The sequence below is a fragment of the Kribbella sp. NPDC049227 genome (genome assembly GCF_043197265.1).
Taxonomy (GTDB): Bacteria; Actinomycetota; Actinomycetes; order Propionibacteriales; family Kribbellaceae; genus Kribbella.
In genome coordinates, this window is sequence record NZ_JBICST010000010.1 from 1 (window position 1) to 55,956 (window position 55,956).

The 55,956-nt window shown below is 69.7% G+C and carries 56 protein-coding genes and 1 pseudogene (1 of these 57 only partly in view); 44 read left to right on the forward strand and 13 right to left on the reverse strand.

From position 1 onward, the window contains the following. The first annotated feature begins 607 nt into the window (after positions 1-607). The 3 genes from ACGFH6_RS39355 (at position 608) to ACGFH6_RS39365 (ending at position 4,575) form a co-directional block, all read left to right on the forward strand. Entirely contained in the window at positions 608-1,618 is a 1,011-nt protein-coding gene (locus tag ACGFH6_RS39355) for a hypothetical protein (RefSeq protein ID WP_393395121.1), read from the forward strand. After that, positions 1,615-2,718, forward strand: coding sequence for a hypothetical protein (locus ACGFH6_RS39360; RefSeq protein WP_393395124.1), 1,104 nt, complete (start codon positions 1,615-1,617; stop codon positions 2,716-2,718). The genes ACGFH6_RS39355 and ACGFH6_RS39360 overlap by 4 nt, the downstream gene beginning before the upstream one ends. 978 nt (positions 2,719-3,696) lie before the next feature. Beyond that, positions 3,697-4,575: a CHAD domain-containing protein gene (locus ACGFH6_RS39365; RefSeq protein WP_393395127.1), complete on the forward strand. Its 879-nt coding sequence runs from the start codon at positions 3,697-3,699 to the stop codon at positions 4,573-4,575. Positions 4,576-4,660: 85 nt separating this feature from the next. Here the strand turns inward: ACGFH6_RS39365 and ACGFH6_RS39370 are convergent, their stop codons facing one another. Continuing rightward, entirely contained in the window at positions 4,661-5,824 is a 1,164-nt protein-coding gene (locus ACGFH6_RS39370) for a DUF1015 domain-containing protein (RefSeq protein ID WP_393395130.1), read from the reverse strand. A 24-nt stretch (positions 5,825-5,848) separates the two neighbouring features. Here ACGFH6_RS39370 and ACGFH6_RS39375 point away from each other — a divergent pair, with 24 nt between their 5' ends. The 14 genes from ACGFH6_RS39375 (at position 5,849) to ACGFH6_RS39440 (ending at position 19,878) form a co-directional block, all read left to right on the forward strand. After that, positions 5,849-6,958 carry an HAD-IIA family hydrolase gene (locus ACGFH6_RS39375; RefSeq protein ID WP_393395133.1) on the forward strand — a complete coding sequence of 370 codons (1,110 nt, stop codon included), beginning with the start codon at positions 5,849-5,851 and terminating at the stop codon, positions 6,956-6,958. An 85-nt stretch (positions 6,959-7,043) separates the two neighbouring features. After that, positions 7,044-7,496 (forward strand): polyhydroxyalkanoate synthesis protein PhaF, encoded by a 453-nt coding sequence (locus ACGFH6_RS39380; RefSeq protein ID WP_393395136.1) that lies wholly within the window; start codon positions 7,044-7,046, stop codon positions 7,494-7,496. 1 nt (position 7,497) lies between these two features. Further along, positions 7,498-8,022, forward strand: coding sequence for a hypothetical protein (locus ACGFH6_RS39385; protein ID WP_393395139.1), 525 nt, complete (start codon positions 7,498-7,500; stop codon positions 8,020-8,022). A 13-nt stretch (positions 8,023-8,035) separates the two neighbouring features. After that, positions 8,036-8,851 carry a TlyA family RNA methyltransferase gene (locus tag ACGFH6_RS39390; protein WP_360446285.1) on the forward strand — a complete coding sequence of 272 codons (816 nt, stop codon included), beginning with the start codon at positions 8,036-8,038 and terminating at the stop codon, positions 8,849-8,851. A gap of 10 nt (positions 8,852-8,861) precedes the next feature. Further along, positions 8,862-9,851 carry an NAD kinase gene (locus tag ACGFH6_RS39395; protein WP_393395143.1) on the forward strand — a complete coding sequence of 330 codons (990 nt, stop codon included), beginning with the start codon at positions 8,862-8,864 and terminating at the stop codon, positions 9,849-9,851. Then, the gene (recN, locus tag ACGFH6_RS39400; protein WP_393395146.1) at positions 9,851-11,584 is read left to right on the forward strand and encodes a DNA repair protein RecN; all 1,734 of its coding nucleotides are present in this window, start codon (positions 9,851-9,853) and stop codon (positions 11,582-11,584) included. The genes ACGFH6_RS39395 and recN overlap by 1 nt, the downstream gene beginning before the upstream one ends. A gap of 97 nt (positions 11,585-11,681) precedes the next feature. After that, the gene (steA, locus tag ACGFH6_RS39405; RefSeq protein ID WP_393395149.1) at positions 11,682-12,863 is read left to right on the forward strand and encodes a putative cytokinetic ring protein SteA; all 1,182 of its coding nucleotides are present in this window, start codon (positions 11,682-11,684) and stop codon (positions 12,861-12,863) included. Continuing rightward, positions 12,860-13,807 carry a copper transporter gene (locus ACGFH6_RS39410; protein WP_393395152.1) on the forward strand — a complete coding sequence of 316 codons (948 nt, stop codon included), beginning with the start codon at positions 12,860-12,862 and terminating at the stop codon, positions 13,805-13,807. Before steA ends, ACGFH6_RS39410 begins: the two co-directional genes overlap by 4 nt. A gap of 1 nt (position 13,808) precedes the next feature. Next, complete coding sequence (locus ACGFH6_RS39415) at positions 13,809-14,621, forward strand: hypothetical protein (RefSeq protein ID WP_360446295.1); 813 nt, start codon at positions 13,809-13,811, stop codon at positions 14,619-14,621. Beyond that, positions 14,600-16,198, forward strand: coding sequence for a murein biosynthesis integral membrane protein MurJ (murJ, locus tag ACGFH6_RS39420; protein ID WP_393395156.1), 1,599 nt, complete (start codon positions 14,600-14,602; stop codon positions 16,196-16,198). Before ACGFH6_RS39415 ends, murJ begins: the two co-directional genes overlap by 22 nt. Further along, on the forward strand, positions 16,195-17,220 hold the full coding sequence (locus ACGFH6_RS39425; protein ID WP_393395159.1) for a glycosyltransferase family 4 protein: 1,026 nt from the start codon (positions 16,195-16,197) through the stop codon (positions 17,218-17,220). The genes murJ and ACGFH6_RS39425 overlap by 4 nt, the downstream gene beginning before the upstream one ends. 21 nt (positions 17,221-17,241) lie before the next feature. Beyond that, complete coding sequence (locus tag ACGFH6_RS39430) at positions 17,242-18,966, forward strand: CTP synthase (protein WP_393395162.1); 1,725 nt, start codon at positions 17,242-17,244, stop codon at positions 18,964-18,966. Next, the gene (locus tag ACGFH6_RS39435; RefSeq protein WP_393395165.1) at positions 18,963-19,613 is read left to right on the forward strand and encodes an NUDIX domain-containing protein; all 651 of its coding nucleotides are present in this window, start codon (positions 18,963-18,965) and stop codon (positions 19,611-19,613) included. Before ACGFH6_RS39430 ends, ACGFH6_RS39435 begins: the two co-directional genes overlap by 4 nt. Before the next feature lie 25 nt (positions 19,614-19,638). After that, positions 19,639-19,878, forward strand: coding sequence for a hypothetical protein (locus ACGFH6_RS39440; RefSeq protein ID WP_393395168.1), 240 nt, complete (start codon positions 19,639-19,641; stop codon positions 19,876-19,878). A 26-nt stretch (positions 19,879-19,904) separates the two neighbouring features. Here ACGFH6_RS39440 and ACGFH6_RS39445 read toward each other — a convergent pair whose 3' ends face one another. Together ACGFH6_RS39445 and ACGFH6_RS39450 are read right to left on the reverse strand one after the other, a co-directional pair. Beyond that, positions 19,905-20,510 carry a hypothetical protein gene (locus ACGFH6_RS39445; RefSeq protein ID WP_393395171.1) on the reverse strand — a complete coding sequence of 202 codons (606 nt, stop codon included), beginning with the start codon at positions 20,508-20,510 and terminating at the stop codon, positions 19,905-19,907. Positions 20,511-20,541: 31 nt separating this feature from the next. Next, positions 20,542-21,006, reverse strand: a complete 465-nt coding sequence (locus ACGFH6_RS39450; RefSeq protein WP_393395174.1) for a MarR family winged helix-turn-helix transcriptional regulator — start codon at positions 21,004-21,006, stop codon at positions 20,542-20,544. Between the two features lie 62 nt (positions 21,007-21,068). On the opposite strand from ACGFH6_RS39450, the gene ACGFH6_RS39455 reads away from it, so the two are divergent. The 4 genes from ACGFH6_RS39455 (at position 21,069) to ACGFH6_RS39470 (ending at position 23,932) form a co-directional block, all read left to right on the forward strand. Next, entirely contained in the window at positions 21,069-21,929 is an 861-nt protein-coding gene (locus ACGFH6_RS39455; protein ID WP_393395177.1) for a sulfurtransferase, read from the forward strand. Positions 21,930-22,021: 92 nt separating this feature from the next. Next, the gene (locus ACGFH6_RS39460) at positions 22,022-22,255 is read left to right on the forward strand and encodes a hypothetical protein (protein ID WP_393395180.1); all 234 of its coding nucleotides are present in this window, start codon (positions 22,022-22,024) and stop codon (positions 22,253-22,255) included. Between the two features lie 13 nt (positions 22,256-22,268). Next, positions 22,269-22,532, forward strand: coding sequence for a hypothetical protein (locus ACGFH6_RS39465; protein WP_393395183.1), 264 nt, complete (start codon positions 22,269-22,271; stop codon positions 22,530-22,532). Then, complete coding sequence (locus ACGFH6_RS39470) at positions 22,532-23,932, forward strand: amidase (protein ID WP_393395186.1); 1,401 nt, start codon at positions 22,532-22,534, stop codon at positions 23,930-23,932. Before ACGFH6_RS39465 ends, ACGFH6_RS39470 begins: the two co-directional genes overlap by 1 nt. Here the strand turns inward: ACGFH6_RS39470 and ACGFH6_RS39475 are convergent. Both ACGFH6_RS39475 and ACGFH6_RS39480 read right to left on the reverse strand, forming a co-directional pair. Continuing rightward, positions 23,897-24,937, reverse strand: coding sequence for an HAD-IIA family hydrolase (locus tag ACGFH6_RS39475; protein WP_393395189.1), 1,041 nt, complete (start codon positions 24,935-24,937; stop codon positions 23,897-23,899). The genes ACGFH6_RS39470 and ACGFH6_RS39475 overlap by 36 nt on opposite strands. Next, a complete protein-coding gene (locus ACGFH6_RS39480; RefSeq protein WP_393395192.1) occupies positions 24,934-25,800 on the reverse strand; it encodes a class I fructose-bisphosphate aldolase in 867 nt (288 codons plus the stop codon). The genes ACGFH6_RS39475 and ACGFH6_RS39480 overlap by 4 nt, the downstream gene beginning before the upstream one ends. 197 nt (positions 25,801-25,997) lie before the next feature. Here ACGFH6_RS39480 and ACGFH6_RS39485 point away from each other — a divergent pair, with 197 nt between their 5' ends. From ACGFH6_RS39485 to ACGFH6_RS39500, 4 genes and pseudogenes are all read left to right on the forward strand, one after another. Next, on the forward strand, positions 25,998-27,074 hold the full coding sequence (locus ACGFH6_RS39485; protein WP_393395194.1) for a class 1 fructose-bisphosphatase: 1,077 nt from the start codon (positions 25,998-26,000) through the stop codon (positions 27,072-27,074). Between the two features lie 12 nt (positions 27,075-27,086). After that, complete coding sequence (locus tag ACGFH6_RS39490) at positions 27,087-27,962, forward strand: phosphoribulokinase (protein ID WP_393395197.1); 876 nt, start codon at positions 27,087-27,089, stop codon at positions 27,960-27,962. Between the two features lie 31 nt (positions 27,963-27,993). After that, entirely contained in the window at positions 27,994-29,001 is a 1,008-nt protein-coding gene (gene gap / locus ACGFH6_RS39495) for a type I glyceraldehyde-3-phosphate dehydrogenase (protein WP_393395200.1), read from the forward strand. Between the two features lie 4 nt (positions 29,002-29,005). Then, a pseudogene (locus tag ACGFH6_RS39500) lies at positions 29,006-30,203 on the forward strand (phosphoglycerate kinase). A gap of 15 nt (positions 30,204-30,218) precedes the next feature. Here ACGFH6_RS39500 and ACGFH6_RS39505 read toward each other — a convergent pair. Genes ACGFH6_RS39505 through ACGFH6_RS39525 form a run of 5 tightly spaced genes read right to left on the reverse strand, consistent with a single transcriptional unit; the run spans position 30,219 to position 34,906 of the window. Next, positions 30,219-30,986: a CbtA family protein gene (locus tag ACGFH6_RS39505; protein ID WP_393395203.1), complete on the reverse strand. Its 768-nt coding sequence runs from the start codon at positions 30,984-30,986 to the stop codon at positions 30,219-30,221. Positions 30,987-30,996: 10 nt separating this feature from the next. Beyond that, positions 30,997-31,179, reverse strand: coding sequence for a CbtB-domain containing protein (locus ACGFH6_RS39510; RefSeq protein ID WP_393395206.1), 183 nt, complete (start codon positions 31,177-31,179; stop codon positions 30,997-30,999). Further along, positions 31,176-32,357: an MSMEG_0565 family glycosyltransferase gene (locus ACGFH6_RS39515; RefSeq protein WP_393395209.1), complete on the reverse strand. Its 1,182-nt coding sequence runs from the start codon at positions 32,355-32,357 to the stop codon at positions 31,176-31,178. The genes ACGFH6_RS39510 and ACGFH6_RS39515 overlap by 4 nt, the downstream gene beginning before the upstream one ends. A gap of 12 nt (positions 32,358-32,369) precedes the next feature. Then, complete coding sequence (locus ACGFH6_RS39520; RefSeq protein ID WP_393395212.1) at positions 32,370-33,899, reverse strand: hypothetical protein; 1,530 nt, start codon at positions 33,897-33,899, stop codon at positions 32,370-32,372. Continuing rightward, positions 33,896-34,906 (reverse strand): carbamate kinase, encoded by a 1,011-nt coding sequence (locus tag ACGFH6_RS39525; protein WP_393395215.1) that lies wholly within the window; start codon positions 34,904-34,906, stop codon positions 33,896-33,898. Before ACGFH6_RS39525 ends, ACGFH6_RS39520 begins: the two co-directional genes overlap by 4 nt. A 119-nt stretch (positions 34,907-35,025) precedes the next feature. Here ACGFH6_RS39525 and ACGFH6_RS39530 point away from each other — a divergent pair, with 119 nt between their 5' ends. The 3 genes from ACGFH6_RS39530 to ACGFH6_RS39540 all read left to right on the forward strand — a co-directional run bounded on the left by ACGFH6_RS39530 (position 35,026) and on the right by ACGFH6_RS39540 (position 37,466). Continuing rightward, the gene (locus tag ACGFH6_RS39530; RefSeq protein WP_393395218.1) at positions 35,026-35,682 is read left to right on the forward strand and encodes a hypothetical protein; all 657 of its coding nucleotides are present in this window, start codon (positions 35,026-35,028) and stop codon (positions 35,680-35,682) included. 87 nt (positions 35,683-35,769) lie between these two features. Continuing rightward, complete coding sequence (locus ACGFH6_RS39535; RefSeq protein ID WP_393395221.1) at positions 35,770-36,933, forward strand: MSMEG_0568 family radical SAM protein; 1,164 nt, start codon at positions 35,770-35,772, stop codon at positions 36,931-36,933. Beyond that, entirely contained in the window at positions 36,930-37,466 is a 537-nt protein-coding gene (locus ACGFH6_RS39540; RefSeq protein WP_393395224.1) for an MSMEG_0567/Sll0786 family nitrogen starvation N-acetyltransferase, read from the forward strand. Before ACGFH6_RS39535 ends, ACGFH6_RS39540 begins: the two co-directional genes overlap by 4 nt. Here the strand turns inward: ACGFH6_RS39540 and ACGFH6_RS39545 are convergent. Beyond that, entirely contained in the window at positions 37,463-38,443 is a 981-nt protein-coding gene (locus ACGFH6_RS39545) for an AIR synthase related protein (RefSeq protein WP_393395227.1), read from the reverse strand. The two genes, ACGFH6_RS39540 and ACGFH6_RS39545, sit on opposite strands and share 4 nt — an antisense overlap. Positions 38,444-38,520: 77 nt before the next feature. On the opposite strand from ACGFH6_RS39545, the gene ACGFH6_RS39550 reads away from it, so the two are divergent. Together ACGFH6_RS39550 and ACGFH6_RS39555 are read left to right on the forward strand one after the other, a co-directional pair. Beyond that, positions 38,521-39,948, forward strand: coding sequence for a DUF1116 domain-containing protein (locus tag ACGFH6_RS39550; RefSeq protein WP_393395230.1), 1,428 nt, complete (start codon positions 38,521-38,523; stop codon positions 39,946-39,948). Next, on the forward strand, positions 39,945-40,757 hold the full coding sequence (locus ACGFH6_RS39555; protein ID WP_393395233.1) for a DUF2877 domain-containing protein: 813 nt from the start codon (positions 39,945-39,947) through the stop codon (positions 40,755-40,757). The genes ACGFH6_RS39550 and ACGFH6_RS39555 overlap by 4 nt, the downstream gene beginning before the upstream one ends. Here the strand turns inward: ACGFH6_RS39555 and ACGFH6_RS39560 are convergent. Continuing rightward, the gene (locus ACGFH6_RS39560) at positions 40,708-43,887 is read right to left on the reverse strand and encodes an ATP-binding protein (protein WP_393395236.1); all 3,180 of its coding nucleotides are present in this window, start codon (positions 43,885-43,887) and stop codon (positions 40,708-40,710) included. The two genes, ACGFH6_RS39555 and ACGFH6_RS39560, sit on opposite strands and share 50 nt — an antisense overlap. Before the next feature lie 116 nt (positions 43,888-44,003). Between ACGFH6_RS39560 and ACGFH6_RS39565 the strand changes: the two genes are divergently transcribed. From ACGFH6_RS39565 to ACGFH6_RS39595, 7 genes are all read left to right on the forward strand, one after another. Then, positions 44,004-44,798, forward strand: a complete 795-nt coding sequence (locus tag ACGFH6_RS39565; RefSeq protein WP_360446362.1) for a phosphosulfolactate synthase — start codon at positions 44,004-44,006, stop codon at positions 44,796-44,798. Beyond that, on the forward strand, positions 44,788-45,717 hold the full coding sequence (locus ACGFH6_RS39570; RefSeq protein ID WP_393395240.1) for a hypothetical protein: 930 nt from the start codon (positions 44,788-44,790) through the stop codon (positions 45,715-45,717). The genes ACGFH6_RS39565 and ACGFH6_RS39570 overlap by 11 nt, the downstream gene beginning before the upstream one ends. After that, positions 45,702-47,051: an adenylosuccinate lyase family protein gene (locus ACGFH6_RS39575; RefSeq protein ID WP_393395243.1), complete on the forward strand. Its 1,350-nt coding sequence runs from the start codon at positions 45,702-45,704 to the stop codon at positions 47,049-47,051. The genes ACGFH6_RS39570 and ACGFH6_RS39575 overlap by 16 nt, the downstream gene beginning before the upstream one ends. Beyond that, positions 47,042-48,037 carry a pyridoxal-phosphate dependent enzyme gene (locus tag ACGFH6_RS39580; protein WP_393395245.1) on the forward strand — a complete coding sequence of 332 codons (996 nt, stop codon included), beginning with the start codon at positions 47,042-47,044 and terminating at the stop codon, positions 48,035-48,037. Before ACGFH6_RS39575 ends, ACGFH6_RS39580 begins: the two co-directional genes overlap by 10 nt. Beyond that, positions 48,034-49,548 carry an argininosuccinate lyase gene (locus ACGFH6_RS39585; RefSeq protein ID WP_393395248.1) on the forward strand — a complete coding sequence of 505 codons (1,515 nt, stop codon included), beginning with the start codon at positions 48,034-48,036 and terminating at the stop codon, positions 49,546-49,548. Before ACGFH6_RS39580 ends, ACGFH6_RS39585 begins: the two co-directional genes overlap by 4 nt. 65 nt (positions 49,549-49,613) lie before the next feature. Beyond that, positions 49,614-49,940, forward strand: coding sequence for a hypothetical protein (locus tag ACGFH6_RS39590; protein ID WP_131356373.1), 327 nt, complete (start codon positions 49,614-49,616; stop codon positions 49,938-49,940). Positions 49,941-49,959: 19 nt separating this feature from the next. Beyond that, positions 49,960-51,027 (forward strand): type I glyceraldehyde-3-phosphate dehydrogenase, encoded by a 1,068-nt coding sequence (locus ACGFH6_RS39595; RefSeq protein ID WP_393395252.1) that lies wholly within the window; start codon positions 49,960-49,962, stop codon positions 51,025-51,027. On the opposite strand, the gene ACGFH6_RS39600 is transcribed toward ACGFH6_RS39595, so the two are convergent. Beyond that, on the reverse strand, positions 51,028-51,684 hold the full coding sequence (locus ACGFH6_RS39600; protein WP_393395255.1) for a helix-turn-helix domain-containing protein: 657 nt from the start codon (positions 51,682-51,684) through the stop codon (positions 51,028-51,030). Positions 51,685-51,834: 150 nt separating this feature from the next. Here ACGFH6_RS39600 and nthB point away from each other — a divergent pair, with 150 nt between their 5' ends. The 7 genes from nthB to ACGFH6_RS39635 all read left to right on the forward strand — a co-directional run. After that, the gene (gene nthB / locus ACGFH6_RS39605; RefSeq protein ID WP_393395258.1) at positions 51,835-52,497 is read left to right on the forward strand and encodes a nitrile hydratase subunit beta; all 663 of its coding nucleotides are present in this window, start codon (positions 51,835-51,837) and stop codon (positions 52,495-52,497) included. After that, complete coding sequence (gene nthA / locus ACGFH6_RS39610) at positions 52,494-53,090, forward strand: nitrile hydratase subunit alpha (protein WP_393395261.1); 597 nt, start codon at positions 52,494-52,496, stop codon at positions 53,088-53,090. The genes nthB and nthA overlap by 4 nt, the downstream gene beginning before the upstream one ends. After that, positions 53,087-53,440, forward strand: a complete 354-nt coding sequence (locus tag ACGFH6_RS39615) for a nitrile hydratase accessory protein (RefSeq protein ID WP_393395264.1) — start codon at positions 53,087-53,089, stop codon at positions 53,438-53,440. Before nthA ends, ACGFH6_RS39615 begins: the two co-directional genes overlap by 4 nt. Next, positions 53,421-53,879 carry an OsmC family protein gene (locus ACGFH6_RS39620; RefSeq protein WP_393395267.1) on the forward strand — a complete coding sequence of 153 codons (459 nt, stop codon included), beginning with the start codon at positions 53,421-53,423 and terminating at the stop codon, positions 53,877-53,879. The genes ACGFH6_RS39615 and ACGFH6_RS39620 overlap by 20 nt, the downstream gene beginning before the upstream one ends. After that, entirely contained in the window at positions 53,876-55,198 is a 1,323-nt protein-coding gene (locus tag ACGFH6_RS39625; RefSeq protein WP_393395270.1) for an FAD-dependent oxidoreductase, read from the forward strand. Before ACGFH6_RS39620 ends, ACGFH6_RS39625 begins: the two co-directional genes overlap by 4 nt. A 10-nt stretch (positions 55,199-55,208) precedes the next feature. Continuing rightward, positions 55,209-55,466: a hypothetical protein gene (locus tag ACGFH6_RS39630; RefSeq protein WP_360446387.1), complete on the forward strand. Its 258-nt coding sequence runs from the start codon at positions 55,209-55,211 to the stop codon at positions 55,464-55,466. Between the two features lie 73 nt (positions 55,467-55,539). Next, on the forward strand, positions 55,540-55,956 hold the 5' portion of the coding sequence (locus ACGFH6_RS39635) for an MSMEG_0572/Sll0783 family nitrogen starvation response protein (protein WP_360446389.1). Its footprint extends 72 nt past the window's final position; only the first 417 of its 489 coding nucleotides appear in the window; the start codon lies at positions 55,540-55,542; its stop codon lies beyond the right edge, outside the window.

A 55,956-nucleotide genomic window follows, 5' to 3' on the forward strand; every position in this document is an offset into this window, starting at 1 on the left:
TGGAAGTTAAGCCCGACAGCGCCGATGGTACTGCGACCGGGAGGTCGTGGGAGAGTAGGACGCCGCCGGACATTCACACTGTTAAGGGCCACCCCCTCAAGGGGTGGCCCTTAACATTTGTCCGGACAACTTCGGCACACGAGCCGCCTGCCGGGAAGCCCTCGATGAGGCTGATCGTTGTAGGTGGCGGTACGTTTGTCCGATTACTGCACTTCAGCATCGTTAGGAGTCACCGTGGCGACGCCACCTCGCAATCCTCACTCCGGTTCAGGGGACCGTCGCGGTTCCTCCGGAGGCAGCGGCCGTTCCGGCCGTGCCGGTGGTGGGCGTTCGGACTCCGGTTCCGGTCGTTCTGGGTTCGGTTCGGGTCGTTCCGGCCCTGGTGGCCCGCGCTCCTCGGGCGGCGGGCGTGCCGGCGGGACTGGCGGCTCCAGCAGCTCTGGTGGGCCGCGGTCGTCTGGTGGTTATCGGGGAGCCTCGAGTCGCGGTGATGGACCGCGGGCTGGTGGGCCACGTGGGGGTTCGCGTTCTGGTGGGTCTTACCGGGGCGGGGATCGTGATGACGCACGTTCCGAGAACCGGCGGGGTTTTGCCGGCGGACGTGGCGATGACAAGGGCGAGCGGGATCCGTTCGGTGGTCAGCTGTCCGGTCAGGGCGGCGGTGGACGCGGTTCCGGTCGAGACGACCGCTCCGGCGGGTACAACAGAGACGACCGAGGCGGTGCTGGCCGTAGTGCCGGCGGCGCCCGCGGTGGACCCCGTCGAGACGACCGTAGCGAGCGCTCCGGCGATCGCGGTGGCTTCCGCCGCGACGAGAGGTCAGGCTCTGGCGACCGTGGCGGTTACCGACGCGACGACCGGGGCGGCGACGATCGCGGTGGCTACCGACGGGATGACCGTGGTGGTGACGACCGTGGCGGCTACCGACGGGACGACCGCGCTGGGCGCGACGACCGTGGTGGCTTCAGGCGTGACGAGCGTTCCGGGTCAGGGGATCGTGGCGGCTATCGCCGGGATGACCGTTCCGGGACCGGAGACCGCGGTGGGTATCGCGGCGACGACCGCGCCGGGGCTGGGGACCGGGGTGGATACCGCCGTGATGAGCGTGGTGGCGGTCGGCGCGACGACCAGGGGTTCCGGCGTGATGAGCGTCCCGGCGCTGGTGATCGCGGTAGCTATCGCCGTGACGCGCGTGGCGGTGACGACCGTGGTGGCTACCGGCGTGACGACCGATCCGGGCGCGACGACCGAGGCGGTGCTCGGCGAGACGACCGGTCCGGCTCTGGCGACAGGGGCGGCTTCCGTGGAGCCGACCGGTCTGGGACCGGCGATCGGGGTGGATTCCGGCGTGATGAGCGTGGCGGGTCGCGGTCTGACGACAGGTCTGGGCGCGGCGGTGCTCGCGGGGGCGGGCCGGCTCGTGGCGAGCGTGGAGCGTTTCGGCGGGATGAGCGCGGGGGCGACTCGCGCGGCCGCGGTGGTTCTCAGCGTGACGGGCGGGATGACCGCCGCGGCGGGCCCAGGCGGGACGACCGTGGAGAAGAGAAGGCCGGCCCACGTCGGGACGACCCGGCGATTCCGGAAGGGATCACCGGAGCCGAGCTCGACCGTGGTGTGAAGGCCGAGCTGCGGTCGTTGCCGCGGAGCCTCGCCGACCTCGTCGCGCAGCATTTGGTCGCGTCCGGGCGGCTCCTCGACGACGACCCCGAGCTCGCGTACAAGCACGCCCGCACCGCACGGCGGTTGGCCGCGCGGCTCGGCGGCGTACGCGAAGCTGTGGCGATCACGGCGTACCTGGCTGAGCATTACGACGAGGCGCTGACCGAGTTCCGGGCGGTACGGCGGATGACCGGGAACCATGAGGTTCTCGCGATGATGGCCGACTGCGAGCGGGCGCTCGGGCGGCCGGACAAGGCGCTCGCGCTGACGCGGGACAAGCACGTCCACGACGTGTCGGAGGCCACGCAGATCGAGCTGTTGATCGTCGCGGCCGGTGCGCGCCGCGACATGAAGCAGCTCGCGGCCGCGATCCAGACCCTCGAGGTGCCAGAACTCACCAAGCGCACGCGCGCCGAGTGGTTGCCGCGACTGCGCTACGCGTACGCCGACGCCCTCGAAGCAGCCGGACGCACCGAAGACGCCCTCGAGTGGTTCCACCGCGCAGCCGGCGCCGACGCCGACGGCTCCACCGGCGCCGCCGAACGAGCCGCCCGCCTAGAAGGCCTAGAGTTCACCGACCTAGACGAAGACGACGACTACGAAGACCCCACCAACGAAGCCGCCCTAGCGGACGAACTCGTCGACGAGCCCGCCGACGAAGCCAACCTGGTGGATGAAGCCGAGCCCACCGACGACCTGGTGGATGAAGCCGAGCCGGACGACGACTCGGAGCCGGAGAACGACCCCGCCGCCACGACCAACGAAGCCGAGCCCGTGGATGAGCCGGGGCCCGTCGACGAAGCTGAGCTTTTGGATGAAGCCCAGTCCACCGACGAGCCGGAGCTGGCGGACGAGCCCGCCACAACCGATGAAGCCGACCTGGCGGACGAAGCCGACCTGTCCGATGAAGCCGAGCTCGTGGACGAAGACGACGTGCCCACCGACGAGGCAGAGCTGCCGGACGAACCCGCGCTGGCCGACGAAGCCGAGTCCACCGACGAGAGCGAGCTGCTGGATGAGGTGGCTGACACCGAGACGCCCGAGAAGCCCGAGAACTAGCCCCGTAGCCGCGCTGCACCCCGCGGCCGCGGGGTACTCGGGGGTGCCGTACGGCGGGCGCTGGAGCCTGGCGCAGGCGCGCTGAACGGGTTTCGCGGTGATCGGGAGCGGCACGGCCGGCGCCCGAACGTGGCGCGGCCGCGCCACGCGCTTGCGCGGCGGGGGCAGCGGCCACGTCCGCGAGAAACATTGCGTGCCGCCGCGCGGTGGTGCGGGCGCACACGGCCGGGGGCTTGGGGGTGACGCAGGCGTGCTGCACGCGCTTGCGGGGGGGAGCGGCCACGTCCGCGAGACGGCGCTGGGTGCCGCCGAGCGGTGGTGAAGGCGCAGACGGCCGGGGCTTGAGGGTGACGCAGGCGTACTGCATGCGCTTGCGGGGCAGTGAGAGCGGCACGGCAGGCTGACCGCGCTGCGCGTAGTCGGGCGTTGGAGCGTGGCGTCGCCGAGGCATGAGCAGGCTGGCGCGGAGCTCGGGAAGCGTGAGACTAGCGACGTAGCCGCGGCCAGGCCGTGGCAGGCGGGACGTCTGCCGCTGGAGTGGTGCTGTCGCGCTGCGCGCGTCCGGGTGGTGGGGAGCCGCAAGCTCCAAGGTTGCGTAGCCGGGCTGAGATGAGCGGCGAGATGGTCGGAACATGTGTGCCGGGGGAAGCCGGCGACTGAGGCGTGCTGGGCGTCCTGCGGGGTGCGGCGAGACGCCCGGCAGGTCGGGCCGCGTGGGTGTGCGGCGGGATGGCCGGCAGGGCGAGCCTCGTGAGTGTGCGGTGCGGTGGGCGGCACGGCGAAGCCGGGTGGGTGCGCGGTAGGACCGGGGCCTTGTGGGTGTGCGGTGGGGTGGGCGGTAGGACGGAGCCGCGTGAGTGTGCGGTGCCGTGGGCGGTACCGCGGTGTCGCGGGGGTGGGCGGGGGGATGGGGGTGGGGGCAACTAAGCGAGAGTGTGGGGTGTTCTCCTGGGGGTGTGGGGCGGGGAGAATGGGGTGATGGGTGAGAGTTCGGGTGGTTGGGGTGGGGGCTTGAGTGCGGAGGCTCCGGTGGGGGTGTTGGTGGGGAACGCGCTCACCAAGGGGGCTGCTCGGTTGCAAGGGGCGGTTTTGATGGTGGAGAAGGGGGAGGACGACGCCATCCACCAGGTTCGGGTTTCGTGCCGGCGGTTGCGGAGTGATCTGAAGCTGTTTCGGAAGTTGCTGGCTGGTGACTGGTCGAAGGGGTTGCGGAGCGACCTGTCTGCGTTGGCGAACGCCTGTGGGGAGGCCCGCGATCTCGAGGTGATCGCGGCGCTCGTTCGTGAGACCGCGACCAGCGAGGACGACCAGGAGCACGTCGAGACGATCCTGACGACGCTGACGGTGGGCCTGGATCGGGCTGCCAAACGGTCGGCCGAGGTCGTGACCGGTGAGAGTACGGCGGAACTCCTGCAGACCCTCGAAGTGGTCGCGGCGGCGCCGGACCTCAAGCCCACGGCGAGCAAGCCCTGCGGCGAGGTCCTGCCCGAGCTGCTGGCCGCGGCGAACGAGGCGTTCACGCAGGAAGCCGACAAGCTCAAGCCCTGGACAGTTGACGACGACTGGCACGAGGTGCGTCTGCTGGCCAAGCGAGTCCGGTACGCCGCCGACACCAGCGCGGCTGTGCTCGGTGACGAAGCGAAGGCGACCGCGACCCAGGCCGCCAAGTACCAGGAGTTGCTGGGCCAGCACCAGGACCACTGCGCCGCCGCAGACGCGCTGACCGCCATGGCAGCGGATGCGGCAGCCCAGGACGACCCAGAGCTCTCGTTCACCCTCGGCCGCCTCACAGAGCGCCACCGCGCCGCCCGCAGGCCCCTCCGCGAAGAGTTCCTCAGCCTCTACCACAGGCCCTAGCCGTCAGAGGATCAGAGCCGTCGGAAGCCCAGCCCTCAGAAGGCACTCGCCCTCAAACGGCGCTAGCCCTCAGAAGCGTAAGCCGTCAGAGCGTGCGGAACAGCAGCCCGACCCGCGGCTTCGGGCCGAACGACGTTGCCTTCTGTGGCAGCACAACGCCTTGCGCGGCGGAGCGTAGTACCTGGTCCATCCGGGGTGCTGTGAGCTCCACAACTGCCTGCTGCGGGCCGGCCAGCGCCAGAGCGTCTGACAGCGCGTGGTGGAAGCTGATGTCTTCCGCGACGACGCCCCACGCAGGCATCAGCTCCCCATGCAGCATCGAGACCGTCGGAGCCTCCTGCCCGGCTGTCGACCGCACTGTCACCCAGCCGGACCCATCCGTCACCGCAATCCGGTCCGGTACACCCTCGACGCGTCCAGGCAGTACCTGCCAGCCGGCCGGCGTACGTGAGCTGACCGTGGCCAGGTCCAGACCCGGTATGACGCGGTGGATCGGGTCCAAGGTGAGTGGGTGCCGGCTGTGGTCGACGAGCATGGCCAGACCGACCGACGCCCCCTGCCGCCCGGGCTCACGCTTCTGCCGTTCCAGGTACGCCGCATAGCGGTGGTGGCCGTCGGCAATGAGCGCCTCGTGCTTCGACAGCTCGTCGGAGATGGTCGCCAGGACAGCCGGGTCCTCTATGCGCCAGATGCGATGCAGGGCGGTGCCGTTCTGCGTCTCGGCTTCAACCCACGGCTCTCCGGCCCGTGCTGCGTCGACAGCGTCGCTGGCCGCGCCTCCGTCGGCGTACGCGAGCAGGATGGGCTCCAGGTCGGCGTCCGTCGCCTCCATCAGCTTCAGGCGGTCGTCGACCCAGTGCGGCATCACATCCTCGTGGGGCAGCACCACTCGGCGGGCCGGATCCAGGCTCAGTGACCCCACAAGGCCGCAGAGCAGCGCACTGCCCAGTTGCTGTTCGTACACGTAGAGGGCGGGCCGCGGGTCCTGCACAACCACACCGGCGCGTTGCCAACCGGCCAGCCGTCGGGCCGGCTCGTCGTACCGGCCGGAACCGAGCTCCGGATCGCGTGGAAGGATGAGCCTCACCATGTTGTGCAGATCAGAGTCAGTCAGCCGCCGGACGATGGCGGGTTCGAGTACGTCGTACGGCGGCGAGGTGACGGCGCCGAGCGCGCTCACCTTCCCGGCCACGAACCGCCACGCACGCAGTGGGTCGAGTCGCAGCACGCTCCCCCTCGAATCCGGCATGGGCGGCATCGTACGGCGGGAAGCATGAGCGCGGAACGCAAGGCGCCCGCGCCGCTGTCGGCGTGTGACGAACCGCTCGCCAGCCGGTACGACGTGGCGCTGCTCGACCTGGACGGTGTCGTCTACGTCGGGCCGGACCCGGTGCCGGACGCGCCGGAGAACCTGCGCAAGGCCTCCAAGGAGGGCATGCGGATCGGCTACATCACCAACAACGCCAGCCGGCCGGCGCGGGTCGTTGCCGAGCACCTCGCGTCGTTCGGGCTGGAGGTGATCGCCGACGACGTGGTCACGTCCGCGCAGGCGGCGGCGAAGCTGGTCGCGAACGACTTCCCGCAGGGCTCGCCGGTGCTCGTGGTCGGCGGGGAAGGGCTGTACTCCGCGCTGGAGGAGTACGGGATGAACCCGGTCCGCAGCAGCGACTCGCATCCGGTGGCGGTCGTTCAGGGATTCCACCCGGAGGTGAACTGGGTGATGCTCGCGGACGGCGCGCATGCGATCAACGAGGGCGCGAAGTGGTACGCGACCAACCTGGACCTGACCATCCCGACCGCGGCCGGGATGGCGCCCGGCAACGGGACGCTGGTCCAGGCGATCCGGGCCGCCGTCGGCGTGGACCCGATCGTGGCGGGCAAGCCGGAGCCGCCGCTGCTGGAGACGAGCATCGAGCGGCTCGAGGCGAAGCGGCCGTTGATGATCGGGGACCGGCTGGACTCCGACATCGCGGGCGCGCACGCGGTCGGCATCGCGAGCCTGTGGGTCGCGACCGGCGTGAATGACCCGCACGACCTGGCTCGCGCGCCGAAGAACCAGCGTCCGACGTACATCGCGCCCGGCCTGGGGGCGTTGGCGGAGAAGCAGCCTGGTGTGGCGGTCGAGGGCGGCAAGCACACGTGTGAGGGCTGGACCGCCGAGGTTGTGAACAACGCTGTGTCGGTGAAGGGCGAGGGCACGCCGTACGACGGCCTGCGGGCGATCCTGTCCGCGGTGTGGGCCGCGGTCGACGCGCCGCCGAAGCCGGCCGCCAAGACGGCGAAGACCGCCGGCCGCAGCCGACGCCCGCTGCCCAAGCCCGCTCCGACCCCCGACTCGATCGCCATTGACGCCGCGCTTCACCGGATCGGCCTGGAAACCTGAGGCGCTGAACCGCTCAAGGGCGGTGGCTGGGTGGCGTTGGGGTGCGGAGGCGATACCGTTGCTGGGACGAAGCGAGGAGGCAGTCATGGTTCTGGACGCACTGCGCGGCTACGTACAACTGGCGAGCGGACTGACCGAGGTCACCAGGCAGAGAGCCCAGGCGGCGGCGAAGGCGCTGCTGCAGCAGACCGGCGCGGACACGCTGACGACCGGGCTGACCAGCAAGGTGAGCGAGCTGACCGACGAGATCGTTGCCACCAGCAAGAGCAACCGCCAGCTGCTGCAGGCGATCGTGTCGAACGAGGTCGAGGGCGCGGTGGCGCGGCTCGGGTTCGTTCGCTCGGAGGAGGTCGCAGGACTGACCCGCCGCGTGCAGAAGCTGGAGCAGGAGCTCGCCGAGGAGCGTGCCGCCTGGCCGGCCGGCGATGTCGCCGCACACGGACCGAAGGCCGCGACCAAGAACGCCGCGGCGAAGAAGGCAGCGAAGAAGGCTGCCGCGAAGAAGGCGGCGGCCAAGAAGACGGCGAAGAAGGCGTGACGTGACCGAGCATCCTGGCGAGCAGTTCCCGCCGGACGTCGACCCCGACGTGGAGCCGGGGTTCGAGCCGCACCCGGCCGAGGAGGCGCCTGCCGTCCCCGACTACGACGCCGAGCCCGGCTCACAGAGCTTCGAGTACGCCGAAGAGGCAGGCGAAGCATCCGGCGACGAGTCCGGTGAGCCTGGGCATGTGGATCCGGCCGAGGTGGAGTTCGGGCCCGAGTTCGCGCGCGAGCCTGGGCAGGAGTACGAACACCCCTACGAAGCCGAATCAGCCGAACCCGAGCATCAGACCGAACCCGAGCACCAAGCCGAGCCCGAGCACCAAGCCGAGCCCGAGCACCAGGCCGAGCCCGAGCAGCACGAAGGTGAGGCGGGGCATCCGTTGGTGGATGAGGTGATGGGCCGGCTGGACGAGTTGCGCGAGCGGCCCGTGGACGAGCATGCCGACGTGTACGCCGACCTGCACGAGCGACTGCAGAGCGCCTTGGTGGAAGCGGATGCCGAGCACGGCGACCGTGGCTGACCGGAAGGTCTGAGTGGCCAAAGGAGTCAAGCGATCCCGGCTGGACGCCGAGCTGGTACGGCGCGGCCTGGCGCGGTCCCGGGAGCACGCGAGTGAGCTGATCGCGGCCGGCAAGGTGAAGGTGTCAGGCACCGTCGCCTCCAAGCCCGCGACGGGTGTCGGTGCCGACGCCCCGATCGTCGTTGACACCTCCGAAACCGACGACCCCGGCTACGCGAGCCGTGGCGCGCACAAGCTGGTGGGCGCGCTGGAGGCCTTCAGTGCCGTTCAGGTGAAGGGTCGCCGGTGTCTCGACGCGGGTGCTTCCACCGGCGGATTCACCGACGTACTGCTGCGCAACGAGGCGGCCCACGTGATCGCCGTCGATGTCGGGTACGGCCAGTTGGTGTGGTCGTTGCAGACCGACGAGCGGGTCACGGTGATGGACCGGACCAACGTCCGTACGCTCACGCTCGACGACATCGGTGGTGAACCGGTTGATCTCGTCGTCAGCGACCTCAGCTTCATCTCGCTGACGCTCGTCCTGCCTGCGCTGATCGGGGTGGTGACGCCGGACGGCGACCTGATGCTGATGGTGAAGCCGCAGTTCGAGGTCGGCAAGGAGCGGCTCGGCAAGGGCGGGGTCGTGCGCGACCCGGAGCTGCGTGCGGACGCGGTCCGGAGCGTCGCGGCCAAAGCCCAGGAACTCGGCTGGGGTATTCAGGGAGTCGCCGCCAGCCCGTTGCCTGGCCCGTCAGGAAATGTCGAATACTTCCTGTGGATACGCCGGAATGCACCGCCTCTCGATGAGACGATGCTCCAGACCGCCATCGAGCGCGGTCCGCAGTGAAGGAGGCAGGGTGGTAGAGCACGAGCCGCGGCGCGTGCTGGTGGTGACGCACACCGGCCGGGAGCAGGCGGTCGAGGTGGCCCGGGAGGCGCACCGGCTGCTGACCGACGCCGGTCTGCAGGTCCGCCTGCTCGGCGACGAGGCCGAGGCGCTGAAGCTCGAGCCGGCCGAGGTCGTCGACGACCACGAGAAGGCCGCGCTCGACGTCGAGCTGATCATGGTGCTCGGCGGTGACGGCTCGATCCTGCGCGGTGCCGAGCTGGCCCGCCCGCACGGTACGCCGGTGCTCGGGGTGAACCTGGGTCATGTCGGGTTCCTGGCCGAGGCCGAGGTGGACGACCTGGAGCGGATCGTCCAGGTGGTGGTCGACCGCAGCTACACGGTCGAGGAGCGGATGACGCTGGCCGTCGAGGTCCGGCTGGCCGGCGAGCTGATCTTCGACACCTGGGCGCTGAACGAGGCGAGCATCGAGAAGGCGGCCCGCGAGAAGATGCTCGAGGTGCTGGTCGAGGTGGACGACCGCCCGCTGTCTCGCTGGGGCTGCGACGGGGTCGTGGTGGCGACACCCACCGGCAGTACGGCGTACGCGTTCTCCGCAGGTGGTCCGATCGTCTGGCCCGAGGTCGAGGCGATCCTGATGGTGCCTCTGAGCGCGCACGCACTGTTCTCGCGGCCGATCGTGGTGGCACCGACGTCACGGCTGTCGATCGAGCTGGTCCCGTCCTGGCATGGTCGCGGCGTGCTGTGGTGCGACGGTCGCCGGATGGTCGAGGTGCCGCCCGGCGCCGAGATCGAGGTCCGGCGCGGCAAGACCCCGGTCCGGCTGGCCAGGGCGCACGAGGCGCCGTTCACCGACCGGCTGGTCGCGAAGTTCGACCTCCCGGTGCTCGGCTGGCGCGGCGCCGCCGAGCGCAAACGCAACGGCAACACCAACAGCAACGGCAACACCAACAGCAGCAGCGACAACGGCAACGGCAGCAACAGCCAACAGGAGACCTGATGCTCTCTGAGATCCGCATCACCGGGCTGGGCGTGATCGAGGACGCCACGCTGGACCTCGATCCGGGGTTCACCGCGGTGACCGGCGAGACCGGTGCCGGCAAGACGATGGTCGTGACCGGCGTCAACATGCTGCTCGGCGGCCGCGCGGACAGCGGCCTGGTGCGCCACGGGACCCGTCGCGCCCGGGTCGAGGGCCGGGCCAGCGGCGTGCCGAAGTCGATCGTGCAGCAGGCCGAGGACCGCGGCGGCGAGCTGGACGACGACGAGTTGCTGATCGCCCGCGAGCTGTCCGCCGAGGGCCGCTCCCGCGCGTTCCTGGGCGGTGCATCCGTTCCGGTGTCCGTGCTGGGCGAAGTGTCCGGGGACTTGGTCGCTATCCACGGCCAGGCGGACCAGTGGCGGCTGCTGCAGCCCGCGCGGCAGCGCGAGACTCTCGACACCTTCGCCGGGAAGCCGTTGCTCGTGCCGTTGCAGGAGTACGTCGCTGCCTACAAGCGCCACCGTCAGGTCGAGGCCGAGCTCACGGAGCTGACCACGCGCCAGCGTGATCGTCTGGCCGAGGCGGACCTGCTGCGCTTCGGCCTCGACGAGGTCGCGAAGGCCGAGCCACTGCCGGGCGAGGACATCGAGCTCGCCGCCGAGGAGGACCGTCTCGCGTACGCCGACGGCCTGCGTACGGCGTCCACCACGGCAGCCGACGCGCTGGCCTCCGAAGAGGACCAGGACTCCACCCGGCCGAACGACGTACTCGGTCTGCTCGCGCTCACCAAGCAGGTGCTCGACGCGGAACGCGAGCACGACCAGAAGCTCGCGGATCTCGCGGACCGGGCCGGCGAGCTCGGTTACCTGGCAGCTGATCTGGCCGGCGAGCTCTCGTCGTACGCCGCCGATGTGGACACCGATCCGGCGCGGCTGGCGGTGGTGAGCGAGCGGCGGGCGTTGCTGACCAGCCTGGTCCGCAAGTACGGCGCTGAGCAGGGCACTGTGGACGAGGTGCTCGAGTGGACGAAGCGGTCCGCAGCCAGACTGGCCGAGCTGGACGGCAGCGACGAGCGCGTCGAGCTCCTGACCGCTGAGCTGTCCGAGCTCGACGCGAAGCTCGCGGAGCTCGGCCGGCAGATGCGGGAAGCGCGGATCGAGGCGGCCGAGCGACTCGGCGTCGCAGTGTCCGAGGAGCTGACCGGACTGGCGATGCCGCACGCGAAGCTCTCGGTCGAGGTGCACGAGACCACGGCCGGGCCGTTCGGCATCGACGAGGTCGAGTTCTGTTTCGCGGCGAACCCGGGCAGCCCAGCCCGCCCGCTGCAGAAGGCCGCGTCCGGCGGTGAGTTGTCCCGGGTGATGCTCGCGCTCGAGGTGATCCTGTCCGACACGCATCCGGTGCCGACGCTGGTGTTCGACGAGATCGACGCCGGCATCGGAGGCCGGGCCGCGGTCGAGGTCGGCAAGCGGCTGGCCCGGCTGGCGGAGAAGGCGCAGGTGATCGTGGTGACACACCTGCCGCAGGTCGCCGCGTTCGCGGACCGTCACGCTGTGGTGCTGAAGAGCGACGACGGCTCGGTCACCACGAGTGGTCTGGTCGCGCTGGACGACGACGCGCGACTGAAGGAACTCTCCCGGATGATGGCCGGTCTGGAGAATTCCGACGCCGCCCAGGCGCACGCCGAAGAATTGCTCGCGCTCGCCGCCGAACGGCACAAACCGCGCAAGAAGAATCGTTCCAAAGGATGATTTGACGCACAGTCACCGTTAATTCAGTGCGTGAAGAGGGCCCCGCCCGGGTAAATGGCCTGGGTAGGGGCTCTTGACATGGCAGGATGAGAGCGCGATGAAACTGCCCAGCCTGCGGAGAGCACGACCCACTGAACTGCCCGGTATCGCCGGAGTGGTCCGGCTCGATCGCCGTACCAAGAATCTGACCAAACGGCTGAAGCCGGGCGAGATCGCCGTCATCGACCATGTCGACCTGGACCGGGTCAGCGCCGAGGCGCTGGTCGACTGCCGGGTCGCCGCCGTCGTGAACGTCGCCGACTCGATCAGCGGCCGCTACCCGAACCTCGGTCCAGAGATCCTCGTCGAGGCCGGGATCCCGCTGGTGGACGGGGTCGGCACCGAGGTGTTCTCGGTCCTGCACGAAGGTGAGCGGGTCCGGCTGAACGAGGGGTGCCTGTACCGCGGCGAGGAAGTCGTCGCGAAGGGCGTCTCGCAGGACAGCAAGTCCGTGGCGGAGTTGATGGACGACGCCCGGTCGGGGCTGTCGACCCAGCTGGAGGCGTTCACCGCCAACACCCTCGAGTACCTGCGCCGCGAGCGCGATCTGCTCCTCGACGGCGTCGGTGTCCCCGAGATTCACACGCCGATGGACGGCAGGCACGTGCTGATCGTGGTCCGCGGGTACGACTACCGCGAGGACCTGGTCGCGCTGCGGCCGTACATCCGCGAGTACCGGCCGGTCCTGATCGGCGTCGACGGCGGTGCCGACGCGCTGGTCGAGAACGGCTACGTCCCGGACCTGATCGTCGGCGACATGGACTCGGTGAAGGACGAGACGCTGAAGAGCGGCGCCGAGGTGGTCGTGCACGCGTACCGCGACGGCCGGGCGCCCGGTTCGGAGCGGCTGGAGCGGCTCGGCGTGGACTCGATCGAGTTCCCGGCCACCGGCACCAGCGAGGACGTCGCGATGCTGCTGGCCGATTCCAAGGGTGCCTCGCTGATCGTCGCGGTCGGCACCCACAACTCCCTGGTGGAGTTCCTCGACAAGGGCCGCTCCGGCATGGCGAGCACCTTCATCACGCGGTTGCGGGTGGGTGCCAAGCTGGTGGATGCCAAGGGCGTCGGCCGGCTGTACCGCAGCCGGGTGTCGACCTTCCAGGTGGTCGCGCTGGCTGTGGCCGGCCTGTTCGCGCTGGGCGTGGCGCTGGTCGCCGCCGGCGCCGACGACGTGCTCTGGTCGATCCTGCGGGCGCGCTGGAGCGACTTCGTCTACTGGATCCGGGAGCTGTTCACGTGATCGACTTTCGCTACCACATCGTCTCGATCGTGGCGATCTTCTTCGCCCTGGGCGCCGGTGTGGTGCTGGGTGCCGGACCGCTGAAGGGCACCGGCAGCGAGCTCGTCCAGAGCCAGGCCGAGAAGGACCGCCAGCAGCTCGCCGACGCGCGGGCCGAGCTGGTCCAGGTGAAGGCGCTGGACAAATACCGCGACGACTACGTCGCCAAGGTCACCGCCGGGCTCACCGACGGCAAGCTGGACGGCAAGCGCATCGTCGTGGTCACCATGCCGGGCGCCGACGGCGACCTGACCAACAGCCTGCAGGACGAGCTGGAGAAGGCCGGCGGCCAGGTGACCACGCGGGTCTCGCTGGACGCCAAGCTGTTCGACCCCGGTCAGCGTCAGCTGGTCGAGCCGCTCGTCACCGATCTGGTCACCGCGGACACCCCGTTCCCGCCGGACAGTACGACGTACGAGCGGGCCGGGCTGATCCTGGCGCGCGGTGTCGCCGCCAAGGAAGAGGGCAGGCCCGCCGACGCCGACTCCACCAAGATCCTCAGCGGGCTGACCGGTGCGAAGCTGTTGTCGCTCAAGCCGTCGCAGATCAAGGACCGGGCCAGCCTGATCGTCGTGGTCGCCGCGAAGCCGCCGACCCCGACGCCGGACAACTCGTCGTACAGCGACGCGGTCGACTTCATCACCGGCCTCGACCAGGCCAGCGGCGGGGTCGTGGTGGCCGGTACGCCGGAGACCGCGCAGAACGGTGGCCTGCTCAAGGCCTTGCGCAGTGACTCCGAGGCCACCAAGATCGTTTCCTCCGTGGACGTGGCCGACATCCCCTCCGGTCGGATGACTGTCGTCTTCGCGCTGGCAGAGCAGGCGACCGGCAAGGCGGGACAGTACGGCGCCATGGACGCGAAGAACGGCGTAGCGCCGTCGGCCGTACAGACGAAGGACAACTGACGTGGGAATTCTGAGCGCTGCCGTCGCGGCAGCCGCCACCGCCGCGCTGGAGCGCGCCGCGGAGAAGCTGCCCAAGGAGAACCGGGAGCCGTTCGAGCGGACCAACCACCGGGGCGAATCGGTCACCCTGCTGGAGGGTCCGATCGCGGTCCTCGGCGCACTGGCCGGTGTAGCCGCCGCGGGGAAGACGCCGGGCAAGGTGAAGGCCGCCGCGATCCTCGCGGGCTCGGTCTCCGGCGCGGTCGGAGCGTACGACGATCTGCGCGGGACCACGCAGGCCAAGGGTTTCCGCGGCCACCTCAGTGCGTTGAAGCGCGGTGAGGTGACCAGCGGTGCGGTGAAGATCCTCGGTGTCGGTGCCGCCGGCCTGGCCGCCGCCGCGCTGCTGCCGCGGAAGTCGACCGGGGTGAAGGCGCTGGCCGGTGTTGTTGCCGACGGCGCCTTGATCGCGGGTACGGCGAACCTGACGAACCTGCTGGACCTGCGGCCGGGCCGCGCGCTGAAGGCCGTCGCCGCGGTGAACGCTCCGCTGGCGGCCGTGAACGGGCCGGCCGGTGCGGTCGTCGGTGCGGCCGTGGCCTCGGCGCCGTCCGACCTGGGCGAGCGCTCGATGCTCGGCGACTGCGGCGCGAACGGTCTGGGCGCGATCACCGGGACGGCGCTGGCCGCCTCTTTGCCGCGGCCGTTGAAGACACTGGCGCTGGCTGCGGTCGTCGCCCTGAACCTGGCCAGCGAGAAGGTCAGCTTCACCAAGGTCATCGCGGAGAACCCGGTGCTGGACAAGATCGACCAGTGGGGCCGACGACCCAGGTGAGCACGGGCGGTCGGGTCGCCCGCGCCGCACTGCTGATCGCCGCGGTGACCGTGCTGGCGCGGGTAGTGGGATTCGGCCGCTGGCTCGTGTTCTCCAAGACTGTCGGCGCGGGTTGCCTGGCCGAGGCCTACGCGACCGCCAACCAGCTTCCCAACATCCTGTTCGAGGTCGTCGCCGGTGGAGCTCTGGCCGGTGCGGTGATCCCGGTGCTGGCCGGCCCGGTCCTGCGTGGCGATCGCGCCGCCCAGGGCCGGATCATCGGCGCGCTGCTGTCCTGGTCCCTTCTGCTGCTGGCGCCGTTCGCCGTGCTGTCGTGGGTGCTGGCGTCCAGCTACACAGACGCGATGCTGGACCCGGGCGCGGACTGCGGCGGCTCGACGGCGACGGCGACCCGCATGCTGGTGATCTTCGTGCCGCAGGTGTTCGGCTACGCGATCGCTGTGATCGCGACCGCCGTTCTTCAATCCCACAAGCGCTTCGCGGCCGCCGCGATGGCGCCGCTCATCTCGAGCTTGGTGGTCATTGCCACCTACCTCCTGTTCGCGGCCTACGCTCCCGACGCGGACGGTGCGTCGCGTGGTGCCACCAGTCTCCTGGCCTGGGGAACCACAGCGGGCGTCGCTGCGCTCGCACTCACGGTGCTGATCCCGATGCTGACGCTGCGCTTGCCGATCAAGCCCACGCTGCGGTTGGACCCCGGTGTCGGTCCAGTGCTGCGGAGGCTCGCGCTGGCCGGTCTCGCCGTACTGATCGCGCAGCAGTTCACGTTCGTCGTCACCACCTATCTGGCCAACCACAGAGGCGTTGCGGGCAGCATTGCCGTCTACTCCTGGGCGAACGCGGTCTACCTGCTGCCGTACGCCGTACTGGCCGTGCCGATCACCACAGCGGTGTTTCCGCGGCTCGCTGCGGCGTTCGACGCGGGGGAGCGCTTCGAGGTCTACGCCTCTGCCTCGACGCGCGCGGTCATGCTGGCCGGTGGTGCCGGCGCAGCGCTGCTCGTCGGTACGGCGGTTCCGGTCGCGAGGATCTTCGCGTACGACGACGGCGCGGTGCAGGAGGCCCGGGCGACGTCACTGGGCAACGCTCTGGTCGCCTTCGGTCCAGCGGTCATCGGATTCGCGGTGCTGATGCACGTCGGCCGCGTGCTCTACGCAAGGCACTCGGGCCGCGAGGTCGCTGTGGTCACGTCTGCCGCGTGGCTGCTGGTGGCTGTGGCCGGTGTGGTTCTGACGACGTCGTGGGACGCCGTTCCCGCGCTGGCGGCCGCGATGTCGGTCGGCATGGTCGTCGGTGCGGTCGTCCTGGTGGTGGTGCTGTGGCGTGAGGTCGGTCCAGCCGTCCTGGCCGGATTGACGCGTGCCACGCTGGCTGCGCTGGTTGGCGCCGTACTGGCTGGTGCCGCGGGCTGGGCTGTCGCGCTGCCGGCCGCCGACGCCGGAGTGGGCCGAGCACTCGTGTTCGCGGTCCTGTCCGGCCTGGCCGTCGTCATCGTGTACGCCGCCGTCGCGGTCGCACTGGATCGCGCGGACACCCGCGCACTGCTCCGCCGGAATCTCGTAGAGGAGACGCAATGAGGATCGGCCTGCTGCTCGCGGAGTCGCGGGGTGGCATCGGGCAGCATGTCGCCTCACTGGTACCGCGGTTCGTGGCGGCCGGCCACGAGGTCGTGGTGTGCGCACCGCCTGGCACCGCGGAGCACTTCGACTTCGGTGCTGCAACGGTCGTGACGCAGGCGCCCGCGCTCCGCGGGTCCGATGTGATCCACGCTCATGGCTACCGCGCCGGCATGGCCGCGCTGCGGGACCGGTCGCGGCTACGGCCGCTGGTGGTCACCTGGCACAACGCGGTGATCGCGCCCGGACCGCGCGGACTGGTCATGCGGCTGGGCCAGCGGCTCGTGGCCAAGGGCGCGGACCTGACTCTAGGAGCCTCTAGCGACCTGGTGGACCTGGCGAAGAGCCTGGGCGCCCGGCAGGCGCGACTGGCGCCCGTCGCGGCTCCAGCGATCCCAGAGGTCCGTACGCCGGCCGCCGACGTACGTCAGGCACTCGGACTCGGTGACCAGCCTCTCGTGGTCACTGTGGGTCGCCTGGCGCCGCAGAAGGACTATCCGACCCTGCTCTCCGTGGCTGCCCGGGTGCACGAGTCCACTCCGGACGCTGTGTTCGTGGTCGTGGGCGACGGACCGCTGCGTGACAACCTGCAGGCGCGGATCGACGCTGAGCAACTGCCGGTGCGACTGCTGGGACACCGGTCCGACGTGGCCGACCTCCTCGGCGCGGCCGACGTCTTCCTGCTCACCTCCCACTGGGAGGCCCGCGCCCTGGTCCTCCAGGAGGCGATGCAGGTCGGCGTACCGGTGGTGGCCACGGCGGTCGGCGGCATACCCGAGCTGGTCGAGGACAGCGCCGTACTGGCGTTCCCCGGAGATGGGGACGGGTTGGCCGACGGAGTCCGGGCGGTGCTGGCCGAGCCCGACACGGCGAACGCTATGCGGACGCGGGGCCGGGAGTTGGCCGCCAGATGGCCGGACGAGGACGCCGTGGCAAAGAATCTGCTCGACATCTATGCGGGTCTCGTTTCGACCACCCCTTGACAACAGGTAGGCTGAAGGCCCGTGGACAGGGCTTCGAACTTCCAGCAGACCAAGCACGTTTTCGTCACCGGTGGTGTGGCGTCCAGCCTCGGCAAGGGGCTGACAGCGTCAAGCCTCGGCAGTCTGCTGACGGCACGGGGCATCCGGGTCACCATGCAGAAGCTGGATCCGTATCTCAACGTGGATCCCGGCACCATGAACCCGTTCCAGCACGGGGAGGTGTTCGTCACCAACGACGGCGCCGAGACCGACCTGGACATCGGGCACTACGAGCGTTTCCTCGACCGCGACCTGTCCCAGGTCGCCAACGTCACGACCGGCCAGGTCTACTCCAGCGTGATCGCCAAGGAGCGCCGCGGTGAGTACCTCGGCGACACCGTCCAGGTCATCCCGCACATCACCAACGAGATCAAGGAACGGATGCTGGCGATGGCCGGCCCCGACGTCGACGTCGTCCTGCACGAGATCGGCGGCACCGTCGGCGACATCGAGTCGCTGCCGTTCCTCGAGGCGGCCCGTCAGGTCCGCCACGACGTCGGCCGGGACAACGTCTTCTTCCTGCACATCTCCCTGGTCCCGTACCTGGCGCCCAGCGGTGAGCTGAAGACCAAGCCGACCCAGCACTCGGTCGCCGCGCTGCGCTCGATCGGTATCGCCCCGGACGCGGTCGTCTGCCGCGCCGACCGGCCGATCCCGGACGGCGTGAAGCGGAAGATCTCGCTGATGTGCGACGTCGACCAGGAGGCCGTGGTCGCCGCCGTCGACTCGCCGAGCATCTACGACATCCCCAAGGTCCTGCACACGGAGGGCCTCGACGCGTACGTCGTACGCCGGCTGAACCTGCCGTTCCGGGATGTCGACTGGACGCGCTGGGACGAGTTGCTGCGGGTCGTGCACCACCCGAAGGACGACGTCACCGTCGCGCTGGTCGGCAAGTACATCGACCTGCCGGACGCGTACCTCTCGGTCGCGGAGGCGCTGCGGGCGGGCGGCTTCGACAACGACGCGCGGGTGAACCTGCGCTGGATCGCGTCCGACGAGTGCGCCACCCCGGAGGCGGCCGCGCGGTTGCTCGGTGACGTCGATGCGGTCTGCATCCCCGGCGGCTTCGGCGTCCGTGGCATCGAGGGCAAGATCGGCGCGATCCGGTACGCCCGCGAGCAGGGCATCCCGATCCTCGGCCTGTGCCTCGGCCTGCAGTGCATGGTGATCGAGGTGGCCCGCGATCTGGCCGGCTTGGTCGAGGCGAACTCCAGCGAGTTCGACCCGGACGCCGAGCAGCCGGTGATCGCGACGATGGAGGAGCAGAAGCACATCGTCTCCGGGTCCGGCGACCTCGGCGGCACCATGCGGCTCGGCCTGTACCCGGCGAACCTGGCCGACGGCTCGATCGTCCGCGACCTGTACGGCGCTCCGTCCGTGCAGGAGCGGCACCGGCACCGGTACGAGGTCAACAACGCCTACCGGGACAAGCTGGAGACCGCCGGCCTGGTGTTCAGCGGACTGTCGCCGGACAACGAGCTGGTCGAGTTCATCGAGCTGGACCGGTCGCAGCACCCGTACTTCGTCGCCACCCAGGCCCACCCCGAGCTGCGGTCCCGGCCGACCAAGCCGCACCCGCTGTTCTCCGGCCTGGTCGCCGCTGCGCTCGTCCGCCAGCGCGAGTCCCGGCTGCCGGTCGAGGAGCCTGCCGTCGCCAAGAAGCCCGCGGCCAAGGCCAAGCCAGAAGCGGTCAAGGCTCGATGAAGGAGCACCCCGAGCTGCGGTTCGGCGGCGGCCTGGAGGACGTACCCGAGCGGTGGCCGGTCACCTCGTCCGAGGTGGTGCACGAGACCGGCCGGGTGATCTCGGTACGGCGAGACACCGTGCAGCCGGACGGTCGCGACTCGTTCGTGCGTGATGTGGTCGTCCACCCCGGCGCTGTCGGGGTGGTGGCTCTGGACGGTGCCAACCGGATGCTGCTGGTCCGCCAGTACCGGCACCCGGTCGGCTACCGGCTGCTCGAGCCGCCCGCGGGATTGCTCGACGTACAGGGCGAGCAGTACCGGCTCGGCGCGGAACGGGAGCTGTGGGAGGAGACCGGCACGAAGGCCGCCGACTGGCGGGTGCTCGTCGACGCCTTCACCTCACCCGGTCTCACCGACGAAGCGATCCGCATCTTCCTGGCCCGCGACCTGTCCGAGGCCCCCGAGGCGTTCGAACGCCGCCACGAGGAGGCGGACATGGAGACGGTCTGGGCTCCCTTGGTCGACGTCGTCGGCGCCGCCCTGGCCGGCCACCTCCACAACCCGATCCTCGTCATGGGCTCCCTCGCCGCCTGGACCGCCCTCAACGGCCCCGGCTTCGACTCTCTCCGCCCCGCCGACGCCCCCTGGCCCGCCAAGGATCACTGACGGCCGCTGGCGGCTTGTTCGACCGATGGCGGGAAAACTTCCGGTCAGCGGTGAGAGAACCCGCCAGCGAGCCTGGTTCCGGAACGGCAGCCAGTTCTTTCTCGTGTCCGCGGACTCGCGGCTGCGCCCGGACTACACCGTCTTCGGGTCCGTCGATCGGCTCGGCCTGAAGGTCCTGGATCGGGTCGCGGCCGGCGGCGTCGTACCGACCCCGGACGACCCGGCGCCGGTCGACGGGACGCCTCAGCGCAAGACCGACACCTGATCGCCCGGTCGCTCGGCGTCAGGTAGTCAGCCCAGGCCGATGCCCATGGCTTCGCCGCCGTCCTCCACCAGGGCGGCGGCGACCAGCCGCGCGTTGGCCGCGAGTTCCTCGGCGGGGATCTTCGGCAGCATGTCGTCCCAGGCCGCGATCATCGCCCCGCGGAGCTGCATCATTCCGACCGGCCGCGCCAGGAACCACAGATGGAAGTGCTCGCTCCCGTCACCCCACCGGCTGAAATGCGTCCGCCCGACGCCGTCGATCTGCCGGATCGCGTTCGCCACCCGCTGGATCAGCGGCCCCAGTGTCGTGGTCAGTTCGGGTGGCATGTTGTCCAGCCGGTAGTGCTCCGCCGGCTCCAGCACCGCGACGAACGGCAGCCCACCCGGCTCGAAGGTCTTCAGCTGCCACTGCTCGTCCCGCCAGATCACGGACCGATCCGGATCCGAGCACTTCGGACACGGCTCGCCGCCCTCCTCACCTCGCCGCGGCGGCTCCGGCAACACCGGATCGGCCAGCGGGACGACCTGGAGGTCTCCCTCGAACGGAAAGAACGGTCCACCCAGCAAGGGCTCGGCCGACATGCGTTCGCCGTACGGAAGCCGGCGGTGGTACTCGGACGGAAGCTCGGTCATCCCCGCATTCTGCCCGACCGGCCGGGCCGGGTCAGCTGGGTTCCTTCGCGGCGGCGATGACCCGGGTCAGGCGTTCGTGGAGCTGCATCAGCTCGTCGACGTCCATGCCCAGGCGGTCGACGATTGCCGGTGGCACCTTCAGCGCCTCCTTGCGAAGGGCCCGCCCTTTCTCCGTCAGGGAGACAGCGAGTGAACGCTCGTCCCTGGTGTCGCGATCCCGGCGCAGCAGGCCCGCGGTCTCGAGACGTTTGAGCAGCGGGGACAGCGTCGCCGGCTCGAGCTGCAGCATCCCGGACAGGTCCTTGACCGAGACCGGCTCGAACTCCCAGAGCGCCAGCATGACGAGGTACTGCGGGTGCGTCAGCCCCATCGGCTCCAGGACGGGCCGGTAGAGCGCGATGACGCTGCGCGCGGCGATCGCCAGCGCGAAGCAGACCTGGTGCTCGAGCGCCAGCGGGTTCTCGAGGTCGGTCTGTCTCAGCTGTCGTTCGGCCACACCGTGAGTGTACCAATCTTGCGTACGCTAATGGTTAGCGCACTAATTAATGAGGAGGAACGATGGCCCGAGAGCACGTGCTGGTCGATGGCGACTGGCTCGAGAAGCAGCTCGACGACCCCGCCGTGGTGGTCTTCGAGGTGGACGAGAACAGTGCGGCGCACGCCGCTCGGCACATCCCGGGTGCGCTCGCACTCGACTGGCGGACCGACCTTCAGGACCCGCTCCGTCGCGACCTGATCGGCCAGGACGCGTTCGAGCAGCTCTTGACCACGCACCAGGTCGCGCCGGACGACACGGTGATCCTGTACGGCGGGGACAACAACTGGTTCGCGGCGTACGCCTACTGGTATTTCAAGCTCTACGGTCATCGCGACGTGCGCCTGCTCGACGGTGGCACCAAGCGCTGGGAGCTCGACGGGCGACCCCTGACCGATGCTGAGACCGTACGTCGGCGTACTCCGCGCCCGGCCGCCTATCGCGCCCAGCCCGCGGACGGAAGCCTGCGGGCCTACCGGGACGACGTCATCGCCGCCATCGGCAGGGACAGCATCCTCGACGTCCGGTCGCCGGCCGAGTTCTCCGGCGAGATCCTGGCCCCGGCGCACTTTCCGCAGGAGCAGCCTCAGGTTCCGGGCCATGTTCCCGGCGCGGTGAACGTGCCGTGGTCGCAGGCCGTCGCCGACGACGGCACCTTCCGCACCGATGCACAGCTGCGCGACCTGTACGCCGGCGCCGGACTCGCGCTGGCCGGACCCGGCGGCGAGGCTGCCCCCGACATCGTCGTCTACTGCCGGATCGGCGAGCGCAGCGCACACAGCTGGTTCGTGCTGCACGAACTGCTGGACCAGCCGTCGGTCAAGAACTACGACGGTTCCTGGGTCGAGTACGGCTCTCTGATCGGTGTGCCGGTCGAGGTGTGACGAGCCCCTGGCGGCCGTTGCAGACCTCTGCAACGGCCGTGCAACAGGGCAGCGGACCATCTCCTCACGACCCCCACAGGCCAGGAGATCCGATGAACCTCAACAGCGAAGGCCACTGGAAGCCCGACGTCATCATCGCCTTGTGCCGGCAGCTCTACGCCCTCGCGAAGCGCGAGGAGGAGGCTGCCGCGGACGAGGCCGCGCGTACGCCGTACTGGGCGTCGCTCCCGGCATCGGTCGAGGCACATCGGAGCGCGGCCCGGATGCTGCGGGCCGATGCCGACCGCCTCGAGCTCGAAACCCGTCCCTGGGGCGTTCCGATCTGAGGAGGTGAGTCCCGTGTTGATCGAGAGCTCAGAAGTGGATGAGGTGGTGCTGGCCTGCGAGTCGTCCCAGTGTGACGGCCGGCAAGGCGAGCACGAGTCCGAGACCGTGGCGTACTGGGAGACGCCGGACTCCGGCACGCTGGTCACCCGGACGTCCTGCCGGCGGTGCAGCCTGGCGACGATCATCCGGCGATGGGTCGGCCCGGCCCGTCCGGAATCCCACGACTGCGGCTACTACACCGGCGCGTCGGGCTCCTGCTCCTACTGCAGCTGGTGATGACAGCGGCCTGGCCGGACCTGGCCACGCTCCGGCGCGACCAGATCTCCGGCGACCTCACCTCTGTTGCCCTGGTCAACGAGTGTCTGGACCGGATCGCCGAGCTCGACTCGCGGCTGGGCGCCGTACTGGCGCTCAATCCGTTGGCAACGAGCGAGGCGGCCGCCGCGGACGAGCACCTCAGACGAACCGGCGAGGTCCTCGGTGCGCTGCACGGGATCCCGATCCTGGTGAAGGACGTGTTCGAGACGCGCGGGATCCCGACGAGTTTCGGTTGCCACGCCTTCCGCGACTACCTTCCGGAGGCCGACGCCGAGGCTGTACGGCGACTCCGGGCGGCCGGCGCGATCATTCTCGGCAAGACCGCGACCCCGGACTTCGCGATGTCGTGGTTGTTCGACTCGTCCATCGGCGTCCGGACCATCAACGGACGATCGCCGCTGCACGATGCGGGAGGCTCCAGCAGCGGGTCGGCGGTCGCGGTCGCGGCCGGACTGGTGCCGGCCGCACTCGGATCCGACACGGGTGGATCCGTGCGAGTCCCGGCGTCCTTCAACGGGGTGGTCGGAATGCGGCCGACCCCTGGCCTGGTGCCGGCCCACGGGCTGTCCGCGTTGGTGTCGATGCAGGACACCCCAGGTCCACTGACCAGCTGTGTCGACGATGCCGAGCTCCTCCTGGCCGTACTCTCCGACGGGCGTCTACCGGTGAGCGAACCGACGCGACCGCTGGAGAGCTACCGGCTGGGTCACCTCGTCCGGCCGGACGATCCGGTCGCGTGGGACGGCTCGGACCAGGTCTCGACAGTGTTCGGCAAAGCACTCGCACGACTCGGCGTCCCCGTTGCCGACGTCGAGGTGCCGGCACTCGAAGGTTTGCTGCGGGACAGCTCGCCGTACGTCGTTGCGGCTCGAGCCGACCTCGACGCCTTCCTCGCTTCCCGTCCGGCGCTTCGGGGCAGGTCCTTCACCGAGCTGTACGACGAGGGAGTCTTCCCCGAAGAGCTGGATCTCGCCGAGCTGCTCGCGACCCGCTCGTCACCCAGTGTTCGGGGGCGCGTGGAACTGCTGGCCGGGCGGCGCCGGCTGCGCGAAGCGATGGTCAACGTGATGACCAGCCGCGGTCTCGACGCTCTCGTGTACCCGACGGTTCGCGTGCCTGCGCCGCGGCGGGACCGAGACCGGCTGCGACTGCCGAGCCGCGCGCTGCCCGTCAACACACTGGTGGCGTCGCAGGCCGATCTGCCGGCGTTGACGCTGCCGGTGGGCCGGACGGACGAGGGTCTGCCGGTCGGCCTCGAGCTGCTCGGACTGCCTGCCAGGGATGCGGGCTTGCTGCGCCTGGCGCGGCTGGTGGAGCGGGCCTCAGACACCCAGCCGGCGTTCGAGTGCCGCCCATAAGGCAAGGTCCGCGACGAGCGGCAGTTCGTGGTCGCGCGCATGCCATGCCGCCGAGACGATTGCCTGGAGCAATCGATGCCGCGCGACCGGACGTCGTACCGACAGCACGCCCTCGGGTGACAGCTCGACGGCGTCGTCGGGTCCGGGCCGCCGGCACAGGCCCGGTTGGAGCAGACCGGACAGGTCGAATCCGAAGTACGTCGGTCGCGCGTCGTCCTCTGCGAAGGCCAGGTCGCGCAGAGTGCTGGCGCCGCCCAGCACGAACATCGAGTCCAGGCCGGCCGCGCTGGCGCCGGCGATGTCGGTGTCCAGGCGATCGCCGACCATGATCGTTTCGGAGCGATCGGATCCGAGCCGCGCACGGGCGAGATCGAACAGCGCCGTACCGGGTTTGCCGGTCACGTGCGGGGCGGCCGGCGTCGTGGTCTGCACCGCACCGACGAAGGCGCCGTTGCCCGGCGACAGTCCGCGTGAGGTCGGCACCGTCGCATCGAGGTTCGTGGCCACCCAGATCGCGCCCGCCTGGACCAGGTAAGCGACCTCGGCCAGGTCGCGCCAGGTCACGTCCTGCCCTGCACCCTGGACGACCGCTTCAACCGTCTGCCCATTGGCGAGTTCGGTGACCCGAAGTGGCGTCAGACCTACCTCAGTGAGTGCCTCAGGCACGCCGGGTCCACCGACTGCGAAGACCGGCGCTCCTGGTCGGAGCCGTTCGGCCAGGTACGCCGCAGCCGCCTGTGAACTGGTGACGACTGACCAGCCCTCGTCGCTGAGCCCCAACTCACGCAGATGCTCGCGAGCAGCGTCAGGGGAGCGGGACGCGTTGTTGGTCGCGAACACGACTGGCACCTGGCCGGCGATCATCGCGTTCAGACTCGGAACCGCACCCGGCACTGCCTGTGCACCGCGGTACACCACACCATCGAGGTCGCAGATCACCCCGCGGTACTTCGCCAGGACCGGCTGGGATCTGTCGATGACGGCCGTGTCGTGGAGATGGCTCACGAAGCGGTCCCGCCGGACACCAGCGCGGCGGCCACGGAATCGCCGGCCTGCTTGCAGTTGTCGAGCAGTACGCGCTTGTAGTCGGCGTCACGGCCCCAGGCCTCCGCGGCCGCGGCGATCAGTGGGCGTGAGAATCCGAAGGTCACGCGCCAGGGTTGACCCGGGACCGAGGCGATGGCCTCCAGGTGCGCGCAGGCTCGGTCGAGAGGTTGGCCGCCGGAAAGCAGCAGTACGCCGGGGGTTTGTGCCGGAACACCCTTCTCCAGCAGGGCCACGGTCCTTCGAGCGACCTGCTGGGAGTCCGCCGGCACCGGGTTCGTGAGTCCGGGCACGACCATGTTGATCCGCAGCAGCAGGTGGTGGAGATCGACGCCGACCCGGTCGAGCTCGTCGCGAAGGGCGAGCAGCGCGTTGGTCGTGACGGCCTGGGTGACAGCGATGCTGGACGCTCCGAGCTCCGGCATGGCGATGGTGAGGACGGGAAGGATTCCCTGGGCCTGCGCCGCCGCCGCGCCCAGCGCCAGCGTCTCGACACCGACGTGGACAGAGCCGCGCGGAATGTCAAGCGGTGATAGGTTCTCGCGCCACTCGGCGAACGACGCGCCCGCTGGTACGTCGGCCTCCGCCGCCGTCATCCGCACACCGATCAGTGGCGCGGCCTGCGTCGTCCCGAGCGCGGCGAAGGTCCCAGGAGTCAGCAGCACCGCCGAGACGTAGTTGCTCAGGCCTTCCGTCCGCAGAACCGCCGCGGCGAAGGAGTGAGCCTGGTCGGCGCCGACGAGAGCCTCGGCGTACTCGTCCACGACCAGCATTCCCTTGGGTGGTGCCAGGATCGCGGCGGCGGTCTCGTCCATCGTGGGCATTTCGGCCTCCCTGCAACGGATGTACGGCGTTGTATCGACGCTAGGCAGCCGTCCGCACGATCGATTCACCCGCGGGGCTGAGTGTGTGGGTGATCCGGCGTACGACTCCCACCCCCGCGGTCACCCCTCGGGTGGATGCCGCGTGGTGGAGGCAATGGTGTGCTCGGGGCAGCCCACCCCTGCCGCGAGGAGTGCCCATGCTGACCGAACGCCAGACGCTGACCCAGTTCCTGACCGAGGACCGTCGTCGTCACCCCGGTGCGAGTGAAGAAGTCGACTCGCTGATCCTCGACGTCGCGCTGGCTTGCAAGGCGATCTCGAAGCGGGTCGCGTCCGGGGCACTGGCCGGCGTACTCGGCGCTGCCGGGGCGACCAACGTGCAGGGCGAGCAGCAGCAGAAGCTCGACGTACTGGCCAACGAGATCTTCGTGCGCACCAACGAGTGGGGCGGTCTCGTCGCGGGCATGGCGTCCGAGGAACTCGAGGCGCCGTACCAGATCCCGGCGCACCATCCGCGTGGCAACTGCCTGCTCGTGTTCGACCCGCTCGACGGATCCTCCAACATCGACGTCAACGTCTCGGTCGGGAGCATCTTCTCGATCCTGGCCGCTCCGGTCACCGGGCCTGACGTCCAGGTCGCGCACTTCCTCCAGCCCGGAACCGAACAGGTCGCCGGCGGCTACGCGATCTACGGTCCGTCGACCGTTCTGGTGCTCACTGTGGGAACCGGCGTGCACGCCTTCACGCTGGACCCGGGGCTGGGGGAGTTCTTCCTGACCCACCAGGACATCAAGGTGCCGCAGGCAACGGCCGAGTTCGCGGTGAACACCTCGAACCGCCGGTTCTGGGAGCCGGCCGTGCAGCGCTACATCGACGAGTGCCTGGCCGGTACGACGGGTCCGCGGCAGAAGGACTTCAACATGCGCTGGGTCGCCTCACTGGTGGCCGAGACGCACCGGATCCTGACCCGTGGCGGCGTGTTCCTGTACCCGCGCGACTCCAAGGACCCCGCACAGGAAGGCCGGCTCCGGCTGCTCTACGAGGCGAACCCGATCGCCTTCCTGATCGAGCAGGCCGGCGGCCGCGCGATCACCGGACGCGAACGCGTACTCGAGGTCAGGCCCACGCAACTGCACCAGCGGATCGGGCTGATCTTCGGCTCGCGCGAGGAGGTCGACCGGATCGAGCGGTACCACGCGGAGTCCGGCGGCGACCCCGAGCAGCAGGGCAATCCGCTGTACGGCTTCCGCGGTCTGTACCGCGCCACCGCCTGAGGAGTTGGTCCCATGTCAGCCAAGCACCCCGTCGTCGCGATCACCGGCTCGTCCGGAGCCGGCACCACCTCGGTGATGCGGACCTTCGAGCAGATCTTCCGGCGCGAGCAGGTGAACGCCGCCTTCGTGGAGGGCGACAGTTTCCACCGCTACGACCGGATGGGGATGAAGGACGAGATGACCCGGGCGTTCGCCGAGGGGGATCACACCTTCAGCCACTTCGGTCCTGACGCCAACCTCTTCGAAGAGCTGGAAGGGCTGTTCCGGCAGTATGGCGAGAGCGGCGGCGGCCGCGTGCGCAAGTACCTCCACGACGAGCAGGAGGCAGCGCCGTACGCGCAGGATCCCGGGACGTTCACACCCTGGGCCGAGCTGCCCGATGACACGGATCTGTTGTTCTACGAGGGTTTGCACGGCGCGGTGGTCACCGAGAAGGTCGACGTCGCGCAGCACGCCGACCTGCTGATCGGTGTGGTGCCGGTGATCAACCTGGAGTGGACGCAGAAACTGCATCGGGACAAGGACAAGCGCGGCTACTCGACCGAGGCCGTGACGGAGACCATCCTGCGGCGGATGCACGACTACGTGAACTACATGTGCCCGCAGTTCTCCCGTACGCACGTGAACTTCCAGCGGGTGCCGGTGGTCGACACGTCCAATCCGTTCATCGCGCGGACGATCCCGACGCCGGACGAGTCGATGCTCGTGATCCGGTTCAAGGACCCCCGCGGGATCGATTTCCCTTACCTGCTGTCGATGCTGCACGACTCGTTCATGTCGCGCCCGAACACCATCGTCTGCCCCGGCGGAAAGATGGATCTGGCCATGCAGCTGATCTTCACCCCGATGCTCTGGCGCCTGCTCGACCGCCAGGCCAAGGCCCGCTGATCCCTGTCCCCGAGTTCTGGAGGCTCCATTCATGACTGTTCGTGTCGGCATCAACGGCTTCGGCCGGATCGGCCGCAACTTCTACCGTGCTGTCCGCGCTTCCGGGGCCGACATCGAGATCGTCGGCGTCAACGACCTGACCGACCGGTCGACGCTGGCGCACCTGCTGAAGTACGACTCGATCCTCGGCCGGCTGGACGCCGACGTCCGGGCGGCCGACGACGCGATCGTCGTCGGCGACGCGTCGATCGTCGCCCTGGCCGAACGCGATCCCGGGAAGCTGCCGTGGAAGGACCTCGGGGTCGACCTGGTGGTCGAGTCGACCGGTTTCTTCACCGACGCGAACCTGGCCCGCGCGCACGTCGACAGCGGCGGCGCCCGGAAGGTGATCATCTCGGCGCCGGCGACCAACAACGACGTCACGATCGTCATGGGCGTCAACCACGACCAGTACGACGCCGCGGCGCACACGGTGATCTCGAACGCCTCCTGCACCACGAACTGCCTCGCGCCGATGGCCAAGGTCCTGCACGAAGGGCTCGGGATCACCAAGGGCCTGATGACCACGATCCACGCCTACACCGCCGACCAGAACCTGCAGGACAACATCCACAAGGACCTCCGCCGGGCGCGGGCTGCCGCGATCAACGTCGTACCGACGTCGACCGGAGCCGCGAAGGCCATCGGGCTGGTGCTGCCCGAGCTGAAGGGAAAGCTGGACGGGTACGCGATCCGGGTGCCGGTGCCGACCGGATCGGCGACGGACCTGACCTTCGACGCGGCGCGGGACACCTCCGTCGAGGAGGTGAACGAGATCGTCCAGGCGGCGGCCGAGGGAGACCTCAAGGGCTACCTTCGCTACTCCACCGACCCGATCGTCTCGTCCGACATCGTCACCGATCCGGCGTCCTGCGTCTTCGATGCTCCGCTGACCAAGGTGATCGGCAACCAGGTCAAGGTGGTCGGTTGGTACGACAACGAGTGGGGTTACTCCAACCGGCTCGCCGATCTCGTCGCCCACGTCGGCGCGAGCCTCTGAGCCGATGGCAACCATCGACGACCTCAGCCGTGAACTTGGTGGCCTCCGTGGCCGGCGCGTCCTGGTCCGCTCGGACCTGAACGTCCCGCTCGACGGCGGCGCGATCATCGACGACGGCCGCATCCGGGCCAGCGTCCCGACAATCCAGCAGCTGGCCGACCGGGGTGCCAAGGTCGTGGTGACCGCGCATCTTGGCCGGCCGGACGGAGCACCTGATCCGGACTTCTCCCTGGCCCCGGGTGGCCGAGCGGCTCGGCGAACTGGTCGGTGCCGCGGTCGCGTTCGCGACCGACACCGTCGGTGCCAGCGCGCAGACCACGGTTGCTTCCCTGCCAGAAGGCCGGGTCGCGTTGCTGGAGAACGTCCGCTTCAGTGCCGCCGAGACCAGCAAGGACGACGCTGTGCGTGGTGAGTTCGCTGACCGGCTGGCGACTCTCGCCGATGCCTTCGTCAACGACGGCTTCGGTGTGGTGCATCGCAAGCAGGCCTCGGTGTACGACGTCGCGCAGCGGTTGCCGGCTGCGATGGGACAGCTCGTCGCCGCGGAGATCGACGTACTCCGGCGGCTCACTCGAGTCCCGGAGCGCCCGTACGCCGTTGTGCTCGGTGGAGCGAAGGTTTCCGACAAGCTCGGCGTGATCGACAACCTGCTCGGCAAGGCCGACAGGCTGCTGATCGGTGGCGGGATGGCGTACACGTTCCTGGCCGCTCAGGGGTACGAGGTCGGCAACAGCTTGCTCGAGCGGGATCAGATTCCGGTGTGCCGCGAGTACCTCGAGCGTGCGGCGGACCAGGGCGTCGAGCTCCTGTTGCCTACCGACGTGCTGGTCACGGACAGGTTCGCTGCCGACGCTGTGGCCGAGGTCGTGCGTGCCGACGAGATTCCGGCCGACCGGATGGGGCTGGACATCGGACCCGAGTCCGCGAAGGTCTTCGCTGCCGCACTGGCAGACGCCAGGACAGTGTTCTGGAACGGTCCGATGGGGGTCTTCGAGTTCGAGGCGTTCGCCGGCGGTACCCGGGCTGTCGCGCAGGCGCTGGTCGAGCTCGATGGGTTGTCGGTCGTCGGCGGTGGTGACTCCGCGGCCGCCGTAAGGCTTCTGGGGTTCGACGAGGAGGCGTTCGGTCACATCTCGACCGGGGGAGGCGCTTCGCTGGAGTACCTCGAGGGCAAGGCCCTCCCCGGCATCGAGGTTCTCTGATGCCGGGGAGGTTGTTCAGCGACCGTTCAGGACCCGGTGAGTGCGGTCGTACGCCGTGGCGCTGTGACGCGCCCGGGCCAGCAGCGTGCCGGTCACCAGACCCAAGGTGGTCCAGAGAATGGCGAGCGTGCCGAGTGACCTGAGCCGGAACTGCCAGACCAGGCCGGCCCCGACGTCAGTGGGAATCGCGTCGGGGGCGGCCGGCAGTCCGGCGAAGAGGATGACGCAACCGGCGGCCACAACGCCGAGGATGCTCCAGGACAGGCGAGTGGTCGACCATCCTCGCCGCAGGGCGGCGCGGATGACGGCGAGCAGCGCCGTGACCGTCAGCGCCGCGATGGCGATCGCGCAGCCGTAGAGGAGCGTGCGTTCGGTGACCGTGTCCGGGTCGCCGACGGCCGGCGGGTTGGCGGGGTACTTGAGGCCGGGGGCGAGGGCGAAGATCGTGAAGCCGGCTCCGGCCACGACCAGCGCGCCGGTCAGGTCGCCGAGCTTCGACGACCGGCGGAAGCGGCTCAGGGCAACGGCGTACAGCACGGACACCAGTACGGCGGCGACGATCACTGCGATCGCACCGCCGACCTGCTGCAGGCCGCGCGAGACGAGCTCGGCCTCGTGTGTGTGTTCGCCCTGCGCGTGCTCCATGGCGGCGCGGCTCTCCTCCACCTCCAGGGCGAGCCGGACGGTCGGTTCGACGACCACGAAGCTGAAGACCGCGGCGACCCCACCCGCCGCGAGTCCGCCGGCGAGTGAGGCGCGAAAGGTTGACGGCCAGAGATTCATCGCGGCGTCCCTAGTGGCAGGGCACGCCGAGAATGTGGCGTCCGTCGTGGGTGAACTCGTGGACGTACGGCGCAACGGTGGACAGCACCGCACCGTTGTCCTGGAGGATGAGATACAAGGCGATGAACGACAGTACGGCGATCAGATACGCCCAGACCGGGATGCGCTCGGCCGTGGTGGTCACATTGCTCATGTGTCGGGCTCTCCTTCGGTGTGTGATGAGAGTGCTCGGCGATAGACCTCGAGGTGTTGCTCGGCGGTGCCGGACCACGGGTACGCCGCGGCGACGGCCGGCCCGCGCCGGGCCAGCCGCTGCCGGGTTGCTTCGTCGTCGACCAGTCGCGCCAGACCCTGTGCGAGTGAAGCCGCATCACCCGCGCCGGTCATCAGTGCGTCCTGCTCGTCGGTCAGGAACTCGTGGAAGACGTCGATGTCGGACGTGACGACGGGGAGTCCGGCGGCCATCGCCTCCAGGACCACCAGACCCCAGCCCTCCTTCATCGAGGGGAACGCGAAGCCGTCCGCGGCACCGAACCACTCCGGCAGCTCCTCGTCGGAGACGGTGCCGAGCAGTACGACGTCCGCACCGAGCCGCAGCCCGCTCGGCTCGAGCGAGTCGAGCACCTTCTCGCGGTAGGCCCGGTAGTCCTGGAAGGAGTGACCGCCGATGATCGCCAGCATCGGCGGATTCGGGTGCGTCGCTTTCAGCCGGGCCAAGGCCTCGACCAGATAAGCGGTGCCCTTGCGCGGCTCGATGCCACCCACGGTCAGATAGACGAAACGGTCGCCGGCGTTGATCCGCTCACGCAGTTCCTTGCGACGCAGCTCAGTGACGCCGGCGCCGAACCGGTCGGTGCGGACGCCGTTGGTGACGATGCGCGCCTCGACTCCGTAGTCGCGCAGCAGGAGGTCCTGCCAGAGCTTGCTGACCACGAGTACGTCGTCCGGCTCGAGGATCGCGTTGCGCTGGCAGTCCATCAGCGCCTGGGTGGTGAAGTCGTCGACGTGGTGGACCGTGCGGATCAGCCGGAACGGCGTACCCGCGTCCCGGACCCGAGCGGCGGCACGGGCCGAGATGCAGTCCTGGCTGTGCACGATGTCGAACTGGTCGCCGATCTCGGTGAGGAAGTCGGTCAGCGTCGCGATCGACTGGAACACCCGCTCCTCCAGCGTCGGCGCCGGAGGCGGCGCATCGACCAGCCGCACCGGTACGTCGACCTCCCGGAAGAAGCCCTTGCCCTGGTCGGACAGCGCGATGACGGTGACGTCGACCCCGGCGGCCTGCAGTGCCTCCGCAAGCTCGAGGGTGTGCACGACACCACCGCGTGGTTTCACCGAGTACGTCGTGAGCGCGAGGCGTAAGCGATCCACCGCAGCCACCGCCTACAGCTCCGCCGCAACCAGAGCGGGGTCGCGCAGTGCGATCGCGGACGCGGCGAGCGCCGCCCGGGCAGCCGTCTCGGTGACGATGCATCCGGCTCGGCGCAGCGTCTCCTGCTGGGACGCGAACCCCTGCGGGTCGAGTTCGGTGCCGAGCACATAGGCGACGACGATCGCGCCGGAGCCGGTCACCTTCTCGATCGCGGGCGCGAGCATGCCGGCCGGATCGTTGTGCGCGCCGTCACCGATCACGACGTCGAGGAGGACCGCGGCGACACTGTCGTCGTCGACCTGCCGCTCCAGGAACTCGATCCTGGCCTGCGGGTCGATCATCGGATGCGGCCTGCCGACGGTGTACTCCTCCTCGCCGAGGTCGAGGAACAGATGCGAGTCGGGCTTCGCCGAGTCGACGGTGAGCGACTTGTCCAGTGGGACGTTCGAGTGGATCGGCCCCAGGTGATCGGTGGCGATCGTCAGGGCCTCGTAGCAGAGCGTTCCGCCGCTGTAGAGACCGACGACCTTGCGTCGCGTCGGAGCCAGCCCGGTGATCAAACTGGCCACCTGCTCAGCCGACCCCTGAACCAGGTCCGGAGTCGATCCGCCGACCAGGGCGATCGTCTCGGCGGCGCCTCGTTCGAGGGTGTTGACCACTGTCACGTGGTCGGGAGTGGAGAGGCTGTCCCGCAGACCCATCAGCGCGGCGACCGTGGGCTTGGACGGCACCTTCAGGAGCCGCTCGGCGACCTCACGGGACGGCGGCTTCGACACCAGCAGGATCGCCTGCGTCCGCTCGTCCGCGTCGAGCGCGCGCAGCGCGGACTCGGCCATCAGGCCACCGACCTCCGGGGACAGGTCGCGGCCGCCCACGCCGATGACGTGCGAGACGCCGATTCCCCAGCGGTCCAGCAGGCTCATCACCTCTTGCGCGCCGGTCCCCGCGGCGGCAACGATGCCGACCGGTCCGGCGCTGACCCGGTTCGCGAACCCGAGTCCGGCGCCGGCGATCATCGCCGTACCGGCACCGGGGCCCATCACCAGCCGGCCGAGGTCGCGGGCCCGTTCCTTGAGTTCGATCTCGTCCTGCAGCGGAACGTTGTCGCTGAAGAGCAGGACGTTCAGGCCGGCCGTCAAAGCCTTGTGCGTCTCCAAAGCGGCGTACGAGCCAGGCACCGAGATGATCGCGACGTTGGCGTCCGGTCGCTCGGCCAGCGCCTCGCCGAGATCGGTCGCGTTCGGTACGTCGCCGTCCGCCTCCTGCGCGGTGGCGGCGAAGAGTGTGTCTGTGGCGGTCTCGAGCGCTGCCGCGGCCGAGTCGTCGTCCTCGGCCCGGACGGCCAGGACGAGATCGTTGGCCGCCGCGCCCTCCACATCCCCGGCGATGCCTTGCTCCGCAAGGGTCTCGAGGTTCGCGGGCGTGGCCATCAGAGCCCAGCCCCAGGACACTCCGGGCGATCCGAGGATCGCGCGGGTGGCCTCGAGGAGGCGCACGCTGTCCTTGTAGGAGTTCTTGCGTACGGCGACGCGGGTGCTCATCCGACCAGCTCCTTGGTGGTGGCAGGGGTGGGGACGTCCTCGGTCAGGATCCGAGTGCCACGGGTGCCCTCGACGATTCCGTGCGGTTCGTCGAGGGTCGCGTAGACGAGTTCAGGGGTGGTGATGGCCGCGAAGCGCGGCCGCTCGACCGAGGCCGAGCCTTCGACGAACTTGATCGCGGCGCTCATCTTCGGGCCCATGCTCCCGGGCGGGAACTGCCCGTCGGCCAGGTGGCGGCGGGCCTCGGTCACGGTCAGTTGCTCGACGGACCGCTCCTGCGGCGTACCGAAGTCGAGCTTCACCGACGGAACACCGGTGACCATGACCAGGGCGTTCGCGTTCGCAGCGACGGCGATCCGCTCGGCGGCGAAGTCCTTGTCGATGACGGCGTCGACGCCGCGGTAGGCGCCGTTCTCCTCGACCACCGGGATGCCGCCGCCGCCCGCGGCGACGACGATGTGACCCGACTGGGTCAGCGCCGCGATGGCGTTCGCCTCGAGGATCGCCTGCGGAGTGGGGGAGGGAACGACCCGGCGGAAGCCGCGGCCCGCGTCGGAGACCATGGTCCAGCCGCGCGAGGCGGCGAACTGCTCTGCCTCGGCCTGCCCGAAGAACGGTCCGATCGGCTTGCTGGGGGCGGCGAACGCGGGGTCGTCGCGGTCGACGACGATGTGCGTGACGACGGAGACCGCGCCGGAGATCTCCCGGCCGCACACCTCGTGCAGGGCCAGGCAGATCAGGCTTCCCAGTGCTCCCTGCGTCATCGCGCCGAGGGAGAACAAGGGCTGCGCCGGCACCAGCCGGGCACCTTCCTCGTGCTGGATCGCCAGGTTCCCGACCTGCGGCCCGTTCCCGTGCACGATGATGATCTGCCAGCCCTTGCGCAACAGCGAGCGAACCGACTTGGCCATCGCCAGCGCGTTCGAGTACTGCTCGTCCAAGGTGCCCCGCTGGTCCTCGCGGGTGAGTGCGTTGCCACCGAGGGCGATGACCGCGATGTCGCTCATAGATCCGGCTCCCACTGTCGTGCACGTCAGCTGTGCGTCCGCCTCGTTCGGATGGCACAACATAGCAGACGGACGTGTCGTATAGTAGATGTCGAGGCGACCGACCAGGGAGAACTGCGATGACTGACGAGATGACCGCCCGTGCGCTCCGATCCTCCTGGCGAGCCTCGGAACAGAGCCTGTACTCGATCGGCGGCGGCGACGTCGAGCGCTATCAGCTCGCGGTCCGGCTGGTCCGCGCGATCGTCGACGAACTGGGTGGCGTCGGGTCGACCGATGAGCTGGTCGACCGCTGGCCGCAGGCCGGCGAGATCGTGGCCGGCGCACTGGAGGGCACGGGTCTCACACTCGGCGCACTGCCCTTGGATCAGGTCGCGGGTGCGGCCTTCGCGCTGCGTCACGCCGCGCTGCAGGCCGAGGAGACCAGGCGAGCCAGGACCGAGCTGATCGCCGCGGCGAGGTCCGACGGTGCCGACTGGGTCGTCCTGCATGAGAGCGGTGATCTGCTGGCCGGGTTCGCGGATCCCTACGGCTCCACCCGGATGCATCTCGGGTCCGGTCTCGCGATCGTCGCCGCGGTGCAGCCGGATCTGACCACGGGGGTGGCGGTTCGCACTCTGACGGTCGTCCGGCTCGACCCGCGCACCGGCGACCTCGTCGACGACGATCCCGGCATCGCGGACCTGCAGTACTCCGACAGTACGTCGTTCCGCAGCGGAGAGGCCGCGCTGCGTGAGGTCGTGGAGGAGACGGCCGCGGCCGAACGTATCGGATGATAGACGAACGTATCGGTCAAGAGATACGGTAAGTCAATTGAGCTCCGCGAACCTTCGGCCACGTCGACACGCTCGGAAGGACCTCCCGTGACCCAGACGGCACAGACCCGCACCCCCATCGCCACCGTCGACGACGGCAGTCGGCTGAGTGACCTGATTCTCGAGCTCCAGGAGAAGGGGCTCACGGTCAGCGGCCCGCTGGAGCGCAGGCCGGGCGGTGCCGGGCCCTCGGACGCGGGCATGATCTGGGTCGAGGGGACGCCGGTCACGGTCCCGGTCGACGCCGCGTACGTCGCCGATACGCCGTACTCGCTCGAGGCGGAGGACTCCGGGCACGGGATCTACCGCGACGGGGTGCGGCTGGCTTCCGCGACACCGGCCGGGCGGCCGCGCTTCTACGACCTGGAGACCGCGGACGGGACGCCGTACTGGAAGCTCGCGCTGATGCATCTGGACTCGCTGGCGAGCACCGTTCTGCAGACCTGTGCGTACTGGGGCAACGACGACCAGTGCAAGTTCTGTGGCATCGGCGTCTCGCTCGCGTCGGGTAACACGGTGAAGGTGAAACGGCCCGAGCAGCTCGCCGAGGTCGCGGTCGCCGCCCGAGACCTCGACGGTGCCGTGGACATCACGCTCACCACCGGATCGACCTGGGGCAAGGACCGCGGCGCGTACTACGTCAGCAAGTGTGGCCACGCGATGAAGGAGGCCTCCGGGTTGCCGGTGGAGGTGCAGTTCGAGCCGCCGACCGATCTGGCCGTCATCGACAAGGTGCACAGTCTGGGCATCGACTCGCTCGGCATCCATGTCGAGTCGTTCGATCCGCAGGTGCTGGCCCGGGTCGCTCCGCCGAAGGCCCGTACCGGGATCGAGCGCTACTTCGAGACCTGGGAGTACGCCGTCGAGCGGTTCGGCGAAGGCCAGGTGTCGACGTACGTCATCCTCGGCATGGGCGAGGATCCCGAGGTCACCCTGGCCGGCTGCAAGCGGGCGATCGACATCGGGGTCTACCCGTTCATCGTGCCGCTGCGCCCGGTGCCGGGGAGCCTGATGGCCGACTCCGTCCCGCCGAGCCGCGCCTACACCGAGAGCATCGCCCGCGTGGTGGCGCCCGAACTGGTCAAGCGAGGACTGACCGCGGACAAGGTCTCGGCCGGCTGTGCGCGGTGTCAGGCGTGTTCGGCACTGGGCTCGCTGGAACGGACCATTCAGCTGGGCATGCCCAGCCTGCCGGTGCGAAGCGCGTCATGACCACGCGGTCGGCCGACGTCGGTGTCTGGCGGGCCCTCGACCGTGATCTGGCCAAGCACTATGCGATCCGGCAACGGGTCTTCGTGCTCGAGCAGCGGATCATGGAGTTCACCGACCTCGATCCGCATGACCGGGACGCACACACCATCCATGTGCTCGCCGCCCAGGGGTCCTGTGCGGCAGGCACTGTGCGGCTGTATCCGCTGGACGGCGAGCTGTGGCAGGGCGACCGGCTGGCCGTCCTTCCCTCGCACCGGTCGTCGATGGTCGGGGCCGAACTCGTTCGGTTCGCGGTCGCGACGGCCGGCGGGCTGGGCGGTGCGCAGATGCTCGCGCAGATTCAGTTGCCCAACGTGCGTTTCTTCGAGCGTCTCGGCTGGACACGTGCGGGGGCGACAGCGCCGTACTGCGGGCTACCTCATCAGCCGATGGTCTTCGACCTGACGCAGGCGCCGGCCACCACCTGGCCAGGCCGGCCGGACGAGCTCGTACTCGAGCCGCTCGTCGAAGTCCAGGACCTGCGGGCCGGCTAGGCCCACAGGCCGGTGATCGTCTCGGTCGCCAGGTCCATCAGGGTCGCCGTGCGGCCGCCGGACCCGATCGTCAGCAGACTCGCCTCGGTCACCTCACCCACCTGCGCACACACCAGGTCGTGGGCCTCGAACACCGCCGCACAATCGGCTGCGCGCTCAGTCGGGGTGGTCAGCCAGAACGCGTACGTCGGGAAGGCGATCAGCCAGCGCAACGGGTCGGTGCCGGCCGGGACCGGCATCCGGTCGAGGTCGACGTGGGTGCCGTGGCGGGTGAACTCCAGGAGCATGGCCAGCGAACCGAGCGCGCCGGCCATCGATACGTCCTTCGCCGCGACGGCCAGGCCGGCGTCGGCCACCTGGGCGAGCAGGCGGACATCGCGGGCCAGGGTCTCGGCCTGCTCCTCGATCGAGGTGAAGAACGGGAAGTCCGGCCGCATCGTGCCGTTCAGGCACGCCGCGAACATGACCGCCTGACCCGGTCGTACATGGGCCATCGAGAGCGGTGACCGCACCTGTCCGAGGGCGAACGCCGACAGCGAGGTGTCCGTCTCGGCCCGCGTCAGATGACCTCCGACGATCGGTACGTCGTACATCCGCGCGGCGTCGGACATGCCGCGGAACACCTCGGTGACCTCGGCGTCGCGGCCGATCACCGTGTTCACGATGGCCTTCGGAACGCCGCCCATCGCGGCGACATCGTTGATATTGGCAAGCACACTGGCGACACCCGCACCGTACGGGTCGGCCCGCACGAAGGGTGGCGAGATCGCCTCGCCGCAGACGACGGCGCGTGCTCCGTCGAGCTTCACCACGGCACCGTCGTCACCGGGGCCGTGGAGTGGATCGCCCGTGTCGACGAAGCCCGACACCTGGGCGATCGCGCCCTTCCCGGACACGCCCGCGTGCTGACGGACGACCGCCACCACCTCGTCCACTGCGAGGGCCGGCTGGGTGCTGGTGAGGGTTGGCTCGGTCATGGTTCGTATCCTATAATAAACGTCCATATCGGTCGAGAGATATTCGCTCCGGCTGCCATCCCTGGAAAGGCCACGTGATGAGTCAGACTCCCGTCGTCGAGCTGCCGGCCGCCGTTGATGTGATCAACATCGGGCTCCCCCTGTTCGAGAGCGCGCTGCGCGACCAGGGCCGGCCGGTCATCGGCGTGGACTGGCGGATCCCGGGCGGCGGTGAGGCGCGGACCGTGGCAGCTTTGTCCCGGCTGCTCGGCCCGCAGGCGGCCCGGATCGACCAGGCCAACGCGGAGGTACTTCGCCGGCTCAACGAGGGTGTGCCACTGCTGGTCGGCATCGACCGCGCGGGTGCCGTGATCGAGGGCATGGGGGAGCGCGACATCCTGCACTGCGGCCCGTCCATCGCGTGGGAGGACATGCCGGATCCACTCCAGCGCTCGGTGCGGGCTGCCGTTGTGGCGGAGGGCTGGGCTCCTGATGTGGCGGCCGCAGGACAGCTGGTCGAGTCGGGCGAGGTCCGCCTGGCGCCGGCCAACGAGCACCGGACCGTCGTACCGATGGCGACGTCGATCGGTCCGTCCGCGCCGGTGTACGTCGTGCAGAACGAGCTCGGCGGCGTGACTGCGTACTCGAGCATCAACCAGGGGTCTGGGGCAGTGCAGTGGTTCGGCGTCGACAGCGACGCTGCCATCGAGCGGATCCGCTTTGTCCGCGACAAGGTGGGACCGGTGCTGGCCGAAGCGCTGTCGAACCACGGGCCGGTGGATGCGTTCGCGCTCGCCGCACAAGGCGTTCCGATGGGCGACGACGTGCACATGCGGGTGCAGGCGACGACGAACCTGTTCCTGCGCGACCTTCTGCCTTACCTGGTTCGCGGTACGCACCCCGCGACGGCCGAGGTGGCGACCTTCCTGAGTGGCAACCACCTGATGTTCCTCAACGTGGCCATGGCCGCGGCGAAGTCGCTGGTGGAATGGGCCGGCGAGGTGCGCGAGTCGAGCATCGTGACCACGATGGCGCGCAACGGGACGACGTACGGCGTCCGCCTGGCCGGTGGTGGCGACGACTGGTTCCTCGCGCCCTCTCCGCCGATCCAGGATGCCTTGTACTACCCGGGTTTCGGCCCGGAGACGAGTGCGCCGGACATCGGTGACAGCGCGGTGCTGGAGCTGGTCGGACTGGGCGGACCGGCGGCGGCGAACTCGCCTGCCGTGGCCGGCTTCCTCGGCGGCCGGATGTCCCACGCGATCGCGGCCACCCGGAGCATGCAGCGCATCTGCGCCGGGGAGAGCCCGCGGTTCAGGCTGCCGATCCTCGACAACGTCGGTACGCCGGTCGGTGTGGACGTCCGCAAGGTGGTCGAGCTGGGCATCACGCCGGCCGTGAACACCGGCATCATCCACGTGAGCGCCGGGACCGGACAGGTCGGTGCGGGCGTGGCCTGGGCTCCGATCGAGTGCTTCACCGACGCCTTGCTCGATCTCGACCGACGTCTCGCGCCTGACGCGTGACAAGCCACCTAGCGCCGATCGTCGCCGGGGCGGGCGTCGCTGCCGCCCATCCCGATGGCGCGTACGGGACCGTTGTCGGCACCTTCCGGCACGGTTGCTACGTGCAGGTCCACGGTGGCATGTACGCCGTGGCCGGACCTGCCGTCGCACCCGGGCCGATTCACCTGATCGTCGAGGAGGCTCCCGCTCGGGTGCCGGAAGGACTCGCGGTCTGGCGCGACGGCGGGCGGTTGCGTTCCACCGAGTGGCAGATCGACCTGGCCGGGGCTGCTGTTTTCAGGCCACGGATGTCCGGCCCGCGGGATCTCCAGCTGGCGGCGTCCGCGCTCAACGCGATGCGCGGCCGGCTCGCTGTGCCCGATGATCTCCACTCCTGCTGGGACTCTGTACGCCGTGCCGTGGCCACCGACGATCTGACCGCGGCCAGGGAACTGCTCGAAGGCCGTGGCGGCGGCCTGACACCGACCGGCGACGACGTCCTCGCAGGCATCCTGCTGGTTCACGCCTGGCGAGGCGACGATCCGCAGAGTCTGTCCGAGGTTGCGCGGGCCGCGGCGACGACGAACCTCAGCCGATCGTTCCTCGATTGGGCGGCACGGGGGCAGAGCCTGGCGCCAGTGCACGATCTGATGGCGCACGCGGCAGCGCACGATCAACCGGCGTTCGTCCAGGCGGTCGCGACGGTGTCGGCGATCGGCGGATCGTCGGGAGTAGCGCTGCTCTGGGGCATCGGACTGGCCGCCGGCGCGGCCGGCACCGTCAGGAGTTGGCGCGCGGCAGCCGCCCCGCCTGCGCAAAGCACGACCTGAGCTGGCGGGGGAGCGTTGCCTCCAGGCGACGCAGCGCCGTACGCGCCTCGTCGGGAGCCCCGACCTCACCGAGGAGCAGGAGTGAACCGGTCTGCCGGGCGACAGCGGCGGCCTCCTCGCCGCGTCCGAGCAGGTGGAACGCCAGGGCCTGGTACTTGAGTGAACTCGCCGCCCGCGCGGCCTCGAGTAGCGCTTCTGGGTCCTGGAGGCCCATCCGGCAGGCCACCTCGCGGACTCGCAGATCCGCTCGCCACCGGAACGGCAGCCAGTGCTCGATCAGGTGCCCGGCCGTCTCCAGGCGTTCGGCCGCGCGGCCGGCCTGGCCGTCCAGACGCTCGCTGTCCGCCAGTGAGCACAGGGCATGCAGCTCCTGCTCGATCTGCAGGCTGCCCGCCTCCACCTCACGGGACTGACTCAGGGCCAGCTCCGACAACTCGTGCGCCCGCAGCGGTTCGCCCAGTTCGCGCCACACCCAGGCCAAGGTCGTGTTCGTCCGCGCTCGGTAGAACGAGACGTCGTACCGCTCGAGGATCTGTGCCTTCGTCTGCAGGACGGTCAGGGCGCCGGACAGGTCGCCGGCGTTGCCCCTGGCCAGGCCGGCGAAGAACAGTGCCCGCAGCAGCGGATGGAACGCGCCGATGCTGTTCGACACCGCGACCGCGTCGTCGAGCACCTCGATGGCCTCGCCGTACCGGTCGGCGTGGGCGAGCAGGGCGCCCAGACAGCTCGACACCGAGGCCTTCACCGCTACGTCCTCGTCGCCGTTCTCGTTCAGGGCCCGCTCGTACGCGCGATGGGCAGCGTCGAAGTCGCCGGCCCAGTGCTTGGTCCGGCCGAGCAGGTTCCACGCGCTCGGTCGGGCACCGGGCATCCGGGAGGCTTCGTCCGCGCGTGCCACCGCCTCCTCGACGTCGCGTCGGTAGTACGCCGTCCAGCCGAGTCGCTCGACCGCGGTGGCCCGGAGCGAGCGGTCACCTCGGGCGACCGCCAGCGCCTCTGCCTCCTGGTGGTCGTCCGTCGCCGCGTCGAAGGCTCCGAGCTCTTCCTCGGCCGCGCCGCGTCCGATCAGCGCGAGCCCTTCGAGCTCTTGGTCGTCTGCCTGGCGGGCGGTGTCGAGGGCGTTCGTGAACAGGCGTACGGCATCGGCGTTCGCAAAGGAACGGCGGGCCAGTGTGGCCGCTTCGTACCACGACCTCGCCGCGGCCTCGGTCAGTCCGGCCCGTTGCTGGTGATGTGCCCGCAGCTCCGGTCGCGCCGAGAAGATCTCCGCCAGTTGGCGGTGCCGCAGGACCCGGACCGGTCCCGGGAGATTGTCGTACAGCGCCTGGCCCAGGATCGGCGGTGACGACACGAACAACTCGTTGCGAGAGGCAAGCAGTCCGGCCGCCATCGCCTTCTGCAATGTGGGCATCAGGTTGACCGCCGGGCGGCCGACGAGCTGCTCGAGGGTGTCGACGTCGAACGCGGTCCCGATCACCGATGCGGACTGGAGCAGTTCCTCGACGTCGCTGCCGCTGCGCCGTACCCGGTCCAGAACCATCGAGCGCAGCGTGCCAGGGATCTCCGCCTTGTTCTCGCCGCGGGTGAGAGCGGCGAGGACCTCGACCACGAACATCGGGTGGCCCTGCGTCAGCTCCCAGACGAAGGCCGCCTCGGTGGCACTTCCAGCCTGTTGTGCCAGCAGCGCCACGTCCGACTCGTCGAGCGGCCCGAGCTCGACCAGTACGCCGTTGCCCGCCAGTGCGCGCAGCTCCGGGTCGAGGCGGTCGGACGGAACGGTCGCCACCACGAGGAGTGGTACGTCGTCGATCGTGTGCAGAAGCCACTGAAGTGCTTCCACCGTGGCCGTTCCGGCGAGGTGCAGGTCGTCGAAGTACAGCAGGAGCGGCCGGTCCTCCGCGGCGGTCGCAAGCACATGGCGCAGCGTGTTGAGGATCCGCCGATGCTCGATCTCCGGACTCGCACGCCGGTACTCCGTGACGCCCACGACGTCACGCAGATCCGGCACCAGCTCCACCGCGGTGTCCGTCCAGGAACCGAGCATGGCCGGCAGGGCGTCGGGAGCGGTGGAGAGAAGGATCCGGCTGAGCACGGTGAGCAGCGGTTGGAGCGGTGAGGATCGCTCACCCTCGAAGCAGTCGACTCTGATCGCCCGCGCGCCGCCGCGCTCGGCGTAGTCGGCCAGTTCCTGCGCGAGCGAGGAGCATCCCGAACCAGGGCTGCCGGTGACGACGATCGACCCGGCCTGTCCGGCGGCCGCGACATGCCAGCGGTCGACCATGGCGGCGTACTCGTCCTGTCTGCCGATCAGGGTGGTGCTGCCGGCCACGGACGCTGGGCGAGGCGTCAGGATGGGTCCGGGGTCGGCCCCGCTGACGATGGCACTGAACAACGCGTCGGTCTCCGGGCTCGGCTCCACCTCGAGCTCCCGGCGCAGCTCGAGCCGGAGTTCGTCGTACGTCTGCAACGCCGACGCCCGGTCGCCGAGGTGCCATTGCGCGTTCATCAGCGCGCGGCCGGCCTGCTCGTCGTGGCGGAAGCGGGACAGGACCGACTCGGCCTGGTTCGCGATCTCGCTCCACATCCCGAGCCGGGCCTGGGCGTCCCAGCTGGCCCGGTTCAAGCGGCGGGCCAGCGCGTCGACGTGGCGCTGCTGGTCCTCGGCCCAGGTCCGTTGGGCGACAGCGGGAGGCAGCTCCGGATGACCACGAGTGAGCAGGCCGAAAGCGCGGCGCGCCGCGGTGACCGTCACGGCCGGGCTCAGGGCCGCGCGGGCCTGAGCCGACTTGGTCAGCTCCTCCAGGAGCGCGAGGTCACTGGTCCACGCGCGTCCGCAGTTGAAGCGGTAGCCGGTGGACGAGGAGCCGGTGATGACGTCGGATCCGACCGCCCGGCGCACCCTGCTCACCAGCGAGGCGATCACGCGGTCGGCACTGTGCGGAGCGTCCTCGTCCCAGAGGGCGTCCACCAGAGCGTCGATGTCCACGAGCGCGCCACTGGCGGCGACCAGCCTGCGCAGCAGGATCCCGGCCCGGCCGGCCGGGATCGGGCCGAGCTGACGACCGTCCGCGTCGGTGACCGCCAAGGCCCCGAGCACGTAGACGGTCGAGGGCGCCGCATGGCTCGGCATCAGGATGACGCTCCTCTCTCCCCAGTTTCGCTGACCATCTCCTATGGTATAAATACATCACTGATAGTGGAGGGTGGGTGGTCCTCCCGGGCGAGTCGGCTGGAGAGGCAGGCGCAATGGCTGGAGCTGGTCCGAGCTTCCTGACGCTGCCGGAGCGGCCCGCCAAGCCCCGGTCGGCCGGGCTGACCCATGTCCTGGACAAAGGGTATTCCCTGGACCGCGTGGAGTCCGTACTCAAGGCGTACTCCGGCTGGATCGACGTCTGGAAGCTCGGCTGGGGTACGGCGTACATCGAGCCCGCGCTGGCCGAGAAGGTCCGAGCGCTGCGCGACCACCAGGTCAAGCCCTGCACCGGCGGCACGCTGCTCGAGATCGCCTGGCTGCAGGGCCGGGTGGACGAGTTCTTCGAGTTCGCGACCTGGGCGGGTTTCGAGTGCGTCGAGGTGTCCCGGGGGAGCACGGACATGCTGCTGGCCGAGAAGCACCGGATCATCCGGCAGGCCCGGTCGCTCGGGTTCGAGGTCTTCGCCGAGGTCGGCAGCAAGAACCCCGGTGACGCAGTGTCCGCGGCCGAATGGACCACCGAACTCGAGACGGATCTGGAGGCGGGCGCCGGCTGGCTGGTGGCCGAGGGTCGCGAGAGCGGCACCGTGGGTCTGTACGACGCGGGCGGCTACCTCCGCGAGGACCTGCTCGACGAGCTCGCCTCGTCCGCCGCGGCCGAACTGATCATCTACGAAGCGCCGCAGCGAGCGCAGCAGGCGCACCTGATCCGGCGGCTCGGCCCGGAGGTCAACCTCGGCAACATCGCGGTGGACGACGTGATGGGCCTGGAGACGTTGCGCCGCGGACTCCGCTCCGACACGATCGGGCTCGGCGCGACGCTGGAGAGCTCGGCTCGTGCGCACTGAGGAACCGGTCCTGATCCAGCCGACGGATCCCGGCGCACCGAACGTCATCCCGTCGCGCTACCGCCAGGTCGCCGTCGCGGCCGTCCCGACCCTCGACCCCGTCTGGCTGGCCGATCACTTCACCGATCGCGAGGTGTACTTCCGGACCCGGTTCATCGTGGCCCGGCACGAAGGTCGCGTGGCGCTGGTCGAGGTGGACCGCAAGCCGTCCGCGGACCTGTTCACGCTGACCGTCGCGGCCCGGGTGCTGGCCGGCCCCGACGACTGTGCCGTGGTGGTCGACGAGACCGTCGACACCGCCGTGCCGTCACAGCTGGCTGCCGCCGCGGAGGCCTTTCCCGGCGTCCGGTGTGTCGTGGTCGAGGGGTCCTACTCCCACGTGAGCTTCATCCTGAACCCGGCGCCGATCCGGATCAGGCTCGTCGACGTCGTTCCGCCCGGCCCGGCCAAGTTGCTCGACCAGGTACGCCGGGTGCTCGCGACGGCCGAGGATCTCCCGCCGATCGTCGTCGTACCGGAGCTGGTCGACAGCCGACACCTTCTCGCCGAGGCGTACCACGTACCTCCGCGCGATGTGCTGATCCCGTGTCGTGGTTCGGGGATGGACTTCCCGGGCAGCACGGTGTCGTTCCTGGACGAGCGACCGCCGGAGCGCGACTGGACGCTGCTCGGGTGTGAACGCTCCAATCAGATCCACCAGTGGTTCTACGGCAGCACGCCTGAACGCGTCGACATCTGTCCGCGCCAGTGGCTGACGGCGGACGGCCGGCGGACGCTCACCCGCTGCTGCCTGCTCCAGGAGGGCATCGAGAGCGAGCCGACCGGAACAGTCGTGCCCTGGGGTGCCTCGCTGGCCGAGGTTCGCGCGGCGCTGGAGACGATCGTGGATCGGTCGGGGGTCGCATGGACGCACATCTGATCGATTCCGCGGTCTTCGGGCATCAGTGGAGTACGGCGGAGAGCCGCGGGATCTTCGCCGAATCCGCCCGGGTTGCCCGGTGGCTCGACGTGATCATCGCGCTGGCCGAGGCCCAGGCGGACGTCGGCATCATCCCGGCCTCGTCGGCGGCTGCCATCGCGGGGCTCCGTGGTGCCGAGCTGGATCTGGAAGCCGTTGCGGAAGGCACCCGGACGACTTCGCACTCGACGCTCGGTCTGATCCAGGTGCTGCAGCGGATGCTGCCCGCCGACGCGGCCGAGCACGTGTACTACGGCACCACCGTCCAGGACATCTCGGACACCGCACAGGTGCTGGAGATCGCCGAGGTCGGCGGGCTGGCCTGGCGGGACCTCTGGGCGATCGAGGCCGAGCTGCTGGCCCTTGCCGAGCGGTACCGCGAGACGCCGATGCTGGGCCGCACCCACGGTCAGCCGGGGGCTCCGATCACCTTCGGGTTCAAGGCCGCGACGTGGGCCGACGAGATCGGGCGCAGTCTGGAACGTCTTCGCCAGGGTCGCGACCGCTGGCTGGTGGCCGAGCTGGGTGGAGCGGTCGGCGTGCTCGGGTTCTTCGGTGCACAGGCGTTGCCGCTGCGGGCGGCGTACTGCGATCGACTCGGGCTGGCCGAGCCGGCCATCTCCTGGTTGACCACTCGCGATCGGCTCGCGGAGTTCGCTCAGGTGATGGCCGTTGCGGTCGGCGCGATGGCGCGGATCGCCAGCGAGGTCTACATGCTCGCCCGCGCCGAACTGGCCGAGGTACGCGAGCCGACGCCGTCGACCACGGTGGGCAGTATCTCGATGCCACACAAGCGCAATCCCGAGGTGTCCGAGCAGATCGTCACCCTCGCCCGGCTGGTTCGATCCTCGGCGGGTGTGCTCGCCGAGACGTTGATCGGCGAGCACGAGCGAGACGGCCGCTCGTGGAAGACCGAGTGGGTCGTGCTGCCGGAGCTCAGCCACTACGCTCTCGCCGCGTCCGGTATGACGCGGTCCCTGGTAGGCGGGCTCGAGGTCGACCCGGCACGGATGCTCGCGAACCTGGAGGCGACCGGCACGGCGTCCTCGGAGCGGCTGCTGAGCGTGATGTCGGCGCGGCTGGGCAAGCACCGGGCCCAGGCCACGCTGCAGGACGCCTACCGCGCCGCGATCGGCTCCGGCCGTTCTCTGACGGCAGTGCTCGACGGGCAGATCGAGCCCGCCGAGCTGGCCGAACTCGACCGGTTCGACACAGGCGCAGCTGCTGCCATGACCGACGAGGTGGTGGCCCGCGCCACCCGTCGTCGGGCCGGGGAGAGTGCATCGTGGCGCTGAGCGACCTTCCCCGCGTGCCGCTCGGGACCTTCCCCACTCCGCTGCAGCACGTCGCGGATCTCGCGGGTACGCCGGGACTGCGCGACGTACTCGTCAAGCGGGACGACCTGACCGGGTTCGCCTGGGGCGGCAACAAGGTGCGCACCCTCGAGTACGTCCTCGGGGACGCTGTGTCGCTGCGGGCCGACACCATCGTGGTCGCGGGCGGTCCCCCTTCGAACTTCGCCGCTCTCCTGGCCGTTGCTGCCGCCGGACAAGGTATCGCGGTCGTGCAGGTCTGCTACGGCAACCCGCGCGATGGTGCAGCCGCGCTGGCCTTGTCGAGACGGGCAGGCGCGACCGTGGAGTTCACCGGCTCCGCCGATCGCAGCAGCATGGACGAGTACGCGGGCGCGCTGGCCGGACGGCTACGGGCACAGGGTCGACGGCCGTACGTCGTACCTCGCGGGGGAGCGACACCGGTAGGCGCGTGTGGCTTCGCCGTCGCGGCCGCGGAGTTGGTCTCGCAGTTGGCCGAACGACGGATCGGCGCCGCGAGCGTCGTGATCCCGGTCGGCTCCGGCGGCAGCATCGCCGGACTGCTCGCCGGCCTCGCGTCAACCACTGGCATCGAGATCGTAGGTGTCTCGGTCTCGCGGCCCGTCGCGGAGATCGAGGCGCAGGTTTCGACCCGCGCGGAGGAGTGCGCCCGGCTGATCGGCGCTACCGGCCCGCTGCCCCGCTGGCGAGTGGTCGACGGACGCGGCCCCGGGTACGGCGGCGGATGGCCCGAGGCTGACGAATTGGCCGGCGCCTTGTTGCAGCACAGCGGTTTCGTCGCTGACCCGGTCTACAACGCGAAAGCGCTGTGGTGGCTGAGCAGTCACCGCAGCGAGCTGGCAGGACCCGTCCTGTACTGGAGCACCGGTGGGGCACTCGCCGCCGCCGACGAACTCACCACCCCGGCAGCCACCCCCACGGCCGTCGGCGAGGAGGCAACGTCATGACAGCGGTGAACTCGGGCCGACGGGTCGAAGGGCCCTCCAAGGACCGCCCCGCGCAGCAACTCATCGACGCGGGGTTCGCCTGGGAGATCGCGGACGCACCGCTGCTGCACCACGGTCTGAACATGGCCGACATCGCCCACGTACTCGACCTCCGCCACCGGCACATCATCCCGGAACGGGCAGCCGCGGCGCTGCTCGGCGTACTGCTGGACACGCATCGCACCAAGCCCGAGGACTTCCCGTACGACGCGGCGTACGGCGAACCGTACAACTCGCGCGAGCGCCACTTCGTCGCCACGATCGGCGACGACGCCGGCTGGTTGCACGCCGGCCGGCCCCGGCGCGAGGCGGCCCGGGTCGCACTGCGGATCCTGCTGCGCGGACTGACCGCCCGGCTCGCGGTCGCCGCCTCCGAGTTCGCCGCCACCTCGTGCCGTACGGCGGCCCGCTATCGCGAGGTGTACATGCCGGACCAGACGTACCTCCAGCAGGCGCAGCCCTCGACGTTCGGCCACTACCTGCTCGGGTTCGTGCCGCCGGCGATCCGGGACTGCGATCGGTTGATGGACGCCCTGGCCCAGGTCAACACCAGTCCCGGCGGCGCGGGGTGTGTCAACGGCAGCCGGTTGCTGGACGACCGGCGGGTGATCGCGGACCTGCTCGGGTTCGACGACGTCATCACCCACACCCGCGACGCGATGTGGCAGACCGACACCTTCGTCGATCTGCTGACCACCAGCGTCAGCCTGCTGTCCAACCAGTCCAAGCTCGCCGAGGACCTCGAGATCTGGTCCAGTCAGGAGTTCGACTACGTCGACCTGGCCGGCCCGTACACCCGTGCCTCGGTGCTGATGCCGCAGAAGCGCAACCCGTACGCGTTGTCGATCGTTCGCGGTGGTGGCGGCGTACTGATCGGGCGGCTGACCGGGTTCCTGGCGGTCGTGAAGAGCCCGTCGGCCCGCAGCGACAACCTGATCTTCGCGTACGGCGAGATCCCCAAGGCGGTCGAGTTCGCAACCCGGATCACCGCGCTGATGGAAGGCGTGGTGGACACGCTCAGCGTCAACGAGGACCGGATGTGGCAGCGGCTGGAGGAGGGGTACACCCAGGCCACGGATCTGGCCGAGTTCGTCATGCTTCGATGCGGCCTGGACTACCGGGCGGCGTACCTGGTCGTGGGCGAGGTGGTGCGCGAGGCCAGCCGGCGCGGGGTCCGGGGTGTCGACATCAGCTCCGACGACCTCGATCGCGCGGCGACATCGGTCGTCGGGCGCACCCTGGATCTCGATCCCGAGGAGATCAGGACGGTCCTCGATCCGCGGGCGATCGTCGCGACCCGCAGCGCCCTCGGCGGCGCCGCGCCGGAGGCCGTCGAGTCGATGACCGAGGAGTACCTGGCCAAGGCCGTGGACCTCGGCTACCGGGCGAATCACGCGCTCGAGAAGTACGCCGCCGCGGAGGCCCGGCTGCTCGCCGAGGCGGAACAGGTGGCCGCCGGACGGAACGACTGAGCCCGTCGTAGGCCCGTTGCAACGCCGTGCAACACCTGTGCAACAGCAGGGGGCAGCATCCGTTCATGGACACGTACATCGCTGGACCTGACTGCTGCGGATGCCGCTTCGAGCAGAGTGCACCGGCGCACCATCGGCGCCTGATGTCCCTGGAGGCACAGCCGATGACCTCCTTGGTGGAGCTCATCGAGATGGCCGCCACCTGGGGTGAGATCGAGTACGGCGAGTTCGAGCCGGTGATCCCCCCGAGCGAATGGATCGACTTCGCCGAGGCGCACGCGTGGACCGACGGTGACCGCGTGTTCGACGCGCTGGTGGCACTTGCCTCCCTGGTGCCACCAGCGCGCTCCACGGCCGGCGCCAGAGCCGTGCCCGTGCTGGTTTCGGTGTGAGACCCCGAGAGGAATCCCGATGACCGATGCACCCCGGATCGCGATCAACGGCCTCGGCCGGATCGGCCGTGCGCTGCTGCGCTCCATCATCGCCCGCGACTCGTTCGTCGACGTCGTCGCCGTCCACGACCTGACCCCCGCCTCGACGCTGGCCTACCTGCTCCAGCACGACACGGTGCACGGCCGGCTCGGCGTACCGGTGGTGGCGACCGACGACGAGCTGATGGTCGGCGACCGGAGGATCCGGGTGCTGCGGGCGAACCACCCGGGGAACCTGCCGTGGTCGGCGCTCGGGGTCGACGTGGTCGCCGAGTGCAGCGGTCATTTCACCAGCAGGGACCGCGCCGGAGGGCATCTGCGGGCCGGCGCGAAGCGAGTGGTCATCTCCACCCCGACCGACTCGGCGGAGGCGACGATCTGCCTCGGCGTCAACGAGGCGAGTCTCGACCCGGACTCGGACCGGATCATCTCGAACGCATCCTGTACGACGAACTGTGTCGCACCGATCCTCGCGATCCTCGACGAAGCGTTCGGGGTCGAGGGTGGCTGGGTCGACACCGTGCACGCGTACACGAACGACCAGCAACTGCTCGACCTGCCGCACCACGACCTGCGCCGATCCCGTGCCGCGGGTCAGAACATCATCCCGACCGGAACAGGTGCCGACACCGCGCTCGCGCGTGTACTGCCGCATCTGAAGGACCGCGTGCACAGCGTCGCCGTGCGGGTCCCGGTGCCCGACGGCTCGCTCAGCAACGTCGTGGGCATGCTCCGCGGCCGGGCGAGCACAGAACAGGTGCGCGACGCGTTCATCCAGGCCGCGCTGTCCGAGCGCTGGTCCGGCATCGTGGGCGTGAGTGACATGCCGATGGTCTCCAGCGACGTGATCGGCGACCCGAGGTCCTGCGTCGTGTCTCTGCAGGACATCGAGTCGCACGGCGACGCCGTCCGCGTGTTCGGCTGGTACGACAACGAGTGGGGTTACGCCAACCGGCTGCTCGACCTGGTCGAGATGGTGACGCTGCGCACCAACGTCAGGCGCCCCGTGACCGACCTGGGCACACCCCGCTCCGCTCTGGTGCGGTGATCAGTTCCGGCGTTCGGGGAGCGACACCCAGACCGCCTTGGTGGCGCGGCCGGAGGGGTTGCGCCAGGAGTGGCTCTCCTCGGAGCGGAAGTGCAGCGAATCGCCCGCGCTGAGACGGTAGGTCTGAGCACCCACCGTCAGCTCCAGCGATCCCGACTGGACATGCACCAAGGTCTCGCCGGCTGAGCGCCGTTCGTCATCGGCCGACTGTGCGCCCGCGGCGATCTCGACGACACTCGCCGTCAGGTCGAAGGGCCCTGAGTCGGCGGAGATCGATCCGAGCACCACAGCTCCATCGTGTGACGTGTGGATCCGCCGCTGGTCCTTGGGGGTGAAGGTCACCGGCGTGGCCGGAGCGTCGGTCTCGTCGATGAAGTGCGCGACCGGCACCTGGAAGGCCGCCGCCAGCTTGAGCAGCGTGGTGATGGTCGGGACCATCGTGCCCTGCTCCACCTTGTGAATCGCGGCCGGCGACACGTCGGAGCGCTCGGCCAGCTGCTGGAGTGACAGCCCGAGCCGAGCGCGCAGAGCACGCAGCCGCGGGCCGATGCCGGAGACGACCTCGGAGACGGCGGACTCCGACAGCGGGGGCCCGGTGGGTCTCTCGTCCGGCGCGTCGTCGCGGGCCCGTGCTGCCCGCTGCGATGGAGGTGTCACTGATCGCTCCTTGGTCGTCTGCCGGTCGGCCCCGGCGTTTAGTAGACGCAGTCTATCCGATGGTTGACGGATGTCTGTGTGTCTCATAGTGTACTAGCTTATCCGATAAGAGATTCGGGGTCATTTCACCGGACGCGAGGAGAACCGCTTGTGGACGGCATTCACGACATGGGTGGCACCCACGGCTGGGGCACGGTCGCGATCGACCCGGACGAGCCGGTCTTCGCCGAGGACTGGCACGCCCGCACGTTCGCGCTCGGCCTCGCGTCGATGGGCGCCTCGGGGACCAACCTGGACGCTTTCCGGCACGCGCTCGAGCGCCTGCACCCGATCGACTACCTGTCCGACGGGTACTACGGGCGCTGGTTGTGCGCTGCCGAGCTGCTGCTGGTCGACAGCGGTGTGCTCGCGCCGGGTGCGGTCGAAGCCCGTGCGCGCCGCCTGGCCGGCGAGGACGTCGCCGAGCCGGCCGACACCGAGGTGAACAAACCGTCGTACCAGCGCGGTGGGCCCGGTTCGTTGCGGCAGATCGACGACGAGCCGGCCTTCGAACCAGGGCAGCGGGTCCGGGCCCGTGAGCTGTACAAGTCCGGCCACACCAGGATGCCCGCGTACGTCCGCGGTCGCACCGGGACCGTCGAGGCTCGCCGCCCGGCCGCCGTACTGCCCGACAGCACGGCCCACTTCACCGGCGAGGACGCCCAGCACGTGTACACCGTTCGCTTCGAGTCCACCGAGCTGTGGGGCCCGGACGCCGAACCTTCGACCCTGCTCATCGACCTCTTCGAGAGCTACCTGGAGGAGAGCCAGTGAGTTCTGATCCACGTTCTGTCGACCGGCCACCGGCCGCCCTGCGCGCCGAGGCGCTCGAGGAGTTGCTCACCGAGCGCGGCCTGGTGAAGACCGAGGTACTCGACGGCTTCATCAATCGCTATGTGAACGACGTCGGCCCGCTGAACGGCGCCAAGGTCGTGGCCAAGGCCTGGGTCGATCCGGACTACCGTGAGCGGCTGCTCGCGGACGGCACCGGTGCCATCAAGGAGCTCGGCTTCGCCGGTCCGCAGGGCGAGCACATCGTGGTGGTGGAGAACACCGACGAGGTGCACAACCTCGTCGTCTGCACACTGTGCTCCTGCTATCCCTGGCCGGTGCTCGGGCTGCCACCGGACTGGTACAAGGATCCGGCGTACCGGTCCCGGGCTGTCCGTGAGCCGCGGGCGCTGCTCGCGGAGATGGGGCTGCAGCTCGCCGACGACATCGGCATCAAGGTCTGGGACTCCAGCGCCGAGAACAGGTACTTCGTGCTGCCACGCCGCCCGGCGCGCACCGAAACCCTGTCCGAGGAGGAGCTCGCCGCCCTCGTGACCCGCGACGCCATGGTCGGCGTCGCCGAGGTGGTCGCATGACCGCGGACTCACTCGAAGACACCGTCACCGGGCTGCCCCGGTCGAACGGCGAGCTCGTCTTCGCACAACCGTGGGAGAGCAGGGCCTTCGGAATCGCGGCGGCGCTGGCCGATCAGGGGCTGTTCTCCTGGAAGGACTTCCAGCAGAACCTGATCGCCGAGGTGTCGCGGCGCGAGGCGGAGCCGGGGGAGTACAGCTACTACGACCGTTGGCTCGGTGCGCTCGAGGCGCTGCTGTCCGAGCGCGGTGTGGTGTCCGCGGACGACATCGACGCGCGCGCCGACGTTCTCTGTCATCGGCCCGCGGGTCATGATCATCGCGACGACGGCCATGGCGACCACACGCACTGACGGTCAGGTGGCAGCCGACCGCACCGTCGAGGGTGTCTGGCACGGCGGATACCACTGCACGGTCGAGGCCGGGTCCTTCACGATCGAGGTCGACGAACCCCTGAGCGTCGGCGGCACCGACCTCGGACCGCAGCCGACCGACCTGCTCCTCGCCTCGGTCGCCTCCTGTTTCACGCTGGCGCTCAGCTACGCGGCACGGAAGCGATCGATCGAGCTGACGGAGCTGTCGGTGCGCGCGACCGGCACGTACGACGGGTTGCAGTTCGGCGCCATCCGGGTCGACGCCCGGATCGGTGCGCCCGAGGCCGAGCTCGAGCGCCTGGTCGAGGTGGCCGAGCGGGTCTGCTACGTGACCAACACCCTGCGCTCCGGTGTGCGACTGAGCACCCAGGCGGTGTCCACCGCCGCTGTTCCTACTGACGGAAGTGAGTACTCGTGAAGATCGTTGTGATCGGCGGCGGAGCCGCCGGCCTGGGGGTGGCCGGTGCCGCCAAGGGCCAGGACCCGTCGGTGCAGACCGTGGTCTACACCGAGTACGAGGACGTCGCGTACAGCCCGTGCGGGATCCCGTTCGTGCACGGCAAGGAGATCGAGTCCTTCGAGAAACTGTTCCTCGCGACCAAGGAACAGTACGTTGCCCAGGGCATCGACGTGCACTACGAGACCACCGTCGAGAGCATCGACACCCGGTCCCGCACGATCAAGGTCGGCGGCGAGGGCGAGGTCGGCTACGACAAGCTCGTCCTCGCGACCGGCTGGAACTACGACACCCCGGACATCCCCGGTGTCGAGCTCGGCGGCATCTACCACGTCAAGAACATCCGCGCCGCGATGGAGTGGGACAAGTACCTGGACACGGTCGAGTCGGCCGTGGTGGTGGAGTCCGGCCCGATCGCGATGGAGATGGTCTCGGCCCTGCAACACCGCGGCATCAACGTCACGCTGATCGATCCCGGTCCGTGGCCGATGGCCGACGTGATCGACCCGGACATCGTCGAACCGGTCCGCAAGGACTGGGCCGACTCGGGCGTGACGCTCAAGTTCGGCGAGCGGGTGACCGCCTTCCACGGCACGGACACGCTCACTCACGTCAGTACGACGTTCGGCGACGTACCGGCGCAACTGGCCGTCATCGGCAGCCACAAGGTCGCGAACACCGCACTGGCGGGCGCCGCGGGGATCAAGCTCGGCAGCACCGGCGGTATCGCGGTCGACCCACACATGCGCACGTCCGACCCGAACGTCTTCGCCGCGGGCGACTGCGCCGAGATCCCGCACGGTGTCTCGAACGTGCCGCTGCAGGGACTGTCGGGCAGTCACGCGTACGCGCAGGGTAAGACGGCCGGCATCAACGCGGCCGGCGGCAACCGGGTGCACAACCCGGTCTATGTGCCCTGGGGAATGCTCGCCGGGCAGTGGATGATCGGCGGAGTCTCGTTCGGAGAGACCCTCGCCACCGCGCTCGGCCTGCCCTTCGTGACCGGTGTCGCCGACGGCATCACCCGGGCGCGCTACTACCCGGGCGTGAAGCCGATCAAGGTCAAGCTGCTGGCGGATCCGAAGACCCGGCGGCTGATCGGCGCCCAGATGGTCGGCGGCGAAGGGATCAAGGAGCGCGCGGACTTCCTCGGCATCGTGGCCCGGACCGGCGTCACCATCGACACGCTGGCGACGATGGAGAACGTCTACTCACCCGCGATCGGCGCGCTGAACGAACCCATCGCGATGGCCGCGCAAGCGCTCGTCGCGAAGCTCTGAGGCGGCCGGCATGTCCTTCTTCCGCTGGCTCCGCTCGAACTCCGAGCACGCCCTGCTCAGCGACGCACAACGCCGCGTGGCCGCCAGGTACGACGCCAACCCGCCGGCCCGGCCACACGGACTCAAGGACCGGTGGTGGCGACAGGTCTTCGCCCCCGTGTACCGGTTCCTCCCCTGGGGCCTGCGCCGGGCCACCATGCAGGCGATGCCCGGCAGCCACCGGATGGGATGGCCGAAGCCGGAGTACCTCCCGCCCGGCGATCAGTGAACCCCTGCACCCGACCCGGGTGCAGGTCCTCCCATCATCTCCGCACCGTCAACACCTCGAAGGAGTCAGCATCATGCCGAAGACGGTCACCATCGAACCGCCCCAGGAGGGCGACATCCTCTTCGACGTCGAGGAGAAGGTATTCCCCGACTACCAGGCCAACGAAGGCGACAAGGCGTACGTCTTCATGCACACCGTTCCCTTCGAGGGTTCTGTGGGTCTGGTCAACATGCTCACGGCCACCCGGCTGCAGCGGAAGGGGTTCGACCTCACCTTCGTCCTCTACGGACCCGGCGTCCTGATGGCGTCGGCGGCCCGTGGTTACCCGGCCGTCGGCAACGAGGGCTTCCCGGGCAACCTGGGCTACAACAAGCAGTTGCGGACGCTGATCGACGAAGGCGCGAAGGTCTACGCGTGCCGGTTCGCGATGGGTGCCCTCTACGGCATGCGCGAGGACGACCTGATCAAGGGCGTCACTCCGTTCAACCCG

Excerpts from the sequence above, each read along its gene's own strand:
- ACGFH6_RS39355 (WP_393395121.1), top strand. The coding sequence starts at position 608 with ATGACAAGGGCGAGCGGGATCCGTTCGGTGGTCAGCTGTCCGGTCAGG.
- ACGFH6_RS39365 (WP_393395127.1), top strand. The coding sequence starts at position 3,697 with ATGGGTGAGAGTTCGGGTGGTTGGGGTGGGGGCTTGAGTGCGGAGGCT.
- ACGFH6_RS39370 (WP_393395130.1), bottom strand. The coding sequence starts at position 5,824 with ATGCCGGATTCGAGGGGGAGCGTGCTGCGACTCGACCCACTGCGTGCG.
- ACGFH6_RS39375 (WP_393395133.1), top strand. The coding sequence starts at position 5,849 with ATGAGCGCGGAACGCAAGGCGCCCGCGCCGCTGTCGGCGTGTGACGAA.
- ACGFH6_RS39380 (WP_393395136.1), top strand. The coding sequence starts at position 7,044 with ATGGTTCTGGACGCACTGCGCGGCTACGTACAACTGGCGAGCGGACTG.
- recN (WP_393395146.1), top strand. The coding sequence starts at position 9,851 with ATGCTCTCTGAGATCCGCATCACCGGGCTGGGCGTGATCGAGGACGCC.
- steA (WP_393395149.1), top strand. The coding sequence starts at position 11,682 with ATGAAACTGCCCAGCCTGCGGAGAGCACGACCCACTGAACTGCCCGGT.
- ACGFH6_RS39425 (WP_393395159.1), top strand. The coding sequence starts at position 16,195 with ATGAGGATCGGCCTGCTGCTCGCGGAGTCGCGGGGTGGCATCGGGCAG.
- ACGFH6_RS39435 (WP_393395165.1), top strand. The coding sequence starts at position 18,963 with ATGAAGGAGCACCCCGAGCTGCGGTTCGGCGGCGGCCTGGAGGACGTA.
- ACGFH6_RS39440 (WP_393395168.1), top strand. The coding sequence starts at position 19,639 with ATGGCGGGAAAACTTCCGGTCAGCGGTGAGAGAACCCGCCAGCGAGCC.
- ACGFH6_RS39445 (WP_393395171.1), bottom strand. The coding sequence starts at position 20,510 with ATGACCGAGCTTCCGTCCGAGTACCACCGCCGGCTTCCGTACGGCGAA.
- ACGFH6_RS39455 (WP_393395177.1), top strand. The coding sequence starts at position 21,069 with ATGGCCCGAGAGCACGTGCTGGTCGATGGCGACTGGCTCGAGAAGCAG.
- ACGFH6_RS39460 (WP_393395180.1), top strand. The coding sequence starts at position 22,022 with ATGAACCTCAACAGCGAAGGCCACTGGAAGCCCGACGTCATCATCGCC.
- ACGFH6_RS39470 (WP_393395186.1), top strand. The coding sequence starts at position 22,532 with ATGACAGCGGCCTGGCCGGACCTGGCCACGCTCCGGCGCGACCAGATC.
- ACGFH6_RS39480 (WP_393395192.1), bottom strand. The coding sequence starts at position 25,800 with ATGCCCACGATGGACGAGACCGCCGCCGCGATCCTGGCACCACCCAAG.
- ACGFH6_RS39485 (WP_393395194.1), top strand. The coding sequence starts at position 25,998 with ATGCTGACCGAACGCCAGACGCTGACCCAGTTCCTGACCGAGGACCGT.
- ACGFH6_RS39490 (WP_393395197.1), top strand. The coding sequence starts at position 27,087 with ATGTCAGCCAAGCACCCCGTCGTCGCGATCACCGGCTCGTCCGGAGCC.
- gap (WP_393395200.1), top strand. The coding sequence starts at position 27,994 with ATGACTGTTCGTGTCGGCATCAACGGCTTCGGCCGGATCGGCCGCAAC.
- ACGFH6_RS39505 (WP_393395203.1), bottom strand. The coding sequence starts at position 30,986 with ATGAATCTCTGGCCGTCAACCTTTCGCGCCTCACTCGCCGGCGGACTC.
- ACGFH6_RS39510 (WP_393395206.1), bottom strand. The coding sequence starts at position 31,179 with ATGAGCAATGTGACCACCACGGCCGAGCGCATCCCGGTCTGGGCGTAT.
- ACGFH6_RS39520 (WP_393395212.1), bottom strand. The coding sequence starts at position 33,899 with ATGAGCACCCGCGTCGCCGTACGCAAGAACTCCTACAAGGACAGCGTG.
- ACGFH6_RS39525 (WP_393395215.1), bottom strand. The coding sequence starts at position 34,906 with ATGAGCGACATCGCGGTCATCGCCCTCGGTGGCAACGCACTCACCCGC.
- ACGFH6_RS39530 (WP_393395218.1), top strand. The coding sequence starts at position 35,026 with ATGACTGACGAGATGACCGCCCGTGCGCTCCGATCCTCCTGGCGAGCC.
- ACGFH6_RS39540 (WP_393395224.1), top strand. The coding sequence starts at position 36,930 with ATGACCACGCGGTCGGCCGACGTCGGTGTCTGGCGGGCCCTCGACCGT.
- ACGFH6_RS39545 (WP_393395227.1), bottom strand. The coding sequence starts at position 38,443 with ATGACCGAGCCAACCCTCACCAGCACCCAGCCGGCCCTCGCAGTGGAC.
- ACGFH6_RS39550 (WP_393395230.1), top strand. The coding sequence starts at position 38,521 with ATGAGTCAGACTCCCGTCGTCGAGCTGCCGGCCGCCGTTGATGTGATC.
- ACGFH6_RS39560 (WP_393395236.1), bottom strand. The coding sequence starts at position 43,887 with ATGCCGAGCCATGCGGCGCCCTCGACCGTCTACGTGCTCGGGGCCTTG.
- ACGFH6_RS39565 (WP_360446362.1), top strand. The coding sequence starts at position 44,004 with ATGGCTGGAGCTGGTCCGAGCTTCCTGACGCTGCCGGAGCGGCCCGCC.
- ACGFH6_RS39575 (WP_393395243.1), top strand. The coding sequence starts at position 45,702 with ATGGACGCACATCTGATCGATTCCGCGGTCTTCGGGCATCAGTGGAGT.
- ACGFH6_RS39585 (WP_393395248.1), top strand. The coding sequence starts at position 48,034 with ATGACAGCGGTGAACTCGGGCCGACGGGTCGAAGGGCCCTCCAAGGAC.
- ACGFH6_RS39590 (WP_131356373.1), top strand. The coding sequence starts at position 49,614 with ATGGACACGTACATCGCTGGACCTGACTGCTGCGGATGCCGCTTCGAG.
- ACGFH6_RS39595 (WP_393395252.1), top strand. The coding sequence starts at position 49,960 with ATGACCGATGCACCCCGGATCGCGATCAACGGCCTCGGCCGGATCGGC.
- ACGFH6_RS39615 (WP_393395264.1), top strand. The coding sequence starts at position 53,087 with ATGACCGCGGACTCACTCGAAGACACCGTCACCGGGCTGCCCCGGTCG.
- ACGFH6_RS39620 (WP_393395267.1), top strand. The coding sequence starts at position 53,421 with ATGGCGACCACACGCACTGACGGTCAGGTGGCAGCCGACCGCACCGTC.
- ACGFH6_RS39630 (WP_360446387.1), top strand. The coding sequence starts at position 55,209 with ATGTCCTTCTTCCGCTGGCTCCGCTCGAACTCCGAGCACGCCCTGCTC.